At 51.5% G+C, this 57,671-nt stretch carries 46 protein-coding genes and 2 tRNA genes (1 of these 48 running past the window's edge); 13 read left to right on the forward strand and 35 right to left on the reverse strand.

Annotated elements, in window-relative coordinates; genetic code table 11:
• Positions 1-23: 23 nt before the first annotated feature.
• The 3 genes from BM159_RS06170 to BM159_RS06180 all read right to left on the reverse strand — a co-directional run bounded on the left by BM159_RS06170 (position 24) and on the right by BM159_RS06180 (position 2,894).
• Positions 24-818, reverse strand: coding sequence for an MBL fold metallo-hydrolase (locus BM159_RS06170; protein ID WP_093913387.1), 795 nt, complete (start codon positions 816-818; stop codon positions 24-26).
• 956 nt (positions 819-1,774) lie between these two features.
• Positions 1,775-2,410: a relaxase/mobilization nuclease domain-containing protein gene (locus BM159_RS06175; protein ID WP_093913388.1), complete on the reverse strand. Its 636-nt coding sequence runs from the start codon at positions 2,408-2,410 to the stop codon at positions 1,775-1,777.
• Positions 2,411-2,414: 4 nt separating this feature from the next.
• Positions 2,415-2,894: a plasmid mobilization protein gene (locus BM159_RS06180; RefSeq protein WP_093913389.1), complete on the reverse strand. Its 480-nt coding sequence runs from the start codon at positions 2,892-2,894 to the stop codon at positions 2,415-2,417.
• A 196-nt stretch (positions 2,895-3,090) separates the two neighbouring features.
• Between BM159_RS06180 and BM159_RS06185 the strand changes: the two genes are divergently transcribed.
• From BM159_RS06185 to BM159_RS06195, 3 genes are all read left to right on the forward strand, one after another.
• Positions 3,091-3,450: a hypothetical protein gene (locus BM159_RS06185; RefSeq protein WP_093913390.1), complete on the forward strand. Its 360-nt coding sequence runs from the start codon at positions 3,091-3,093 to the stop codon at positions 3,448-3,450.
• A 34-nt stretch (positions 3,451-3,484) separates the two neighbouring features.
• Positions 3,485-3,706 (forward strand): helix-turn-helix domain-containing protein, encoded by a 222-nt coding sequence (locus tag BM159_RS06190; RefSeq protein ID WP_093913391.1) that lies wholly within the window; start codon positions 3,485-3,487, stop codon positions 3,704-3,706.
• 63 nt (positions 3,707-3,769) lie between these two features.
• Positions 3,770-5,038, forward strand: coding sequence for a tyrosine-type recombinase/integrase (locus BM159_RS06195; RefSeq protein ID WP_093913392.1), 1,269 nt, complete (start codon positions 3,770-3,772; stop codon positions 5,036-5,038).
• 41 nt (positions 5,039-5,079) lie between these two features.
• On the opposite strand, the gene BM159_RS06200 is transcribed toward BM159_RS06195, so the two are convergent.
• The 5 genes from BM159_RS06200 to BM159_RS06215 form a co-directional block, all read right to left on the reverse strand.
• Positions 5,080-5,156 (reverse strand) — tRNA-Arg (locus tag BM159_RS06200).
• 119 nt (positions 5,157-5,275) lie between these two features.
• Positions 5,276-5,375, reverse strand: a tRNA-Arg gene (locus BM159_RS11960).
• A gap of 90 nt (positions 5,376-5,465) precedes the next feature.
• Positions 5,466-5,774 (reverse strand): hypothetical protein, encoded by a 309-nt coding sequence (locus BM159_RS06205; protein WP_093913393.1) that lies wholly within the window; start codon positions 5,772-5,774, stop codon positions 5,466-5,468.
• 63 nt (positions 5,775-5,837) lie between these two features.
• Entirely contained in the window at positions 5,838-8,135 is a 2,298-nt protein-coding gene (locus BM159_RS06210; protein ID WP_093913394.1) for an RNA degradosome polyphosphate kinase, read from the reverse strand.
• Positions 8,132-9,685: a Ppx/GppA phosphatase family protein gene (locus BM159_RS06215; protein ID WP_093913395.1), complete on the reverse strand. Its 1,554-nt coding sequence runs from the start codon at positions 9,683-9,685 to the stop codon at positions 8,132-8,134. Before BM159_RS06215 ends, BM159_RS06210 begins: the two co-directional genes overlap by 4 nt.
• Before the next feature lie 278 nt (positions 9,686-9,963).
• Here BM159_RS06215 and ppx point away from each other — a divergent pair, with 278 nt between their 5' ends.
• Complete coding sequence (gene ppx / locus BM159_RS06220) at positions 9,964-11,499, forward strand: exopolyphosphatase (protein ID WP_093913396.1); 1,536 nt, start codon at positions 9,964-9,966, stop codon at positions 11,497-11,499.
• 165 nt (positions 11,500-11,664) lie between these two features.
• Here the strand turns inward: ppx and BM159_RS06225 are convergent, their stop codons facing one another.
• The 10 genes from BM159_RS06225 to BM159_RS06270 form a co-directional block, all read right to left on the reverse strand.
• Entirely contained in the window at positions 11,665-13,320 is a 1,656-nt protein-coding gene (locus tag BM159_RS06225; protein ID WP_093913397.1) for a DUF4127 family protein, read from the reverse strand.
• Between the two features lie 9 nt (positions 13,321-13,329).
• Complete coding sequence (locus BM159_RS06230; protein ID WP_093913398.1) at positions 13,330-14,841, reverse strand: IMP dehydrogenase; 1,512 nt, start codon at positions 14,839-14,841, stop codon at positions 13,330-13,332.
• Positions 14,842-14,985: 144 nt separating this feature from the next.
• Positions 14,986-16,263 carry a phosphoribosylamine--glycine ligase gene (gene purD, locus BM159_RS06235; protein WP_093913399.1) on the reverse strand — a complete coding sequence of 426 codons (1,278 nt, stop codon included), beginning with the start codon at positions 16,261-16,263 and terminating at the stop codon, positions 14,986-14,988.
• 72 nt (positions 16,264-16,335) lie between these two features.
• The gene (locus BM159_RS06240) at positions 16,336-16,929 is read right to left on the reverse strand and encodes an IMP cyclohydrolase (RefSeq protein WP_093730246.1); all 594 of its coding nucleotides are present in this window, start codon (positions 16,927-16,929) and stop codon (positions 16,336-16,338) included.
• 117 nt (positions 16,930-17,046) lie between these two features.
• Positions 17,047-17,655 (reverse strand): phosphoribosylglycinamide formyltransferase, encoded by a 609-nt coding sequence (gene purN / locus BM159_RS06245; protein WP_093913400.1) that lies wholly within the window; start codon positions 17,653-17,655, stop codon positions 17,047-17,049.
• Positions 17,648-18,709, reverse strand: a complete 1,062-nt coding sequence (purM, locus tag BM159_RS06250) for a phosphoribosylformylglycinamidine cyclo-ligase (RefSeq protein WP_093913401.1) — start codon at positions 18,707-18,709, stop codon at positions 17,648-17,650. Before purM ends, purN begins: the two co-directional genes overlap by 8 nt.
• 55 nt (positions 18,710-18,764) lie before the next feature.
• Positions 18,765-19,256: a 5-(carboxyamino)imidazole ribonucleotide mutase gene (gene purE / locus BM159_RS06255; protein ID WP_093913474.1), complete on the reverse strand. Its 492-nt coding sequence runs from the start codon at positions 19,254-19,256 to the stop codon at positions 18,765-18,767.
• Positions 19,257-19,536: 280 nt separating this feature from the next.
• Complete coding sequence (locus BM159_RS06260) at positions 19,537-20,268, reverse strand: peptidoglycan recognition protein family protein (protein ID WP_245763662.1); 732 nt, start codon at positions 20,266-20,268, stop codon at positions 19,537-19,539.
• Positions 20,269-20,279: 11 nt separating this feature from the next.
• Positions 20,280-20,705, reverse strand: a complete 426-nt coding sequence (locus BM159_RS06265) for a PPC domain-containing DNA-binding protein (protein ID WP_093913402.1) — start codon at positions 20,703-20,705, stop codon at positions 20,280-20,282.
• A 16-nt stretch (positions 20,706-20,721) separates the two neighbouring features.
• Positions 20,722-21,132 (reverse strand): hypothetical protein, encoded by a 411-nt coding sequence (locus BM159_RS06270; RefSeq protein ID WP_093913403.1) that lies wholly within the window; start codon positions 21,130-21,132, stop codon positions 20,722-20,724.
• A gap of 162 nt (positions 21,133-21,294) precedes the next feature.
• Between BM159_RS06270 and BM159_RS06275 the strand changes: the two genes are divergently transcribed.
• Positions 21,295-21,948 (forward strand): uracil-DNA glycosylase, encoded by a 654-nt coding sequence (locus tag BM159_RS06275; RefSeq protein ID WP_093913404.1) that lies wholly within the window; start codon positions 21,295-21,297, stop codon positions 21,946-21,948.
• Between the two features lie 174 nt (positions 21,949-22,122).
• Here BM159_RS06275 and BM159_RS06280 read toward each other — a convergent pair whose 3' ends face one another.
• A complete protein-coding gene (locus tag BM159_RS06280) occupies positions 22,123-22,551 on the reverse strand; it encodes a hypothetical protein (RefSeq protein ID WP_093913405.1) in 429 nt (142 codons plus the stop codon).
• A gap of 191 nt (positions 22,552-22,742) precedes the next feature.
• Here BM159_RS06280 and BM159_RS06285 point away from each other — a divergent pair, with 191 nt between their 5' ends.
• A complete protein-coding gene (locus BM159_RS06285) occupies positions 22,743-23,153 on the forward strand; it encodes an ArsR/SmtB family transcription factor (RefSeq protein ID WP_093913406.1) in 411 nt (136 codons plus the stop codon).
• Positions 23,154-23,241: 88 nt separating this feature from the next.
• Positions 23,242-23,847: a DUF1847 domain-containing protein gene (locus BM159_RS06290; RefSeq protein WP_093913407.1), complete on the forward strand. Its 606-nt coding sequence runs from the start codon at positions 23,242-23,244 to the stop codon at positions 23,845-23,847.
• Positions 23,848-24,058: 211 nt separating this feature from the next.
• On the opposite strand, the gene BM159_RS06295 is transcribed toward BM159_RS06290, so the two are convergent.
• Both BM159_RS06295 and BM159_RS06300 read right to left on the reverse strand, forming a co-directional pair.
• Positions 24,059-31,546 carry an autotransporter outer membrane beta-barrel domain-containing protein gene (locus tag BM159_RS06295; protein ID WP_093913408.1) on the reverse strand — a complete coding sequence of 2,496 codons (7,488 nt, stop codon included), beginning with the start codon at positions 31,544-31,546 and terminating at the stop codon, positions 24,059-24,061.
• A 34-nt stretch (positions 31,547-31,580) separates the two neighbouring features.
• The gene (locus tag BM159_RS06300) at positions 31,581-32,648 is read right to left on the reverse strand and encodes a U32 family peptidase (RefSeq protein WP_093913409.1); all 1,068 of its coding nucleotides are present in this window, start codon (positions 32,646-32,648) and stop codon (positions 31,581-31,583) included.
• Positions 32,649-32,935: 287 nt separating this feature from the next.
• Here BM159_RS06300 and BM159_RS06305 point away from each other — a divergent pair, with 287 nt between their 5' ends.
• The 4 genes from BM159_RS06305 to BM159_RS06320 all read left to right on the forward strand — a co-directional run bounded on the left by BM159_RS06305 (position 32,936) and on the right by BM159_RS06320 (position 38,517).
• A complete protein-coding gene (locus BM159_RS06305) occupies positions 32,936-34,465 on the forward strand; it encodes a hypothetical protein (protein WP_093913410.1) in 1,530 nt (509 codons plus the stop codon).
• 75 nt (positions 34,466-34,540) lie between these two features.
• Positions 34,541-35,146 (forward strand): dephospho-CoA kinase, encoded by a 606-nt coding sequence (coaE, locus tag BM159_RS06310; RefSeq protein ID WP_093913411.1) that lies wholly within the window; start codon positions 34,541-34,543, stop codon positions 35,144-35,146.
• 235 nt (positions 35,147-35,381) lie between these two features.
• Complete coding sequence (gene nrdG / locus BM159_RS06315) at positions 35,382-35,903, forward strand: anaerobic ribonucleoside-triphosphate reductase activating protein (RefSeq protein ID WP_093913412.1); 522 nt, start codon at positions 35,382-35,384, stop codon at positions 35,901-35,903.
• An 82-nt stretch (positions 35,904-35,985) separates the two neighbouring features.
• Positions 35,986-38,517, forward strand: coding sequence for a ribonucleoside triphosphate reductase (locus BM159_RS06320; protein ID WP_093913413.1), 2,532 nt, complete (start codon positions 35,986-35,988; stop codon positions 38,515-38,517).
• A 93-nt stretch (positions 38,518-38,610) separates the two neighbouring features.
• Here the strand turns inward: BM159_RS06320 and BM159_RS06325 are convergent, their stop codons facing one another.
• Together BM159_RS06325 and BM159_RS06330 are read right to left on the reverse strand one after the other, a co-directional pair.
• The gene (locus tag BM159_RS06325; RefSeq protein ID WP_093913414.1) at positions 38,611-40,209 is read right to left on the reverse strand and encodes a helicase HerA-like domain-containing protein; all 1,599 of its coding nucleotides are present in this window, start codon (positions 40,207-40,209) and stop codon (positions 38,611-38,613) included.
• A gap of 259 nt (positions 40,210-40,468) precedes the next feature.
• The gene (locus BM159_RS06330; RefSeq protein ID WP_093913415.1) at positions 40,469-42,091 is read right to left on the reverse strand and encodes a Na+/H+ antiporter NhaC family protein; all 1,623 of its coding nucleotides are present in this window, start codon (positions 42,089-42,091) and stop codon (positions 40,469-40,471) included.
• Positions 42,092-42,411: 320 nt separating this feature from the next.
• On the opposite strand from BM159_RS06330, the gene BM159_RS06335 reads away from it, so the two are divergent.
• A complete protein-coding gene (locus BM159_RS06335; protein WP_177205943.1) occupies positions 42,412-44,400 on the forward strand; it encodes a TonB-dependent receptor plug domain-containing protein in 1,989 nt (662 codons plus the stop codon).
• Positions 44,401-44,692: 292 nt separating this feature from the next.
• Here the strand turns inward: BM159_RS06335 and BM159_RS06340 are convergent, their stop codons facing one another.
• The 11 genes from BM159_RS06340 to BM159_RS06390 all read right to left on the reverse strand — a co-directional run bounded on the left by BM159_RS06340 (position 44,693) and on the right by BM159_RS06390 (position 55,008).
• Positions 44,693-46,108: an amidophosphoribosyltransferase gene (locus tag BM159_RS06340; RefSeq protein WP_093913417.1), complete on the reverse strand. Its 1,416-nt coding sequence runs from the start codon at positions 46,106-46,108 to the stop codon at positions 44,693-44,695.
• A gap of 338 nt (positions 46,109-46,446) precedes the next feature.
• Positions 46,447-47,433, reverse strand: a complete 987-nt coding sequence (locus tag BM159_RS06345) for a M14 family metallopeptidase (protein WP_093913418.1) — start codon at positions 47,431-47,433, stop codon at positions 46,447-46,449.
• A complete protein-coding gene (locus BM159_RS06350; RefSeq protein WP_093913419.1) occupies positions 47,430-48,362 on the reverse strand; it encodes a M14 family metallopeptidase in 933 nt (310 codons plus the stop codon). The genes BM159_RS06345 and BM159_RS06350 overlap by 4 nt, the downstream gene beginning before the upstream one ends.
• A 42-nt stretch (positions 48,363-48,404) precedes the next feature.
• Positions 48,405-49,250, reverse strand: coding sequence for a transglutaminase family protein (locus BM159_RS06355; protein ID WP_093913420.1), 846 nt, complete (start codon positions 49,248-49,250; stop codon positions 48,405-48,407).
• An 88-nt stretch (positions 49,251-49,338) separates the two neighbouring features.
• On the reverse strand, positions 49,339-50,007 hold the full coding sequence (locus BM159_RS06360; protein ID WP_093913421.1) for an alpha-E domain-containing protein: 669 nt from the start codon (positions 50,005-50,007) through the stop codon (positions 49,339-49,341).
• Positions 49,989-51,299 (reverse strand): circularly permuted type 2 ATP-grasp protein, encoded by a 1,311-nt coding sequence (locus tag BM159_RS06365; protein WP_093913422.1) that lies wholly within the window; start codon positions 51,297-51,299, stop codon positions 49,989-49,991. The genes BM159_RS06360 and BM159_RS06365 overlap by 19 nt, the downstream gene beginning before the upstream one ends.
• A 204-nt stretch (positions 51,300-51,503) precedes the next feature.
• Complete coding sequence (locus BM159_RS06370; RefSeq protein WP_093913423.1) at positions 51,504-51,932, reverse strand: EamA family transporter; 429 nt, start codon at positions 51,930-51,932, stop codon at positions 51,504-51,506.
• 33 nt (positions 51,933-51,965) lie between these two features.
• Positions 51,966-52,916 carry a zinc ribbon domain-containing protein gene (locus BM159_RS06375; RefSeq protein ID WP_093913424.1) on the reverse strand — a complete coding sequence of 317 codons (951 nt, stop codon included), beginning with the start codon at positions 52,914-52,916 and terminating at the stop codon, positions 51,966-51,968.
• A 92-nt stretch (positions 52,917-53,008) separates the two neighbouring features.
• Positions 53,009-53,815: an MBL fold metallo-hydrolase gene (locus BM159_RS06380; protein ID WP_093913425.1), complete on the reverse strand. Its 807-nt coding sequence runs from the start codon at positions 53,813-53,815 to the stop codon at positions 53,009-53,011.
• The gene (locus BM159_RS06385) at positions 53,812-54,129 is read right to left on the reverse strand and encodes a TIGR04076 family protein (protein WP_093913426.1); all 318 of its coding nucleotides are present in this window, start codon (positions 54,127-54,129) and stop codon (positions 53,812-53,814) included. The genes BM159_RS06380 and BM159_RS06385 overlap by 4 nt, the downstream gene beginning before the upstream one ends.
• Positions 54,130-54,213: 84 nt before the next feature.
• Positions 54,214-55,008: an NYN domain-containing protein gene (locus tag BM159_RS06390; protein ID WP_093913427.1), complete on the reverse strand. Its 795-nt coding sequence runs from the start codon at positions 55,006-55,008 to the stop codon at positions 54,214-54,216.
• Between the two features lie 461 nt (positions 55,009-55,469).
• On the opposite strand from BM159_RS06390, the gene BM159_RS06395 reads away from it, so the two are divergent.
• Positions 55,470-56,672: a UxaA family hydrolase gene (locus tag BM159_RS06395; RefSeq protein WP_093913476.1), complete on the forward strand. Its 1,203-nt coding sequence runs from the start codon at positions 55,470-55,472 to the stop codon at positions 56,670-56,672.
• A gap of 72 nt (positions 56,673-56,744) precedes the next feature.
• On the opposite strand, the gene guaA is transcribed toward BM159_RS06395, so the two are convergent.
• Positions 56,745-57,671 carry the 3' portion of a glutamine-hydrolyzing GMP synthase gene (gene guaA / locus BM159_RS06400; RefSeq protein WP_093913428.1) on the reverse strand. The gene runs 615 nt beyond the window's last position, so only the last 927 of its 1,542 coding nucleotides appear in the window; the start codon falls outside the window, past its right edge; the stop codon is at positions 56,745-56,747.

Below are 57,671 nucleotides of genomic sequence, written 5' to 3' on the forward strand. Positions count from 1 at the left end.
CAATTTATAAAACCGGGTTCTGTTCAGTTAAACGCCAGCGTCTCCCCGTCTTCAGGCATCAAATATTCCACGCCGCGCTTTGCCAGCAAGCCGCGCATTGTATAACGGGTTATGGATGCATGCGCCACTGTATCCATATGGCTGATGACAATCTGCGCATCCGGTACGGTCCTGGCAACCGCTTCCACATCTTCGTCATTCATGATTAACCGTCCAAAACCGACCAGTTCCGCAGCGCAGGCGTTCAATACCACCACATCCGGCGTAAAAGTCTGCAGCGTCTTTTTTATTTCTGTAGTCCAGATCGTATCCCCTGCAACATACAGTGTCTTTTCCTGTTTTGCCTGAAATAAAACACCGCATGCTTCTCCGCAGGGTTCTATCACGCCATGCAACGCCGGTGTCCGGGTGATTGAAACATCACCGCAGGCATACGCGGTTTCCCCTAACACAAGGACCTGTTCAAAGCCGGATGCACGGAACACCTTGCCGTCTGTTTCATTCTGCACCAAAACAGGCACCGTTTTGTCCAACAATCCTCCTACCGTGCCATCCGGCGCCATGTCAACATGGTCAGGATGAATATGCGTTACAATATAATAGTCTACGCCTTTCAGTATTTCCTCTACCGGTTCAGGCAGCGCGCACATTGGCATCGGTATCCCTTCTTTCGCTGTATCCGGAACATGAAACGGATGATTCGGGATATCCAAAAAACATCCCATCCGTCCTTTTTCCAAAAGCCAGGGATCTATCAGAAACGTCTTGCCTGCATATAAAACGCGAATCGTTGCATTGCGAATCTGTTTGATTTCCATAAAGCACCTCCACCGTTTTTTTTAATTATAGCAAAACAGCCGCAGAAAAATCTACGGCTGTTAAAAAAAACTTCAATTTGTCTGCTTACGTCCATCCACTGTCTTTATTAATGCCAAAGAATTATAGTATAAAAAAGAAGGCCCCTGACTGATCCATGCCAGGTTTCTTCACATATTCCGAAATGAAAATCGTCAAATTCGTCAACTTCGTCAGGTTCGTCAGGCGATTTTACGTATATATTTCCCAAGAAAATAAGCAAAACAATTTATTTTCCACTTGACGAACCTAGAACTTACGTCTGGAAAAGCCCTGACGCTTAACTTGTCATCACTGTTCAAATCTTTCATGCTGTATCAGATGCAATATCCAAAACCAGTAACCCCACTCTTTTTCTTATATCATTTAGCATAACCAGTGACATTATTCCACATTCATTCCAAAAGTTCAGTACAGAACACTGCAGTTCATGAACGAATACTTTCCCATCCATATCCTCAATCACGTCCGATTCAGGCAAACTTTACGCCTGGATCTGGAAAACAGCTGCCCTTACAGATTATCTATACAGGAAGAACACCCCTTCACATATTTCGTCAGGCAATAGTTCCGTCAAGCGATTTTTAGCAAGTTTTAACTGTTTATAGCCATTTTTAACACGTTTTTTCACATGACGAACCTGACAAAGTTGACAAACCTGACATAATCAGCATTTCAGCACCATACAGAAGACAACCCTGGACTTCACCTTAATTAACTAAGTCTGTAGCCTTATGGGTTCCTCTGACCATCCTCACCTGAAAGTTTGGGAAAGTTCTCCTTCAAAATTGGATCAAATGCTTTTGATTACAGCATATGTATGTTGATAATCTACAACAAAAGCTTATAGGGAGCAGAGCAATAACTCCACTCCCCATTTTATCGTCTTTTATTCTGTATTACCTGAACTACCTTTGCCTCATGACTGGGGAATTAAATATTCAATTCCGGTTGGATAGATGTTCCACCACTTTCTTTCTGTATCGTCATTATTAATAATCTGGTCATCATCATCTCTGCAGAACCCTTGGCCACCTCTGATTTCTCGAAGTCTGTAGCTCCTTAGAATTTCATTTAAGGTTCCAATCATACCATAAAACATCTGGTAATCGATGTTAAGCTTCTGGTAGGTATCCATACGAATCGGATTGATGATTATATGCATATGAATATTTTTTGTGTTGGTATGCACTGCATAAACCAATTGGCAATTTGTAATATCCTGTATAGCCCAGGCTACGTCCCAGAACACATCCCAACGATTAAGCCCTTCAGGGGTCATGCAATTAAGATACCTTACCAGTTCGTTGTCTTCCAATGACAATACGAAATGTTTATACTGTGATCCACCTTCTTTTGAACAGATATTTTTGAACAACAACATGTCCATAGCTGCATGATCAGGATCTACAAACAAACCATCGTAGTCACTTACATTACCATAATGCTTTGATGTTTGCCTAACATCGTTTCCTTTATTTAGACGTCCTCTGATGTATCTGATAACACCATCCAGTGTATATCTTGAATCCGAAATATAGTGGAAAATTGCCATGGTGTTATTCCTCCTGCCCTTTGTTCTTCTTATCTTTTTCCTCTAATCTTTTTTCTTGTCGTTCGAACTTTTCCCTTTCGAAGTCTGAAAGGTAACTCTTATATAGATCCTTTTTAAACTGTTCAAAGTTTTCTTCTAAATCTTTAACATTACTCAAAATGCTTTCGATACGATCAGACTGTGACTGCCATTCGTCAGGGTTATCCCCCATTGCATAATGGTCGCGGTTGATCTGGTTGATGGACTCACTCATTACCGCTATTTCTTTTCCAATATCGAATTTGAGCCTGGGCTGTTCAAAAGCCTTACTGATCATATACTGGGTTACTGTCAGACCATTGTTCTTGGCAAGTTTAGAGATTTCTTCATGCTGATGTTTGGTAATCCGAAGCGAAATTCTTTTATTCTTTTTGCAATTCTCATCTTTATACTTTTTTGTTTTACGAATCTGCTGAAGTTTTACATTTTCATAGAGTTGTTCCATTTGTTTTGACCTCCAATAATAATAATGTGTATACATTCTCTTACTTGCTGATATTTCACGAGCGTCTAAAACCGCGAGTGGAAATATCAGAATATATATACTAAAAAACGGATGTACAAAATTGTTGTACCCTTTAAGTTTTCCGGAATATAGGAAACTCCATTATGAATAGTTTTTGATAACCGGAAGAGTGTTCGTGCTGTGGAACAAAGAGTATTGTGGCGTCTACACAGATATCGGTATAGCGGTCAACGACTTCATTCATGTGGGCGATATGGTTTTGATCGAGGTTGGCAACGAACTGGAAGCTGTGAAGCTCATCAACAACAAATATAAGAAGCTGATTTTCCCGCTGCTTCCGGAATTGGTAAAACCTTTACCGTTCCTGAACGGACCTATAAAGACCAACATCCTTTTCAGGATGCCTTATGCGGACATCCTTAAAAACCTGTTACTGCCGAATGAGATCCGTGCACTGAACCCGTATGTAGGAACAGATGGGCCAGATCGCATGCCTAACAACGGTTTAATCAATGCAATCAGTGTAGATGAATAAAAAGCGTTATTCTGATTAATACAAGGAGACAACAATGAACGAAGAAAAGAACACAAAAGATTCAACTATTAATTCCGAAGATTTGATTTACGTTGAAGACGTAATTAAAATGTTTGGCGGGAAAATCACCAAAAACATAATCTATGCGTGGATCCGCGAAAAAAAGCTGCCAGCTATGAAAGTCGGAAGACGTTTCGTGTTCTCACGTAAGCGTGTACAGGCATTTATGGCCAAAAGACTAGGACTGGCAAGTTAAAACAAAAGGGGCGGCAGCAGATGTTCTGCTGTCGCCTCATTACTTAAGGAGGTAAGATAACCCATGCCAGGACATAAAAAACCATTAGACCCTGACCTGCTTGCAAATACAGGCAAATGCAAATGGCGATTGTACGTCAGCAACAAGTTCAGGGCTGACGGAAAGCCCAACAGAATAAGCCAGACTATCGGCCCCTGCTCGGAAGCGCAGGCAGACAAGAAATTGCAGGAACTGTACCTGGAATTCACAAAAAAGCCCCCGCAGAACGCAAACAGGATACGCTTTGATCAGTTCGCTGAAATCTGGTTGGAACGTCGCAGAAATGCAATCAGCCCCAACACCTTCAGCGGTTACAGGAATGCCCTTGATTCCCGTCTGATACCCTACTTCGGACATATACGCCTGAATAAGATATCGGCTGACATCATAACAGATTACCTTAACGATTTAAAAGCCGATGGTGAAAGGCTAGACAATCATAGCGGAGATATCGCTCCTGCAACCATCTTCTGGTATTTCCGCATACTCCGCACCATGTTCAACAAGGCAAAAGAATGGAACTATATCACCCATAACCCTATTGACGATATCCCCAAGGATAAACGTCCCAGACCTAACTACAAGGTAAAGCCCATACTGGAAGACCATCAGTTGGGTATATTGCTGCAGAAGCTGTTCGAACTGAAGGAGAACGGGACGAACGTTAAGAACCAGCTCTTCTTCTATCTTGCCCTTATCACAGGGGCACGGTCAGGCGAACTCATAGCCCTGACCTGGAATGACATTAATTTTGATACTATGCAGATTACAATATCAAAAGATATATATACTGAACACAATCAGACACGGATCCAGAACCGTACCAAGGGTATGGAGACGCGAACCGTTTACTGTGACGACTTCTGCATAAGTCTGTTACGCAAGCATAAGACCTATCAGACGGAATGGCTTCACAGCCGCAAGATAGAAAACCCCAACCAGTATATATTCCTTAAACGCACAGTAAAAAAGAGTCGTCAACCGGAAGCGGAACTGCCCAGCAGAAGCAGTTTTCACCACTTTATGCGCAGCTTCCTGAAGAAGAACGGTCTTCCGTCAATCGATGTACATGGGTTTCGTCGTATGGCTGCCAGTTACTCCGTCAACAACCAGGTCCCCTTGACGACCGTCCAGACGATGCTTGGACATAAAAGCCTGTCCACCACAATGATCTACCTTAGAACGCTTAACGCAAGCCGCAAGGAAGGTGTGGAAGCATTGTCCAACACCTATCAGCAGTTGATGGACAGGAAAAAGGACGATAAACCGGAGGACGATTCGCCCAAACCATAAAAAACAACCCCTGACTCTTAATGAAGTCAGGGGTTTATTATTGGTGATCCCGGGCAGATTCGAACTGCCGACCTTCGCCTTAGGAGGGCGCTGCTCTATCCAGCTGAGCTACGGAACCTTTAAAAACGTTATTAAGTAAAGTTGCAGACAATATCAGCCATTATCCTGCAGGAATTATCAAACTTGAAAAAGTTTCGCGAAATTTTCGCGCTTCTTATCGGACACTTTATGAGGAAGGGGGTCCAAACACGCATGAATACTAAATTTTCAAATTGGAATTTTTTCTTTGGCCTACCGCTTAGGAGGCGGTCGCTCTATCCAGCTGAGCTACGGAACCATATAAAACAATTATAAACTTTTTACACACGCTTTTCGCGCAACACGCATAAAGAGAGAAAATGCCGGTTTGACGCCGGCATTTTGATTGTTACAGATTTTCAGCCATTCCGGGCGGCATGCTCCATTCCACCCGTACATCAATGGCGACCCACATGCGGGTCAGGCAAAGCTGAAAGTTTTCCAGGCTTTCCAGCGGCTGCAGCGTCACTTCTTTAAAATCCCGGATGGTAGGTCCCACGCACACCTTAAATGTATGGGGTTCCCCCAGATACTTTTCCACAGCGGCCTTAGGGGCTTCCACTCCCAGATGCACAGCTGCGGATTTGGTCTCCGGATCATATTCAATATATCCGTAATTTCCGTGATAGTTAATCGTCACGGTAAATTTTTCCATCATAGTGTCCCTCCTCAAAATTCCATATTATTATATCAAAGAATGGGCAATTTAACAATACTTTTCTTATTCTTCGTCTTCCTGCCTTGGCGCCGGACGCAGACGCTGCTCCATGGGTATCTTTTCCATGTTTTCCGCTGCTGCCAGCTGGGCCTGTTCGTAGAGAATGCTCTGGGAGCTGATTTCTTTTCCCTTTCCGGCCACGACTCTCCGGTAGTTGCCATTGCTCTGCATCATGTGGGCGCCTACGTTGTCCTCCAGATACAACTGCAGGATGCTCTTGATGCGTAGAATATGCTCTTCATTCTCCACCGGGAAGAACAGCTCCACGCGGTCGTTCAGATTACGGGGCATCCAGTCGGCGCTGCTCATAAAGAGCTGCTCGTCGCCGTTGTTGGCGAACCAGAAGATACGGCTGTGTTCCAGTTGCCGTCCCACAATGCTGCGCACGGTGATGTTGTCGCTGATGCCTTCCAGACCGGGGCGCAGGGTGCAGATGCCCCGGACAATCAGTTCAATCTCCACGCCTGCCATGGAAGCTTCATATAATTTCTGGATGACCGGCTGGTCCAGCAGGGAATTCATCTTGGCGATAATGTGCCCTTCCCCGCCTTCTTTTACGATGCGGATTTCATTATCCACCAGCTCATAGATTTTTTCCCGCAGCCCGATGGGCGCCATCACCAGCTTGTTCCAGACAGGCGCCTTGGAATAACCGGACAACAGATTAAAGAAAGCGGAGGCATCGCTGCCGAACTGGTCGTTGGCCGTCATCAGCCCCATGTCGGTGTACAGCTTGGCCGTGCTGTCGTTGTAGTTTCCGGTACCCAGATGCACGTAGCGTTTGATACCGTCAGGCTCCTGTCGCACCACCAGAATGATTTTGGCATGGGTCTTCAGCCCTACCAGACCGTAGATTACATGGGCGCCTGCTTTTTCCAGACGTCGGGCCCAGAGGATGTTGTTCTCTTCATCAAAGCGGGCTTTCAGTTCTACCAGTACCGTGACCTGCTTGCCGTTTTCCGCAGCCCGGGCCAGTGCCGCCACAATGGGCGAATTTCCGCTGACGCGGTACAGGGTTTGTTTGATAGCCAGCACATTGGGGTCACTGGCGGCATCGCTGACGAACTTCACCACCGGATCAAAGCTTTCGTAGGGATGGAACAGTAAAATATCCTTTTCCTTAATGCGGTCAAACAGATTGTCGTACTCCGGCAGATCTTTCGGGCGTTGGGGCACAAAAGGCTCATGAAGCCAGGGCCACATCTTGTCCAACGACACAAACTTAAAAAAGCAGGTTGCATCCAACGGTCCGGAAATCTCATAGATTTCTTCGTCCGTCAGGTCCAGATTATCTTCCAAAAACTTTTTGATGCTGTTATTGCCGGTCTTCGCGATTTCTAATCGGCGGGCCGCGCCCCGTTTCCGCTGCCGCAGGGATTTTTCAATTTCCCGCAGCAGGTCTTCAATATCGTCCTCATCCACATCCAGGTCGCTGTCCCGGGTCAGACGGAAAGGTACCACGTCCAGGATCTGGCAGCCCCGGAACAGGTATTTGCAATGAATGGTGATCAGTTCTTCCAGATAGATAAATGTGCGCTTTTCTTCTACCGGGATTTCGATCAGGCGGGGCAGCAGGGATGGTACCTGCACCACGCTCATGCTTTCTTCCCCGTCCACCGTGATCAGCTGCACGGCCAGGTTCAGGGTCTTGTTGCCCAGAAACGGGAACGGACGGGAGGCGTCCACCGCCATGGGCGTCAATACGGGATACACCACTTCCTGATAATAATTCTCCAGCCACTCTTTCCCTTCGTCGCTGCACGCATCGATAGTCTTGATTTCAGGTCCGCCGGCCTTTTTCAAATCGTCCAGCACGTCCGTCAGAATCTTGCTTTCCAGCTTCATCTGCTCATGGGCCGCCTGAGAGATCATCCTGAGCTGTTCCCGTACCGTCAATCCGGAAGGATCCTTACTGGTCACACCGTTTTCATACTGATCCCACAGTCCGGCTACCCGGACCATGAAGAACTCGTCCAGGTTTGATGACGTAATAGCTATAAATTTCAGGCGCTCCAGAATCGGCGTAGTTTTCACTTCCGCTTCCCGCAGCACCCGCAGGTTAAATTTCAGCCAGCTCAGTTCCCGGTTGAAGAAATACTCCGGCCGTTTCAGGTCCGCTTTGCTGACTTTATTTGCTTTTACCGCGGTTGGTTTATCCTGCACAGGCGCGTTGGCCGCCGCGCTTTTGATTCTCTTTTTTACGACAGCCGCAGCTTTTTTTACTGCGCTTGCCGTTTTCTTTTCGGCCGCCACTACATTGCGTTTTGTCCCAGCGCCGGTCTTACTCTTACTTTCGCTCATAATGATTCCACCCGTTCCAGACGTACTTTAAATCCGTATACTTCTTCCATCATCAACACTTTGGAAGCAAAGGTCCACTCTTCCAGATCCAGATCAGCCTTGCTGACCACTTCGATGGTCAGTTCCCGGTTGTGCAGGGTTACCTTGCATTGCTGTATCTTCTGCATGTAACTCCTGTCCAGCGCGTCGGCCAGCCGGATGATGGCGGACAGTTTCGCCACCACGGGAACCAGTTCGCTTTTCAGTTCCGGCACCCGTTTTTCGTCACGCTCCAGCACGTTGTGGGCATGGTAGTAGGATGCCATAGCGATGACCTGTTTGTCCTCTTCCGTAAAGCCCAGCAAGTCGGTTCCCATAATCAGCTGATAGGAGTACAGGGAATGGCTGCGCATGGAAACATACTTGCCGATATCGTGCAGGATGGCCGCCGCCCGCAGGAGCAGACGGCAATGATCGTCCAGCCCGTACTTTTTCCCGATGCGGTCAAAGATGACCAGCGCCAGCCGTTCCACCTGGGTCACATGTCTGTAATCATACTCATAATCTTCCCCAACATGATGGACGAGGCTCATCTTTTCCTCTTCCAGCATACGGGTGTAATTCTCATCTTTTTCCCGGATGATTCGCAGCAGAATCAACCCGTCCAGGAAAGTATCGCTGGTAATGATAATCTCCTTAGCCGCGGGCGCAAGGTCCAGCAGTTTTTCGTAAAGCAGCACCATAGGCAGCGCCAGTTCCGCTTCCGTTTCTGTCAACTGATACGTCTTCCGCAGCTGGGGCAGGTTCAGCTTCCGGACCTTTTCAAAGAAATTCCGGAAATCTTCAGTAGTGACCCGTTGCACTTTATTTTTGTTGCGAATACCCATTACTTTCAGCAGCAGTTCTGTTTCCGTACCGGAGAGCACCAGGTATTTTACTGCCTGTCCTTCCAGCGCTTTGCGCACCGGTCCCATGGTGCTGGACAAAAACTGCATCAGCGCTTTGTTGAAATGCAGGCTGCTGCGCTGGTAATTATTAAAGCTTTCCTTAATCCGAATGATGCCGATATGGAAATTCTCCTGGAACCGAATCTGTTCATCCTGCACCAGGGATACCCCCAGGCCGCCGGAGGAAATGTCCAGCAGCATCAGGCCTTTGTCACTGGAAATATGCTGGTCCCTCACAGTCTTACGGATAGCCACATACTTTGTATAAATTTCCATGGGCATTTCCGCCACGGTCACATCCAGTCCGGTCCGCAGTTTGATCTGGTCCAGCATAAACACTTTATTGCTGGCTTCCCGCACCGCCGTAGTTGCCTGGGCCGTATACACGTCCGTGCCGTATTCCTGCATCAGTTCCTTGAATCCCTGCAGCACCTGGCAGATTTCTTCTACCATGGAGAAGGGAATGCTTTTGTTCTTAAAAGCCTCTTCCCCCAGGCGGATCGGATACTCGCACTGCTCTATGACCTTGATCCGGCTCAGACTGCGGTACTCCACGATCCGCAGGCGCAGCATCTCAGAGCCCAGATGGATCGCCGCCAGCGTTGTATAAGTTTTGCGTTTCATAATCTTCTCCGTAATTTTTATAAGTGTTTACTGTTTATCTGCATATAGTTATCATTTAAGTTTTTCGACATAATTCTGAAAAATCCTTGTAAAAAGCCATATCTTTAAAATATATTTTATGAAATTTTGTCAATTTCACAGAATGCGGTATAATAGACAGGTAAGAAGAAAGCTGTAAACATCCTGCAAAGAAAACGGATTATCAGTTGCAGGTAAAAATTCCGGCCGGGAACCGTGCTATTGAAGAACCGGTTCCTTACCCATACGGGAGAAGCGTTATGCAGAGAATCGCAATCATCGACATCGGCTCCAACTCAGCCCGCCTTGTCATCAGCCACATTTACAAAAGCGGCTCCTACAACATGGTCTTCAATCAGAAAGAGATGCTGCGGCTTGCGCAAAAGACGGAGGGCGACGGACTGCTTTCCAAAGAAGCATTCGACAGCACGCTGCAGGTCATGCAGTCTTTTGCCTACATGTGCCGGCAGTATAAGACGGACAAAATCATCGCCGTGGCCACCGCCGCGATCCGTAATGCCCGGAACGGCAGCCAGCTGGCCAAAGAAGTGTTTGAAAAGACTGGGATCCGGTTACACATTATCTCCGGCAGCATGGAAGCACAGCTCAGTTATCTGGGCGTAATCAATACCCTGCCCATGAAAGACGGCATCGTTTTTGACCTTGGCGGCGGCTCCACAGAGCTGATCCTCTTCCGGAACCGCAAACTGGTTGAATCTGTTTCCATCCCCCTGGGAGCTGTAAACACAACGGATATTTTCCATATCCGCGACACCATGCCAACTGCAGTGTACAGCGATATCAATTTCTTTATCTCCACCCGGATGGAACAGTATCCCTGGCTGAAGGATGCCAATCTGCCTCTGATCGGCGTCGGCGGTACGGCCCGTACCGTTGCCAAGATGATCCAGAGAAGCCGGAATTATCCTTCCAGCCGGGTCCACAATTACATCTTCAGCGCCCAGAGTTTCCGTGCGCTGTTCAAAAAACTGCAGGGCACTACACTGGAAGAACGCAGGAACATCCCCGGCCTTTCGGAAGAACGCGCCGACATCATTCTCGCCGGCGCTTCCATTATCAACTGCCTGCTCACACAGACGAACAGCAAACGCATCGTTACATCGGGCTGCGGTCTGCGGGAAGGCCTGTTTTATGATTACTATTCCAAAACGAATAATGTACCCCTGATTGCGGATGATATTCTGGAAGAAAGCACCCAGAACGTACTGCGCCTTTTCTCAGTAAATATCGAGCATAACCGCCACGTGGCCGACCTGGCCTTGTCCATGTTTGACGGCTGGCACGGGCTGCACGGTCTGGGCCGGCAGTACAGGAAGATCCTGAAAACAGCCGCGCTGCTCCACGATATCGGCATCACCATCAACTATTACAGTCATGCCCGCCACTCCGCTTACATGATCCTGAACGCAAAGATTTTCGGCCTGACCCATGCGGAGCAGATGCTTTGCGCCGTGACCGCCGGCTGGCATAACGGCATTGCCAAACGCTATTTTAAAAACCACGCCTACCGTCCCCTGCTGAAGGAAAAGGACTGGAACATCGCAGGCATACTGGCGTTACTCCTCGCTTTGGCGGAAAGCCTGGATTACTCGGAAAGCAATACCGTAACCGCCATTATCCCCGGTGCCGACAGCACGTCGGCCACGCTGGAGATTCATACAGCTGAAAATGCCGCTATCGAAATGCAACAATTACAGGCGCTGGAAGACTGGTTTGCGGAAACATTCGGTTTACCGCTCCGGACAATTATAAAAAGCGAAACGCTGGCAGATTAGAACAGTAATCGTTTAAAACAGTTATAAAAAACAAAATCCCGGAGTTTTTCTTCTGTGTGATTACGGAAGAAAAATTTCCGGGTATTTTTATTGCGGTTATTTAGATTTTTAAGCAGGAAAAGAAAGGAAGCACCGGTCAGAGCAATTTCATCAGGAAGCCGCTTCTTACATGGATTTATCTATTTTTATGGGCTGCACTTCAAACATGCGGCTCCAGGGAAGTTTGAAATCGTAATCCTTAGCCACATCCCCCATCACCGGTTCCGAAACTTTGGTGATGCTTTCTTTGATGGCGGCTTCCGCAATGCGCTTCTGTTCCGGAGTATAGCCGGAGTTAGGCATATAATTCGGCCAGATCACATTCTTATACACATCCATGCGGGCGTTGGCCTGATAAGCCCAGTCGTCCAGATAACGCACCGTCAGCAGGTCTTTCGCCGCATTCCCTTCATAGTACGGGGATTCGATTCCCTGGGACAGAGCAAAACCAAGCGTATTGCCGGAGGTGTTCCAGCCGCCGTAGGCCGCCAGATCATACGCAATGCCCCGCCGGAACAGTTCTTTCACCAGCGCATTGTCCGCTCCGTTGCCATACGCTGAGTCAGATACAATCACCTTTTTTCCCTGTTCCAGCCAGGTCTGCACTCTATCCGCAAAGGCTTTTGTGTTTTTATCTGCAACGCCGCTGTTCTTTACGTCGGAAGCTTCCAGGGTCTTTCCGTTATACGGTGTATTGACCAGCAAAATGTAATCTGCCGTGTCCGGATTTTTGGACGGGAATCCTCCTGCCGCAAAAATGTGCTGTTTCGCCGATTCCGCCACCGTATCGTCTTCGTAGGTGGGAACTGTAGCTCCGCCCTTGCCTGCCCCGAACTCCGTATACACCAGCGGCGTATTGTACGTCAGCCGGTTGGCCGCCTGTGTCAGCAGCACCAGACCTAACTGGTCGGCGCCAGAGAAGAAACGGATCTTCGTATTGGAAAAGTTGTTCACCAGGGAAGACATGTAACGGGCTTCCTTGTGAGCCTGGGACAGGGGGCTGGTATCGTCACGGCCCACCAGCAGGTAGTTGAAGCTGTCACTTTCAATGCCATGCAGCAGCAGTTCCGTCGTCCGGACGTTATCCCGGCGGCGGCCGTAGAAATCTGCAATTACATTACGGGGGATCTCATGATTCAGCGCCTGCAGTTCTTTGCTTTCCTTACGGGAAAGCCCCTGCAATTCGTTTTTATCCAGCAGCGCGCCCTGCCGGAACAGCTTGCCACCCCATTCCTCATAATAAACCGGTTCTGCCGGCGCAGCGCTGGCTTTAGGCGTGCGCATGATGGTCACAAACACATAAATATCAGGGGAATGTTTTTTCTGCTTCAGGGAAAGCAGCCGCTCCGCCCTGGATTGCAGCACGGAAGGTTCGATATGGTGCGTCCGGGAATCCACCAGGCCGCCATAGATCAGCGCATCGGCGCTGGCCACAATCGCCACTGCTTCCTGCGCATTCTGCTCCAGCCACTCCAGCAGCTTGTCCGGCTGTCCCTCCCGTTGCAAAGAAGACAGCAGTTCATCCGGCGGAACCACTATGTTCCAGCCTGCGGCCTGCATGGTCGCAACCGTGTAATCTTTGCAGACAGGACGGGTATCCATGGGAACGTAAACCATGGTCCCCCTGCTTTTGGATAAAACAGCCTGTGACGGCGCTGTTGTCGTCACTGGTTCCGTTTTCTTTTCATTCTTTACGGTTTCAGCGGCATCGTTCGCTGCCAGGACCGAACTCCCGGCAAGCAACAGACCTCCCGCTAACAAACCAGTTACAAACTTTTTCATAGCCTCACATCATTTTGCATAGGTAGCTGCCGTGTTATCCTTCAGCAATACGTCATGAGCACCGCCTTCCACGATGGAAGTTGCGGAAACCAGTGTCAGTTTCGCTTTCTCGCGCAGTTCGCCCAGGTTAAGGGCGCCGCAGTTGCACATGGTGCTGCGGATCTTGGCCAGGGTCAGGTTCACGTTGTCCTTCAGGCTGCCTGCGTAAGGAACATAGGAATCCACGCCTTCTTCAAAGGACAGCTTCTGGGAACCGCCCATGTCGTAGCGCTGCCAGTTCCGCGCACGGTTGGAACCTTCGCCCCAGTATTCTTTCATGTAGCTGCCGTTCACGTTGACCTTGTTGGTGGGGCTTTCATCGAAGCGGGCGAAATAACGGCCCAGCATCAGGAAGTCCGCTCCCATAGCCAAAGCCAGGGTCATGTGGTAATCGTAAACGATGCCGCCGTCACTGCAGACGGGAACATACACACCGGTCTCTTTGAAATACTCATCACGGGCTTTGCAAACATCAATCAGGGCAGTTGCCTGTCCGCGGCCGATACCTTTGGTCTCCCGGGTAATGCAGATGGAACCGCCGCCAATACCAACCTTGACAAAGTCGGCACCGCAATCCGCCAGGAAACGGAAGCCTTCCGCGTCAACCACATTGCCGGCGCCTACTTTTACTTTATCGCCGTAATGATCGCGGATCCATTTCAGGGTGATCTTCTGCCATTCGGAGAAGCCTTCGGAGGAGTCGATGCACAATACGTCTGCCCCTGCTTCCACCAGGGCCGGAACCCGTTCCGCGTAATCCCGGGTGTTGATGCCGGCGCCTACTACATGGCGTTTCTTATCGTCCAGCAATTCCAGCGGGTACTCTTTATGGGAAACATAGTCCTTGCGGAATACCATGTATAACAAACGCCCGTCGTCGTCAATAATGGGCAGCGTGTTCAGCTTGTTGTCCCAGATGATGTCGTTGGCCTGCTGCAGGGTAGTATCCTTTTTACCTACGATCAGTTTGCTGATGGGAGTCATAAAGTCCCGTACCTTCGTGCTCAGGTCCATACGGCTGACACGGTAGTCACGGCTGGTAATGATGCCTTCCATCTTGCCGTTTACCGTTCCGTCACTGGTAACGGCAACGGTGGAATGACCGGTTTTTTCCTTTAACGCCAGTACATCTGCCAGCGTGCTGTCCGGCGTAATGTTGGAATCGCTGACGACAAAGCCGGCGCGGTGACTCTTCACATTCCGCACCATCTGCGCTTCGTCCTCCACTGTCTGGGAACCGTAAATGAAAGAGCAGCCGCCTTCCCGGGACAGGGCCACAGCCAGTTTGTCATTGGAAACAGACTGCATAATAGCGGAAACCATGGGAATATTCAAGCTGATAGCCGGTTCTTCACCCTTTTTGAACTTCACCAGCGGGGTGACCAGGTTCACATTATCGGGAATACATTCAGAAGAAGAATACCCCGGAACTAACAGATACTCACTAAAGGTATGCGCGGGTTCATCGTAATAAAAAGCCAATGGTAACACCTTCCCTTTCCTGAAAATATTTTAAAACGTATCATAGCACAGAAAAGCAAAAAAAGCAAAAGATTTTTTATGAAAAATATCCCCGGATCAGAGTTTCCGTAATCCGGTTTTTTCCTTTGTATTAAGTCCTGTCTTTTAGCGGTTCAGGGCGCGCCAGGCAATGTCCTTCCGGTAATGCGCCTTGTCGAAGTGAATCTTTTCCACCGCAGCATAGGCAAAGTTCTTGGCACTCTTGATATCTTTCGCAGTCGCGGTTACACCTAATACGCGGCCGCCGGCCGTCACAACATCGTTGCCCACAGCTTTAGTGCCTGCATGGAACACCACAACGTTTTCCATGCCACCCGCTTCTTTCAGGCCGGTAATGACTTTTCCGTTCTCATAGGATGCAGGATATCCGCCGGAAGCCATAACCACACAGACGGTAGCCTGATTCTTCCATTTCACCATGGAAGCATCCAGCGTCCCCGTGGCACAGGCCAGCATGATTTCCACCAGATCGCTGTCCAGAAGAGGCAACACTACCTGTGTCTCCGGATCGCCAAAACGGCAATTGAACTCTACGACTCTCACGCTGTCACCCTTAATCATAAGGCCGGCATACAGACAGCCACAATAGGTTCTTCCTTCTTTGTTTAACGCTGCAATCACAGGTTTCAAAATGGTTTCTTCCGCTTTGATGCGCAGGGCTTCCGTCATAACCGGAGCCGGGGCATAAGCCCCCATACCGCCGGTATTGGGGCCTTTGTCCCCGTCATAAACACGCTTATGGTCCTGGGAAGCAACCATGGGCACCACAATCTTGCCGTCGGTAAACGCCAGCAGGGATGCTTCCTCCCCCTCCATGAACTCTTCCAATACTACCCGGGCGCCGGCTTCGCCGAACTTGTGGTCCGCCATCATCTCATCAATGGCCGCCATGGCCTCTTCCTTGGTCGTGGCCACCACTACTCCCTTGCCGGCCGCCAAGCCGTCCGCCTTTACCACGATAGGAGCGCCCTGCTCTTCCACAAAGGCTTTGGCAGAATCAATATCCGTGCACACTTTAAACGCCGCGGTGGGAATATGGTACTTCTGCATCAGGTTTTTGGAAAAGGCTTTGGATCCTTCCAGTTCTGCCGCATTCTTGTTGGGCCCGAAAATCGGCAGCCCCCGGGAACGGAATACATCGGCGATTCCTGCCACCAATGTAGCTTCCGGCCCCACCACCGTCAAATCGATGCTGTGCTCTTCCGCATAATCCGCAACCTTGTTCAGATCATTCAGGTCCAGTGCAACACATTTACATTTGGGGAGTTCCGCAATCCCGGGGTTACCCGGTACCACGCGGATACTCTCTACCTGGCTGCTCTGGGCCATTTTCCATGCCAGGGCATGTTCCCGACCGCCGCCGCCAATCAATAAAATATTCATACATCAAGCCTCACAGTTTTTATTTTTCAAAAGCACGGGCACGATGCTAACCAGTGCTTTTCGCAGTTCTGTTTACTTTTCCAGCTGTTTCTGCAGATAGCCGGTAATCATGGCATCATATTCGGAAGTATGTTTGAACGCTTCCATAGCCAGGGATTTTCTTGTCTTCAGATCGATGTCGCCGTCTTTCTTCAGCATATCCATCAGCTTGCCGTAGCGTTCCGGATTGGTGATGATCACCACATCGCGGAAATTTTTGGCCGAGGCCCGCACCATGGCCGGTCCGCCGATATCAATATTCTCAATGGCCTCCGCTTCTGTTACCCCCGGTTTTTCAATGGTCTGCTTGAAAGGATACAGGTTAACTACCACCAGATCGATGGGGGTAATGCCGTGCTCTTTCATCTGGGCCATGTGTTCCGGATTGCTGCGCACACCTAAAATCGCGCCGTGAATCTTCGGGTTCAGGGTCTTTACCCGACCGTCCATGATTTCCGGAAACCCGGTCACGTCGCTGACATAGGTTACGGGAATGCCCGCGTCCTTAATGGCTTTCATGGTGCCGCCGGTAGAGATGATCTCCACCCCGTTCTCATGGAGGAACGCGGCCAGTTTGGTAATGTCCTTTTTGTCGGAAACGCTCAGTAACGCTCTCTTGATTTTCATACGTACTCCTCTCTGCCTTACTTCTCCGTTTTACGTTCTCAAATTCTCATATAGCTGAATTCAAAACGAATCTGTAAATTTGCGTCGCAACAGTAACGCGAACTATCAAAACATATTTTATCTTGCCACATAAACCTTCCGGCCCTGAATGGTCAGTTTGCCGTCTGCCCAAAGCTGGATTGCTTCCGGCAGGGCCTTATGTTCTTCCTTTAAAATCCGGGCCGCCAGGGTCTCCTCCGTGTCGTCGTCCAGTACCGGCACAACCTTTTGTAAAATGATGGGGCCCGTGTCCGTGCCTTCGTCTACAAAATGCACCGTGCATCCTGCTACCTTAACACCGTAATCCACTGCCTGGCCCTGGGCGTCCAGCCCCTTGAAGCTCGGCAGCAGCGCCGGATGGATGTTGATAATCTTATGTTCCCAGCGGCTGATGAAATGCCCGGTGAGGATACGCATGAACCCGGCCAGCACAACCGCTTCCGCGCCGGCTTCCCGCAGCGCCGCGTCAATTTTGTCTTCAAACTCCGCTTTGTCCTTGCAGCCTTTCCGTTCCACTACGGCCGTGGGGATGCCGGCTTTGGCCGCCCGTTCCAGTGCAAAGGCTTCTTTATGGTCGCTGACCACCACGGCAATCTCTACATTTAGTTTGCCTTCCGCAATGTGGTCGATGATGGACTGGAGGTTGCTGCCCCGTCCGCTGACCACTACGCCGATTTTCTTACTCACCGAAAACGCCGCCTTTCATCACCGTGGTCTTATGACCCGGAATTACCTTACCCAGTTCGTAGAAAGTCTCCCCGTTATCTTTCAGGTGTTTCCGTACTGCGTCCGCTTCCGCCGGGTCAACCACCAGCACCATGCCTACGCCCATGTTGAACGTGCGGTACATTTCCTTATCCGACACGTTGCCCCACTCCTGCAGTTTCTTGAACACAACGGGAACGTCCCAGGCGTCCGCGCGGACTTCCGCGTCGCAGTCCTCCGGCAGGATCCGGGGAATATTATCATAGAAACCGCCGCCGGTAATGTGCACCATGCCGTGGATGTCAAACTTTTGAATCAGCGGCAGGCAGGTCTTCGGATACAGGCGGGTAGGCGTCAGCAGTTTTTCACCCAAGGTGCAGCCGAATTCCGGAATCGGGGTATCTACCGTAAACTTCATCACATCAAAACAAATCTTCCGCACCAGGGAAAACCCGTTGGAGTGCACACCGGAAGAAGGCAGACCCAGTAAAATGTCTCCGGCCTTTACCTTTTCCCCGGTGATCATCTTGCTGCGTTCCGCCACTCCTACACAGAAGCCGGCAATGTCGTATTCATCTTTTGCGTAAAAGCCGTGCATCTCCGCGGTCTCACCGCCGATCAGGGCGCAGCCGCTTTCCCGGCATGCGTCTGCCACGCCTTTGACGATGTCCGCCACCTTCTGGGAATCCACCTTGTCCACCGCGATGTAATCCAAAAAGAACAGCGGCTCCGCGCCCTGCACCAGGATATCGTTGACGCACATGGCTACCGCGTCCTGGCCAATGGTGCTGTGATTATTGGTGAGAAACGCAAATTTTAATTTCGTGCCCACGCCGTCCGTACCGGACACCAGGATGGGTTCTTTGTACTTTTTCGTGTCCAGCGCAAACAGACCGCCAAAACCGCCCAGGTCGCCGATGACCTCCGGCCGGTAACTGGCCCGCACGCTGTCCTTCATCAGTTCTACCGCGCGGTTGCCGGCATCGATGTCAACGCCTGCGTCCGCATAGGTCAGCTGCTTTTTTTCTTCGCTCATGAAAGCCTCCTGTTCTTTGGGAACTGCCCGTCAATCTGTTAACATTCTTTTTTACTTATTCTCCGCGGACGGCTGCCAGCTTCGCCGCTTTCGCCGCAACTTCTTCCTGCATCTTCACTCTGTAGGCCGCCAGTTTTTCCACCAGTTCCGGATGGGCACCGGCCAGAATTTCCACGGCAAAGATAGCCGCGTTCTTCGCTCCGTCGATAGCCATGGTAGCCACCGGCACGCCGGAAGGCATCTGCACGAAGCTGAGCAGCGCATCCATGCCCTTTAAAGGTCCGCCGCTGATGGGAATCCCGATAACCGGCAACGTAGTATAGGCCGCGATGACGCCACCCAGATGGGCTGCCAGCCCTGCCGCTGCGATGATCGCTTCCACGCCCCTGTCCCGGGCACCGGCCGCAAACTCGTGCACCTGGTCCGGCGTGCGGTGGGCGGAAGCCACAACCACTTCAACTTCAACTCCAAACTCTTTCAACGTTTTCTCAGCTGGTTCCAGGATGGGCCAGTCTGAATTACTTCCCATGATAATGGCTACTTTCATTTTGTTTTCCCCTTTTCCCGTATACCAATTCTGAACAATGCGGTTCTGCAAACCGCACAGCACACCGCAACACTTTTTCATTTTGGGTATACGAAACAGACCTTACGTCAGCGTAAAGTTATTCATAGTAATTTTACCAATATGCCGGAACAGTGTCAATCAAATTGTAGCTTTTGCTACATTATATTTGCACGATATTTACATGAAAAAGAAATACCAGCATAATACCCCCGCGTTTTGCAACACGGGGATCGCTATGCCGGTGTCCCCCTTTTATAATTTACGGTTTAAAAAACAGCAGCCCCGTATCTTTCAGATTTTTCTGCAACGCTTTCATAAACTTCGGTCCCGGGTCAACCTTTGCATGATAATAGCCGCTTACGCTTTCCTTGTACAGCCCGCTCTTCTCCGCTGATTTCTGCTGATAGTGCCCCCACACATAACGCACCGTCGGGTATTTTTCCCGCAGGTAACGGATCAGCAGCACATTGGCCTGCAATTGTGCCGGAGTCAGGTCTTCTTTCCTGTCAGTGCCGCCCACGTTCTCGATGCCGATAGCGCACCAGTTGTATCCGATAGCATGGCGGTCCAGCATGGTCTCCGGCGTGAGGCGGAAAATCGTGCCGTCCCTGTCTACCAGAAACTGGGAGCAGACATTCAACGTGCCGTCTTTTCTGACTTCCTTATAAAAATAATCATACACCCCGTCAGTCTCCGGCGATTCCGTCCAGTGCACGATGACCGCCTGAGGAACAATCTCCGTAAATTCCTCCCCGTAATGCAGAAATGCATACTCCCGTGTCAGCTGTTTGCGGTATTCTGTCAGTCGCACTGGCCTGTCGATGATAACGGGAGCTGTGACAGTACGAAGGGATGTTGATGCCTCGTTTGCTTCGCTTTTTACAGTTGACAAATCTGCTGTTTTTCCTTTGTCCGTCGTATTCTTACCACCGGACGCAAAAACCGGTAAGCAAAACAGCAAAGCAAACATAACTATAAGCAGTCGTTTCATCGTCGTGCCTCTCACACAAACTTAAACAGATTCAGACCTGTCACCTTTTCGTCCAGCAGCCGCTCTACCTTTCCCGGCAGCGTGCGCACGACTATTTCACCGGTAGCACCGATGCGACACTCGTTCAGATGACCGCCCACAATCTGCATCTCTTTATTGCAGAGATTAATGTGCAGATGCAGGTACACCGCCCCGTCCTTTTGGGTAATATTGCCCAGGAGGGATGTGATCTCCATGGGCCCGTTTAATTCCGTTTTGTGATACTCCCGCTGCCCCACGTCATACAATCCGATCACCGCGTGATCCGCGGCGCCGATTCCCTCTACGCTGCCCAGCGCGATCTTTTCCTTTTCACACAGCGCCTGCAGGGACGCGATAATCTCTTCGCCCTTGTCAAGACGAACTACATACGTATCCGCAAATTTCTGAAATTCCATAATGGTACCTCCGTGTTTAAGACTGCCTTGTTTTTACCGCTTCGCCCACAGAATCGTTCCAGGCAATATACTCGTTTTTATCCAGTTCCAGGGCAAACTTCCATCCATTATCCAGTTCACAGAGTATGACATGCTTTTCATTCTCCGCCGGATTGCCGCCCAACACAGCGCCAATCACACCCCAGACCGGGCCGCCGGCAAGATATCCGGCTAATGCGCCTGTCACCTTTCTGTCAGGAGAAACAAGGGTTTCGGCCGTAACCTCTTCATACCGGACGACGGATTTGGCTATGCTGTGCTTCTGCACCGTCAGTGCATCAAGTTTATAATCGTAGTACTGAACATCAAAATCATTGTCAAAGAAATGTTGGGCAATCCCAACCACTTCAATATTCGGATCCTTGATCCCGCCTAAATACTTTGCCATGATACTTCCTTTCCGCTGTCCCTAAAAACCTCTTTACGGGCAGCATAATCATTTTGACATAATCAAGCTGATTCCTGTAAAATTAGTTGTAAGAATAATTACACAGATTACTGTAAGTGTTATGAGTTCTTCTATATTTTATATTATACCACGAGGTTGACCATGAGCATAAAAGAAAATCAGCTGGCCGAACTGGCCGCACAATTGGATAAATGCAGTTCCTGTCATCTGCGGGGCGACTGTCAGGCCCCCGTAGGCTGGTACGGTTATCCGGACAGCCCCATCGTGTTTATTGGCGAAGGTCCCGGCGGCGTGGAGGATGATTACGGCTGCCCGCTGATCGGTCCTTCCGGCCAGCTTCTGGACAAGGCCCTGTGGTCGGTCCAGATGACAAGGGACAGGGTACTGACCACCAACATCGTAAAATGCCGCCCCAAAGGCAACCGGACACCGGACCTCGCGGAAGCGGATTTCTGCGCCAAAATCTGGCTGGAGCGGGAGCTCGCTATTCTGCAGCCAAAAGTGATTGTGGCGTTAGGCAGCGTTGCCATGCACTACTTAGGCGACCCCGCCATGCGCATAACCCGGCAGCGGGGCAAATGGTTCAAAACGCCTCAGGGTTACGACTGCATCGCCACCTTCCACCCCTCGTACATTTTGCGTCAGTACGGACACGCCCAGGTACAGGCCAAGTGGGACGTGTACCACGATCTGCAGCTGGCCCGGGCCAAAGCGACAGAAGCCTGCCCGGACTATAACCTTTGTTCAGAGAAACCGGTGGACTTGTTTGCGGAATTCCAAAAAAGAAACCTGTAACAGGACTGCAGCCGGCAAAAGATTATCACATATTATCAAATTTCGTATTATCAAAGTACAGACAGCGGATAGTTTATAACTGAATTTTTTATAATAATTGCTGATAAAAAAGACGAAACAGTACAGCATAGCATAACCATGCTTTCCGTTTCGTCTTTTGCTTTTATCGGCTTGTTACACTTCCTGCCCCGGCATCCGTTTCAGGTTGTTATCGCGCTGGTTCTGTTTCGACGGATTCTGCTTCTCCTTCGGCGTAATTTTAATCTTCGTGTCCCCGTCATGGAAAAAGTCATTCAGCAGTGAATTGATTGCTTCTATAAACATATACACCAAAAACATCACCGCGATTTTTTCCAGAAGATCCTCAAAAAATGAAGAATCTTTCCGGGACCTTGCGCTGCCGGAACGGTCAGACGTATCCGGTTTCTTCTTTTCCACTTCCGGAATAGATGTGTTGTTGGGTGCGGCTTCCGCCAGCTGCCTTACCACTGCGGTCCGGGGGGCGGCAGAAGCATAAGCAGAGGCGGACATTGCTGCCGTCGAGCTAAAAAATACAGAAAGAGATAACAGAACAGGTAAAACCATCTGTTTCTTCAGTTTCATGTCAGTTCCCTCCGTAAAAATCCCTTTTCAGATAAAAACTATCACCCGTTTTTTTAATCTTAAGCCCGTTATATGTTTTTTTCAAGGCAATTCTTTAACAATTTTACAAAACATATGTTATAATCATACATATGTTATAATTCTTGTTGTGTTGAGCATTTGTCACTATTACAGAACAGGCAGGTTTTATTATGACAACTAAAAAAGCCGCAACGAAACCGTTGCGCAAGAAAACAGAAAGCGCCTCTGCCCCTCCTTTAAACTACGATCCCGTAATCGTAAAAAAAGTTCAGGCACAGATGCTGGAAGAAAATCAGCTCAGCGCCGTTTCAGAGTTTTTCAAAGTGCTGGGTGATGAAACGCGCATGCGGATCATCAACGCCCTTTCCCACGGCGAACTCTGCGTCAGCGATATAGCCGCCGCACTGGAAATGACCCAGTCCGCCGTCAGCCATCAGCTGAAACTGTTGCGCATGGCGCACCAGGTAAAGGCCCGCCGGGAAGGAAAAAGCATTTACTATTCCCTGGACGACCAGCACGTAATTGACATTCTGGACGAAGCGCTGATCCATGTCCGTCACAAGATGAATGAAGCGGAATGAAAGATGACACAATAAAAACCGTTTTACAATTTGAAAACAAAGCGTTCGCAGATTTAAATTAAGAGAATCTTAAAACTGGAGGAAAATCATGAAAGCAGATTGTGCAAACTGCCCCACCCACGCCTGTTATACCAAAGGCGTCAATTGCACGGGCGTATCTGAGGAAGAAGTGAAGCGGGCCTACACGGAAGACGAGTTGAAAATGATGCAGGCCGCTGCTTATGTGGAGGGAACTTTTTACAGCAACATTACCCGCCTTCAGGAGATTGCCGAGTTTGCCAAATGCATGGGCTATAAGAAATTAGGCATGGCCTTCTGCATCGGTCTGAACGCCGAAGCCCGGTACATCGCGCGCTATTACACCCAGCAGGGTTTTGAATTTTACAGCGTCTGCTGTAAAAACTGCAGCTTTGCGAAAAAAGAATACGGGCTCAAGCAGGTGAAACCGGAACTGGATCACGAAGCCATGTGCAATCCCAAATTCCAGGCCCGCTTCTTAAAGGAAAAAGGCGTGGAACTGTTCATCATCTGCGGTCTCTGCGTAGGGCACGATGCCATCTTCACTGCCAACTGCGACGGACCGGTGACGGCATTGGTTGCCAAAGACCGCCTGCTGGCACACAATCCCCTGGGCGCCATCTATTCCCGGTACTGGAAACGCAAGCTGGGGATTCTGGGCCCGGATGAAGTATAAAAAGAGCAGGCTCGGCGCGCAAACCCCCATGACCCTGCTTTCATACAGTTTGACAGTTGTATCTTACGGCTACGCCTTACTGATGCATACAAACTGTCTTTACTTATATATTAATGAGTACGTAGGGGCAAACTCCAGTATCCACGCGGTCTCACGAAAAAAATCCGGGTGTTTTTACACCCGGATTTTTTGTATTTATCTATAGTTCGCTTTAGAACGTATACATTACGCTTACGTTTCCGCCGAAGCCGCGATGCTTACCGCCATATCCATACAGGCTGATGTCCGCGCTCCACGGGTTCGTCTTCGTTGCGTCCATCCGCATGCCAAATTCGCCCCGGACGCTGCTTCCCTTAATGCTGGCCGCGCGGATCTCCTTGCCCTTCACGGTGCCTGTCGCTTCGCCATCGAATTCGTATTCATACGCCAGACCTCCATACCAGTTCCACTTCTTATCCGTGGTCCCGTACCGGGCGCCTAACCGCAGGATACTGCTGGCTACGCTGTCCAGGTTGTACTGCTGCGGCGCATCATATTCCACACCTTCACGCTTCAGGTAGAAGAACTTGCCGTATACGTCAAGGTTCCTGCCACCCTTGTAATTGATGATCTTACCTACGCCGATGTGGCCGCCGTAGTAATTGGCGTGCACGTTATACCCGTATTTGTTCCCCAAGCTGTCCTGCATGATGTCGCTGGAACTGTCGCTCAGACGGCCCGCCCGGACGCTGGCCTCGGTATAGACGTCGTGCTTGTTGGTCCACTTCGCCAGCAAACCGCCGCCCGCGTAATGGGCATCGCCGTCGCCGTCGCCCACAGCGCTGTGGACCGTGTAGCTGCCCTTGCCGTATTCGCCGAACACGCCCCATTCCATGGAGCCGTTCTTCGTCTCGCTGATCTTGCCTACGCCTACGACCGCGTTCCAAGTATGGGTGTTCACGTGGCTGCCCGTATTGTAACGGGAAGCGCCGCCGCCTATCGCAGCAAAAGTCGAGATGCCGTCCCTGCCCGCGTTCTTCACATCTGCCAGGCCGTCCATGGCCCTGCCCACGAACTCATTGCCCGTCTTCAGCATCGCCAGGCCCGCGTCCATGGCCATCACCGTCTTGTGGGTCTGCTCGGACAAGCCCGCTTCCGTAAGGGTGGTGAAGATCAGGTTGCTGCCGGACAGGGAGGCTATGCCTTCGCCGATAAAGGCCGTGCCTACCATGTACGTGCCGCCCGTTATGGTTCCCACGCTGTCACCGAAACCGGACACCAGCGTCATCTCCTGGTTGGCGTCAAGATACAAGACGTTGGTAAAGTTGATCTTCGACGTATCCACGTCCGCGCCCGCGAAGGTGATGTTGTCCGGACGGGTCAGCAGCGGCTTGTCCGCGTTCCACAGCACGTCGCCGAAGCTCAGCTTGCCGGCTTTGTTCTCCGACGGCGTGTATGTTACGATCCCGTCTTTTACCTCCAGACTTGCGGTGATCCCCGCGTCTACCGTCACGCCGGATACCGGTTCAAAACTGTAGCTGTTGGTCTTCTCCTGCGCCGCCATATCCGCCAGTGTTTCATTGGCTTTCAGTAGCGTCATGGATTCGCCCGCAACTACTTCTTCCGGTTTGTTAAACGTTACATCAAAGCTGTCCGTACCGATTTCAGATACCTTCGAGTAATCGTAGCCCTCACTGCTGCCGTCCAACAGCGTAGCGCCTGGCTGCCAGTCTGTCGCGCCGGCATTCACCGCAGATACCTCTTTCTTGCTTACCGCGTACACCAGGCCCGTTCCGTCTTCGGTAGCCTTTACGCCTTTGCCCTGGGCTCCCGTAATGCTTACGCCCTTCGACGTGTCATCCGGGTTGCTGGCATCCGTGAAATCACTTTCCGCATAGGCGTTGGCTCCCGTAATACTATCGTCCGAGAAGGCGTTTTCAGGGGCTCCCGAGATAATCGCCTTCTCTTCACCCGGCGCAACGTCTGTGGGTGCCGTCATGCTGTCGGTATCTACCGCTACACCGGCAGTGTTTACGGTCCAGCCTTCCGGCACGGCATCGCTGCCCGCCTCGTTCACTGTAACTTTATCCAGTGTAACAGAGGTCACCTTATAATCCAGATTGCCGGCTGCAATGGCAGCTTCTCCTGCCGCTGTGGCTTCCAGTACCGTGTTTTTCAGTTTCACCGTGAATTCCGGAGTACCGTCCTTCACCGTGCCGTCCGCATTGCCGATCAGCGTCATGGACTGACCCAGCGGGTCTGCATCCGCCGTGAATTTCATGCCGGACACATCGATCTCCGAATCCGCCGTAAATTTGTACTTCGTATTCGTGTAATGTGTGCCGCCATCCTCCCAGGCCAGCTCGCCGCTCATAACAGCCTGGCTCACTTCCTTATCGCCTACCGTGTACGCCAGCTTTGTTTTCGCCGCATCCTGTTCCAGTATATCGGTCCGGGAGCCCTTTAACTGCAGGTTCTCTGTTGCCGCGTCATCAAAATCGGTTTTGTATTCTTTCGTCGCAAACGCCGCCAACGCTTCGCCGGCTTCGTTCTTCAATGCCCCGGATGCGTCTACGATGGTCATGCTCTGGCCGCTTTCCATGGCATCCGCATTCGCAAAGGTCAGACCGTCAGCATTGATGGCAGCGCCCGTCAGGTCATACGTGTTGTTAAACGAACGGGCCGTCCCGCCGTCTGCAAACGTCGCTTCCCCTAAGGTCAGCGTCTCCGCTGATTTCTTCATCGCATAGTACGTCAGTTTCGCGCCGCTGTCTTCTGCTTTCACGCCTCCGACCTTATGCCCGGCCGCCGTTACGCCGCCTTCACTCTCGTTGAACGCATCGCCGTTCCCGTATTTGTTGGTGCCGGTGATCTTGTCATCCGTAAAGAATCCGCCTGTCGCCGTCAGAATATCTCTTCCACTTCCCGCAGCCAGGTCTGAAGGCGCAGCAAAGCTACCCGTGGCAACCGCAACGCCGCTTCCCGTCCAGCCTTCCGTAACCGCCGAGGTATCCGTGCCGTTCCACTTGGCCAGGTTCACGCTGTTCACTTCCACGGCGTCTACCACATAATTCACAGTGTCCGCGGCAGCAGCCACATGACCTTGGGCCGTTGCGGCAAAGTTGATGCCCGCTGCATCCGTGTAATTCACGGCTACCGTCTTATCCGCGCCGTCCGTAACCGGACTGGCCGTAGTCAGGCCCGGCGCGTTCAGGATGGCTGCGGTATCGTTCTTCTTCAGCGCTGTCGCGGCTTCCCCTGTATATGCAAACTTGGCAGCATCAATCTGCGTCGATGCCGACGCCTTCCATGTCTCCGGCATCTCGTCCGCCGCAGCGCCCCATACGCGGCTTGCCAAGGTAATCTTATCTGCCGTCACGCTGTCGACGGTGTACGTCACCACACCCGTGCCCGCTGTAACATTGCCGCTGGCCGTGGCTTCATACTTGATACCGGATGTGGTATCAGTATAATCGATGCCCACCGTCTTGCCCGTGCCTCCCGTCACCGTATTGGCTGATGTCAGGCCCGTGGCGTTCGAAACAAGCGTCATGGAATCGTTCGCCTTCAGCGCGGTCGTTACATCCCCGATGGCCAGGTTCGTCGCGTCAATAGTAATGGTATTGTCAAAGACATATTCCCCTTCCAGATCGCGGCCTGTGTTCCAAGTCATCGCGTCCAGGGAAATCCCCTTGACTCTGTTCTCCGCCGGGGACACATAAACGTTTTTATAACTGTCTTCTGTATCAAGGAAAATCCTCTGCTCTTCCTGGGATACTACCGCGACCCCCTTATCCGTACTGCTGGATTCCGCGCCGAGGAAACTCTTATACGGGTTTGTCTCCGACAGGTCAGCCTTACCTTCCGAGGTTATCAGGGTGAGGGTGGCAAAATCGTCTGCCGTCTCAGAGGCCAGCAGCGTCATCGTGCCGCTTGTCCCGGCGCCCAGGTTGCCTTGCGCGTCTGTAATATCAAGGGCAGCACGGGTACCGTCCGCATTATCCGTAAACTGGCCCGCCTTCAATACCGGAGCTTCCGTGTTCCATTCCACGGAATCGGCCAGCTTGATGGTCTCAAAATTCGTAACTTCCCCGTCCACCGTATTCACGCCGCTTATCACCAGGGTATTACCGGTTACCACGTCGCTGGCGCTGCTTTCACCGCTGCTGCCGCCACTTTCGCCGGTACCGGTTGCGTCGCCGGCGCTGGCAGTTTCGCCGGTTTTATTGGCGCCGCCGTAAACACCGCCGGTTATTGTGGCATCCGTCAGTTTAACCGTATTGTCTGTCGCATTCCCGGTCCCCGCATAACCGCCGACTACCGCTTTGGTGATACGGATAGCGGGCGTACCGGAAGACGAACTGCCGGACGTACCGGTTTCCGATCCGGTATCCGGACTGTCCGACCCATCCTCTTCAGGGATACGTACCGTGATTCCTTTAATCTCAACGGTATTCAGTGTTGCATCGCCTTTATCCGTGTAACCGCCGGCAACGGCTGCAGTTCCGGTGGCCGCGATTCCGTAATAATAACCGTAAGAGGAAGAAACATTTACATTTCCTGTTACGGAACCGGCCGTGAGCGTTACCGTGTTTTCACTTGCGTCGCCCAGACTGATCCTGCCGCCATAGACCAACCCGATCTCTGCGCCTTCCGCGCTGACCGTCACGCTGTTTCCCACGGCCTTGGCGCCGGCGACAGCGGAATACGCATAATACGTCGAATGCCCGCCGCCGATGACCGCGCCGGCATAGACCTTTGTGGTTTCCCCTTCGATGGTTACCTTGTTCCCGGAGGCTTCCCCGTCCGCGGCGCCGCCGGCAATCGAATTGTTTCTGGCGTTTTCCGCAGTACCGACCGTTCCGCCGCTGACGGTCACCGCGTTATTCTTCGCGGCGCCGTTTCCGTACGCTATGCCGCCTGTAATATTCACTACATTCGTCGCATCGGCGCCGACCGCGGCATTCCCGCTGATAGTTACCGTATTTTCAATAGCGCTGGAGATTCCCTCGACAGTATTATCAGCGCCTTCTTCCACGTAAGCGTAGCCGTAAGCGACGCCGCCATTAATAGTCACATAGGAATAAGGAGATGTGGTGTCAGTTTTAATCACAGCGTTATCGCTGATGGTTACCGTATTGTGGCTGGCGCCGGCAGTCGCCTTGGCCGTATTGGTTGCTCCATCATAAGCATAAGCACCGGCGTAAGCTTCGCCGCCGTAAACCGCCGTATAATAATAACCGGAACCGCCGTCAACAACAGCTTTCCCGCTGATTATCACTTCATTGTAGCTGGCCTCTGCCGTTGCCCCGGCCGTATTGATTGCGCCATAATAAGCATTAGCGCTGGCGTAAGCTTCGCCGCCGTACAAACTGCCAGCCTCTGCGCTGCCGCTGATGGTTACCGTATTATGGCTGGCGCCGGCAGCTGCGTCCGCGGCAGTATCAGTAGTGCTCCCGGAGCCGGGAGCGGCAGCATAAGCGTACGAGTAATCCTGACCGCCGTAAACGCCGCCGCTGACCACGGCATTCCCGCTGACAGTTACCGTGTTGTTGCTGGCCTCTGCCGTTGTCCCCGCCGTATGGTCTGCGCTCGCAGCATCGTAAGCATAAGAGTATGCGTAAGCATAACCGCCATAAACAGTACCGCCAACAGCAGCTTTGCCGCTGATGGTCACTTCATTCCCGCTGGCAGTTCCCTCGGCCGAACTTGTTGTGCCATAATAAGCGTAAACAGAAGCAGAACCGCCGATAACACCGTTTGTGACAGAAACCTCTTCGCCGCCGTCTTCGCTGATAGTTACTACATTTTCACTGGCAGTTCCTTCGGCAGCAATTGTTGTAATCCCAGAGACACCATAATACCCTGCCAGCGTAACGGGACTGTAACCGCCGTAAACTGTTCCCTCCACAGAAGATACGCCCTTGACGGTTACCGTATTATTGTCGGCGGTGGCCGTTGCCCTGATATCTCCTGTGGCCCCGTTATAGTAAGGGTAAACGTAATACGCCTCATTGTAATTGTAACCGCCGTAAACGGCCCCAACAGCAGCTCCGTCGATAGCAACCTTATTATTATCGGCAGCGGCTGTTAACTCCACGTTCACTTCGCTTCCGGCGTAGTAAGAATAAACAGATTCAACTTTCGTGTAATTATAACCGCCGTAAACTTCCCCGCCAACATCAGCATCACTGGTAATGGTTACTTCGTTTTCGCTGGCGCTGCCCGTTACCCCCACATTGATTGCGCCATAATAAGCATAAATGTAATAAGCGTAATTGTAATTATAGCCGCCGTAAACAGCCCCGTCAACATCCACAGCGCCGCTGACGGTTACCGTATTGCTGTCGGCATTGGCGGTTACTTCCGCGTTTATGTCGCCTCCTTCGTAGTAAGAATACGCGTAGTAAACGGAATTGTAATTGTAGCCGCCGTAAACAGCCCCGCCAACATCAGCATCACTGGTAATGGTTACTTCGTTTTCGCTGGCGCCGGCAGTTAGTTCGACAGTCACCGGGTTGTAATAAGCACAAGTGGAATAAGCGTAATTGTAATTGTAGCCGCCGTAAACAGCCCCGCCAACATCAGCGCCGCCTATGGTTACCGTATTACTGTCGGCCTTGGCGTTTTCCCTGGCAGTTGCCTGGCCATAATACTCCGAAGCATAAACATAGGCGGTATTGCTGCCGCCAGTAACACTCCCGTCAATATCCGCAACGCCGCTATCGGCAGAACCGCTGATGATTACTGTATTACGGCTGGCCTCGGAAGTTCCTTCGGCATTGGCTGTGTTCCCTTCGTAGTAAGCGTAAGCGTAAACATACATGGAATTGCTGCCGCCCACCACACTTCCGCCAACATCCGCGGCGCCGCTGATGGTTACCGTATTATCGCCGGCAGTCGTTTTGCCGGTTGAGTTATGGGTTACTACTGTGCCTGAATCCTCAGCGTAAGCGTAAAGATAAGCGTAAGCATAGCCGCCGATAACTCCTGACCCAACAACAGCAGCGCTGTCAGTAGTACCGCTGATGGTTACCGTATTTCCACTGGCGTCGGCAGTACTTGTTTGGGAAGCATAATAATTCTCTGCGTAAGCGTAAGCGTAACCGCCGTAAACAACATTCCCTACCGTAGCGCCGCTGATGGTTACTTCATTGTTGGCAGCGGTTCCCTTGACCGCAGTAACTGTTGAGCCATAATCATAAGCGTAAGCTGAACCGCCATATACGTTGCTGCTGACAGCAGCCTTTTTACTGACGGTTACCGTATTCCCGCTGGCCGTTGCAGCCATCTCAGAATTTGCGCCGTGCGCAACGCCGGCGTAGCTGCCATAAAGATTATTCACCTGCGCTTTAGCCCCGGTCATATTCACGGTATAATCGGAAGCAGAAGCAGCAGCCCCGGTAGTATAATGACCGTAAACCGAAACATAATTGCCGCCTTCCCAGGTATCCGCTTCTCCCGGCTCCAGGATCAGCTTGTTAACGCTTCCGCCTGTTTCGTCAGGATAGGCTTTATAATACCCATACTCAGACCCGGGAACCACGATCATGCTGCCGTCCGGCGTAAAAGCGCCGCTCGCATAGCCCGTCACCGTGACCGAACCGGCCGCTTCCGCCACAGACGGAGTCATCAAGCCGTGGGCCGCCCCTGTAAACAACAGAGTTGCCAGAACCAGCCTGGCGAGTTTTTTCTGATGTTTCTTCGTTCTTCTTAACATTTTACAAATTCCTCCTTGAAAGGCGCTCCCTTTTTTACACGACCTTTACCTTAAAGTTAAAGCTCTCCCAGTACTTTTCAGGAATATATTGTTTGGCGAGGTTTTCGCACAGTTTGCATTGGTTGCATTCTTTGCACTCGCATGTCAGCAGCTTGTCCGGCACTTTATCCAAAGTAATCTTCCGGAGAATTTCTTCCGGCACGATGCGTTTAGTGAACATGATCGTTCCAGAGAGCATCACTTCCGTCAGGGGTTTATCGTTGTTTTCCTCCAGGTAGGCGTCTATAGTGCGGAAGGCGTAGTCCCCCGGCTCGTTACGTCCGGAAATTTTATATATGTCTACATATTCATCGTAGTACTTCTGCCAGCGGGGCAGGATCCAGTTGCCCCGGAATATATCGCCCACGCCGCTCTGGCAGCAACTGAGCATGCCGGCGTAACAACGCAGGGATACGCTCATGTTGTGGTAAAAGGAGTTGGGGCAGCCCATCAGGCAGCCTTCGTTGATGAGGCATTTCAGCTTAAAGCCGGCGTCGTGCATCTCCTTCAGTTTCGGGGGCGTCCGCATAATCTCACGGGGCGGGTTGAAGGTCTTGATCCCGCACTTCTCCTGCCAGATGGACATCTGCCGCAGGTTCCACTGGTAGGCGTTGCAGGAGGTATGCAGCTCCAGCTCCGGCATCAGGGCGTGCAGCAGCACCGCGATCCGGTAATCGGAAAGGATCATCCCCTCCAGTTCGTGATGCCGCGCCACCCGGGCCAGGGCGATGGCGAAGTTCTTTAAGTCGTCGTCGTTGTCGAACTTGTAGTACATGGCGTTGACCGGGCAGATGCGCCGGACCTTGCCTTTGGATAAGCGCAGGAAATCATAGCAGTTGCGGATATACTGGGCCCGCCTCTGGTTGGCGTCGGGCGTGTTGGTATTGGCTCCGTCCTTGCCGTCGAAGGTGAAGCGGACGTGGGAGAGCATCTCCTTTTCGTTGAAGGGAAGCTCGCAATATACGTGGTCTATGTTCTTGATACGCTTTTCCACTTCCATCATAAACCACTCCGGCATCGTGCCGTTGTAGGGAATCGAATACTTGCGGTTTTTAGGATCCATAATTTTCACCTCTGTGGCTCTTATTGTTGTTATCAAATTATTGAAATTACAGTTTTACTATTTTATTGTAATATGATTTTCAAATATAATGAAGGTGTTCGAACGCATTTGTCAGTGACAATTTACAACTCAAAACTGTCATTTTTGTCTTTTTTCGTTGTTTTCGCATTAAATCATATGATACACTATAATTGAAGAGTTTTACCTTTCTTTTAAGAACGACGTCAGACCGGGTATGAATCAATATCATTTCTGCAAATACTTTAGCTGAAAGCGAGGCAGCCGCAATGAAACGGATTATTGGCGATAAACTGAATTTCCTGATGCAGGTGACGGGAACAAGAAACAATATACTGGGCAAGGCCATCGCCTTCGACCCTTCTTATATCAGCCGCATCCGTACCGGATCCCGTGGCGTTCCGAAGCACCGCGATTTCATTTATCCCGCTGCGGCCTTTTTTGCCCAGGCGGTCCAGACAAAGGAACAGAAAGAAAAACTGGCGGAAGCCATATGCCCCGGAAGCGGCTGGCCGAAAGACGTCAACATCGCCATCAGCCTCATCGCCAACTGGCTGAAACAGGACATCTCAATAGGCTCATCCTTCGGCAGCCGTACTGTCGGCACGCCACAATTCAAGACCGTCGAAAGCGTGGCATCCGGTTCTCCGGATACGCAGACAGGGTTTTATTACGGCAACCCGGGAAAACGTAAATGCGTAATCCAGTTCCTTACCGAACTGTCTGCTCTGAACGAGCCGGTAAAACTGTTGCTCCATTCGGAAGAGGATATGCTGTGGATGTATGAAGACCCGGACTTTTTCCGGAACTGGTCCGTATTAATGAAAGCGATACTGCAAAATGGCGGCCGCATTGTCATCGTCCACACCGTGCGCCGCACGCTGCGCGAACTGCTGGAAGCTGTTGCCAAGTGGTCGCCGCTGTATGCCACCGGACTCATCGAGTCTTACTACTGTCCCAGACTGCGGGACAACATTTTCAAGCGCACGCTGTTCATCGGCAGCGGAAAAGCCGCCATTGTCGGCCAGACAACAGGGGGAACCGGAAAGAACCGGCTGAACATGTTCGTGCACGATCCGCGCGCAGTAAATGCCCTGGAGAAAGAATTTTTCGATTTTCTTTCCCTGTGCCGGCCACTTATGAAAATTTATAATGCTTCCAACTTCGCGCAGATTGCGCCTGTTCTTTCCCGTTATCCCATTTCCGAAAACAGGACGGTACAGCTTCACGCCACGCCTTCCTGGCTTTCCATGCCGGAGAACGTAGTCAGAAGCCTTTCACGCCACGCCGGCTGTGAATTGTTTTACGATTATATGGACAGATACCGGAGCCTCCTGTTCATGCAGGAAGGAAAACAGTCCGGACCGGTTACCGATATATTCTCCCTTCCCGATATTGCCGCAGTAAAAGACGGCAAAGTCCAGGTTCCCCTGGCGGATATTTTCGGACTGCCTTCGCTCTTCTACACCGGGGAAGAATTCCGGCAGCATCTCGCCGCGGCGCTGCACCGATTCAAAACATCCGACGACTATGATATCGTTTTACTACCGCCGGAAAGTGCGGATCCCTCTTCCGGGAACACGTCTTCCCAGTCCTTCTCCGTCGTTGTTAATGAAGCAGCCGGCGTAATCCTGTATCGTTCTTTCGCGCCCTCCACGCTGTTCTACACACGGGAGCAGGATATGACGCTCTCTTTCTGGGAATATCTGGAGCGGTTCGAAAAGAACGCCGGGCCCCGCAAGGTTACCATGGAAAAGCTGGAACACTATCTGGATAAACTGGAGAAGGCGCTCAGGTAACTTTCATTTTCAGAATGATGCCCGGGCAAAACGTCATTTTCTGTATTTTTTATATTAATCAGGAAGCGTGAGCCTATGAAGATTATCGGCCTTGCAGGAAGCATCGGCAGCGGCAAGAGCACCGCGGCTGCGTATCTTCGTTCGCTGCATTTCATTGTATTTGACTCGGAAAATGCCGCAAAGAGCGCTGCCTTGGAAAAAGGCAGCCCCTGCCTGCAGAAAGCCGCGGAACTGTTCGGACCGGAAAGCATCCTGCCCGACGGGACACTGAACCGCCCCTGGGTCGCGGACAAAATTTTTTACGATCATTCACTGCTGCTGCGGTTTGAAGCCATCATGCAGCAACAGGTCCGGGATGACCTGCTGCATTTTCTGGAAACACAGAAAGCTGATGGCACATCTGCGGTCTTTCTGGACCTCCCCCTCATGATCGAACTGGGCTGGCATAAGCTCTGCGACAGCGTCTGGCTCATTGCCGTACCCGACGAGATACGGATCCGGCGCGCCATCGCGCGAGACAGGCAACTGGGAAAAGAAATTGTCATGAGGCGCAACAACACCCAGTTGCCGGTATCGGAACAGCGAAAATACGCGGATGCAGTTATTGACAACAGCGGTCCGTTCGCAAATACAAAAGCGCAGATTGACGAACAGCTTCGGAAACTGCAACTGATAAAGTAATTTTTTCATTAATACCAGTAAGCCGGACCATACTTTTGGTGTATATGGTCCGGTTTTTTATACAAAAGCACAATATCTTGTGTTTTGGTATTGACAGACATACTAATTGTGTTATAATGGGTATTACCAAACGGGATAAAACCCCGATGATATTCCGGGAAGCAGGAACGGCGCGGGAATACATGCGCCATTCTTCCGGCAGTATCATAAAACACAGCAAAAGAAGGTCGTTTCCATGAGCACAGTCCGTATTTCAGGTGTTAAAAAGCATTCTTCCGTGAACGGTCCCGGCGTGCGGTATGTCCTGTTCTTCCAGGGCTGCCCCCACAACTGCCCGGGCTGCCAGAACCCGGAAACCCATGATCCCATGGGCGGCACGGAGCGGAACACGGCAGACGTAATCCGGGAGATCCTGCAGACAAAATACCTGGACGGTCTCACCTTCTCCGGCGGCGACCCGCTGCTGCAGCCGCAGGCAGTAATTGAAATTGCGGACGCGGCTAAAAAGGCCGGACTGAACATCTGGCTCTACACCGGCTGGACCTTCGAACAGATCCTAAAGGGTGCGGCAGGGGAAACCGCAAAAGAAGCGCTGACCCGGTTAGACGTTCTGGTAGACGGTCCCTTCGTGGAAAAACTGAAGACCGGCCGCGCCATCTGGCGGGGCAGCGACAACCAGCGGCTCATCGACGTGCAGCAGTCGCTGAAAGAAAACAAGGTAACAGAATTACCGGAATCAAAAGTAAATCAGGAGTAACACAGAAAAATGAAAAAGCGCCGGAAATTATCCGGCACTTTCCGACAAATGACAAATTTAATGTAAGGAGAGAAGCAGCATCATGACGTATTTTAAGAATGTAGTAAAACGTAACGGCATCACCGTACCCTTTGACGAGAAGAAAATTGAAAACGCTATCGCCAAAGCATTCATCGCCACCGGTGAAGTAGAAGCAAGAAACGTTTCCACCATAGCCGGCGCCATCACCCTGATGGTCATCACCAACCTGCGGGAAAACTCCCAGGAAATTCCTACCGTAGAGGACATCCAGGACCGCGTGGAATCCATGCTGATGAAATGCGATTACGTGAAGACCGCGAAAGCCTACATCTTATACCGTAAACAGCATCAGCAGGCACGTCACACCAAGAACACCCTGCTTGACTATAAAAAACTGGTAGACGGTTATATTGGAAAAGACAAAGACTGGCGCGTGAAGGAAAACTCCACCGTCACCCTGAGCGTGGGCGCGCTGATTCTCTCCAACTCCGGCGCCATCACCGCCAACTACTGGCTCAGCGAGATTTATGACGAAGACATTGCCGAAGCGCACCGCAAGTGCTTCATCCATCTCCATGACCTGAGCATGCTCACCGGTTACTGCGCGGGCTGGAGCTTAAAGCAGCTGATCCAGGAAGGGCTGGGCGGCGTACCGGACCGCATCTCCTCCGCACCGGCCAAACATTTAAGCACCCTCTGCAACCAGATGGTCAACTTCCTGGGCATCATGCAGAACGAATGGGCCGGCGCCCAGGCGTTCTCTTCCTTTGATACCTACCTGGCTCCTTTCGTAAAGGTTGATAACCTGGATTACAAGGAAGTTAAACAGTGCATCCAGTCCTTCATCTACGGCGTAAACACTCCGTCCCGCTGGGGCACCCAGGCACCCTTCACCAACATCACCCTGGACTGGACCGTACCCGATGACATGAAAGACATGCCGGCAATCGTGGGCGGCAAGAACATGGACTTCACCTACAGCGACTGCAAGAAAGAAATGGAAATGGTGAACAAGGCGTTCATCGAGACCATGATTGAAGGCGACGCCAACGGCCGGGGCTTCCAGTATCCGATTCCCACCTATTCTATTACCAGAGAATTTGACTGGAGCGCCACGGAAAACAACCGCCTCCTGTTCGAGATGACTGCCAAATACGGCACGCCTTACTTCTCCAACTACATCAATTCCGACATGAAACCCTCCGACGTGCGCAGCATGTGCTGCCGCCTGCGTCTGGACCTGCGGGAGCTGCGCAAGAAATCCGGCGGCTTCTTCGGTTCCGGCGAAAGCACCGGCTCCATCGGCGTGGTAACCCTGAACCTGCCCCGCATCGCGTACCTGAGCAAGACGAAGGAAGAATTCTACGCCACGCTTGATAAATACATGGACATCGCCGCCCGTTCCCTGTCCGTAAAGCGTAAAGTAGTCAGCCGCCTTATGGACGAAGGCCTGTATCCTTACACCCGCCGTTACCTGGGCACCTTCAAGAACCACTTCTCCACCATCGGCATGGTAGGCATGAACGAAGCCATCCTGAACTCTGCCTGGCTGAAGGGTGAAGACATGACCACGGAAAAAGGCCGCGCCTTTGCCATCGAAGTGCTGAACCACATGCGCACCCGCCTGTCCGATTACCAGGAACAATACGGCGACCTGTACAACCTGGAAGCCACCCCGGCGGAATCCACTTCCTACCGTTTCGCGAAACACGATACGGAAGAATTCCCCGGTATCCTGACCGCGGCCAAAGACGGCAACGCGCCTTACTACACCAACAGCAGCCACCTGCCGGTTGGTTACACCGATGACATTTTTGACGCGCTGGAACTGGAAGACGAGCTGCAGACCCTCTACACCAGTGGCACCGTGTTCCACGGTTTCCTGGGCGAACGCCTGCCGGACTGGCAGTCCGCAGCCACACTGGTGCACAAAATTGCCCAGAACTTCAAGCTGCCCTATTACACCCTGTCCCCCACCTACTCCGTCTGTGCGGAACACGGTTATATCCGTGGCGAACACTTCACCTGCCCGAAATGCGGACGCAACGCGGAAGTGTACTCCCGCATCACCGGGTACTACCGTCCGGTTCGGAACTGGAATGACGGTAAGGTCAGCGAATTCCAGAACCGCAAGACCTACAATACCGAACAGGTACGTATTGACCGGGAAAACAAGCTGGAAGCTGACGCGGAGGTTTCCGCAAAGGTAGCTGTTGCAACAGATGCCGCGAAGAAAGTTTCCGCGTTCCCGAAGACCGCGGAGCTTCCCGACAAACAGATGATGGACGCAGCAAAAAACCTGTCTGCCAGCATCATGAACAGCAGTGCGTCTTCCCCGGCAGCCCTTGCTTCCAATGGGAAACGCTACCTGATCTCCACCCACACCTGCCCCAACTGCAACATGGTGAAAAAGATGCTGCAGGAAGCCCATGTGGAATACACCCCATTGTTCGCCGAAGAAGCCGAAGGGGCGGAAATGGCAAAGAAATTCAACATCTGCGCCGTGCCCACATTGATCGACGAAACCGGAAACGAGACGAAACTGCTCTACAATGTAAACGAAATCAAAACGTATATTGAGAGACTGCAGTAATACGGAAGTAGTTAGTTTCTAAAAAAATAAGCTGTACAATACGCGTCACTGCGTGTTGTACAGCTTTTTTGTTACAATTTAAACTGTAGAGAATTATCCTTTAAAGAATGTTCCGAAGATTCCGCGGATCAGGCTGGCACCCAGGCTTCCGCCCACCGTCTTGCCCACGTTGCCCGCAACGGAACCGCCCAGGGTCCTGCCAACCTGACGCCCTACCGTACCCAGTACGCTGCCGCCTACGGATTTGATCATGCGGTTCTTCTCCGCCTCGGCCCGTTCCGCTTCCCGGGCTGCTTCTTTTTCAGCCTTTTCCTTAGCAAGCGCCGCTTCTTTGGCTTCTTTTTCCGCAATCCTGGCCTGCTCCGCCGCGGCTTTTGCTTCTTCCGCCTCTTTGGCCATTACCTGCTGCTGCCGCTGCAGGAACTCATAGGCGGAGTCGCGGTCAAAGAAACCGGAATATTTACTGTACAGAAGGCTGGCCTTAATGGCCTGGTCGCGCTGCGCATCGGACACGGAACCCATGCTGCACTGGGGCGGCAGAATGGAAACCTTCTGAACCATGCCGGGGATACCGCTTTCTTCCAGGAAAGAAACCACCGCTTTGCCGGTGCCCAATTCCATAATAGTGGAAGCTGTATCGAAGGCAGGATTGGGACGGTAAGATGCAGCTGCCGCTTTTACTGCCCGCTGGTCAGCCGGGGTATAAGCGCGCAGTGCATGCTGCACTTTGTTGCCCAGTTGTGCAAGTACGCCGTCAGGAATATCCTTGGGGCTCTGGGTGCAGAAGTAGATGCCCACGCCCTTGGAACGAATCAGTTTCACCACCTGCTCGATTTTTTCCAGCAGCGCTTTGGACGCCCCGTTAAACAGCAGGTGCGCTTCATCGAAGAAGAAGACCATCTTGGGTTTCGGCAGATCGCCGACTTCCGGCAGGGTTTCAAACAGTTCAGACATCATCCACAGCAGGAAAGTGGAATACAATTTTCCGTTGTTGATCAGGATTTCGCTGTCCAGGATGTTGATCATGCCCCTGCCGCAGTCCTGAGTCAGCCAGTCGGAAATGGAAAGGGCCGGTTCGCCGAAGAACACGTCGGCCCCCTGGGTCTCCAATGCCACAATGGCGCGGATGATAGCCGTAATGGACGCCGGGCTCATCTTGCCGTATTCCGCTTCAAATTTAATGCGGTTCTCATTGACAAAATTAAGCATGGCCTTCAGGTCTTTGGTATCAATCAGCAACAGCTGGTTATCGTCCGCGATTTTGTACACAATATTTAAAATGGCGCTCTGCAGGTCGTTCAGCTCCAGGATACGGGCCATCAGCAGCGGACCGATCTCGGAAACCGTGGTGCGCAGGGGAATTCCCTTCTTCCCGAAAATATCCCAGATTGTTACCGGATAGCCTTTGTATTCAAAACCGGCTTCCGCCAGGCCGAACTTCTGGATCCGTTTCTGCATGTCTTCCGTGTTGACGCCGGGACACATCATGCCCGCGATATCGCCTTTTACATCTGCCATGAATACCGGCACGCCCATATCGCTGAAGCTTTCGGCCATAACTTTTAAGGTGATGGTCTTACCAGTACCGGTCGCGCCTGCCACCAGGCCGTGGCGGTTAGCCATCTTCGGCAGAATGAAAATGTTCTCGCCTTTATCGTTATTCGCCATCCAGATTTTGCCGTCTTTTAACATTCCAGTTCCTCCTTAATCATTGAAAAAGAGTTGCCTGCAACCGGCCTTCCCGCCGATTCAGGTCCCGTTTCCGGTTCCCTGCTGTCATGGTTCAGCTTATTATAAATATTTTATCATGAATCAGAACATCTTTCCATATAAAACTGTGAATTGTAATAAAAAACTGTGCCGTCGGAGATTGGCGTCGCCAATACTTCAGGCACAGTTTATTTATTGATTCACCTGTTGTTTTTCAATTCAGGTAAAGCTGTTAATCTTTTCATTCTCCAATCTTGCCGAGGTCTCTCCTCCGCATGGCCATGAGGCCCATGCACAGAATTACAACGCCGAAGCAAAGCGACGCCGGAGCGCTCTTAGTGAACCCGGCTACCAGATAGGTGAAGAAAGAAACCACCGCCACGGTCATGGCATAGGGGATCTGGGTGGTAACGTGGTTCAGGTGGATACACTGGGCGCCGGCCGACGACATGATTGTCGTATCGGAAATCGGGGAACAGTGGTCGCCGCATACCGCGCCGGCCATGCAGGCGGAGATTGAGATGATCATCAGCTGATGGTCAACGCCCTGGAAGCAGGATACCACGATGGGAATCAGGATACCGAAGGTACCCCAGGAGGTACCGGAAGCAAATGCCAGGAACACGGCAATCAGGAAGATGATGGCCGGCAGGAAGTTCATCAGATTGCCGGCTGAGCTTTCCACCACGCTGGCAACATATTTAGCAGCCCCCAGGCTGTCGGTCATAGCCTTTAAGGCCCAGGCAAATGACAGGATCAGCATGGCCGGAACCATCTGCTTGAAACCTTCCGGCAGGCAGTCCATGCAGTCCGCGAAAGGCAGGGACTGACGGACCAGATAGAAAGCGACGGTGATAATCAGGGCGACTGCAGAACCCAATACCAGACCGACGGACGCATCGCTGTTGGCGAAAGCATCTACGAAACCTTTATCTTCAAAGAAGCCGCCGGTGTAAATCATACCGACGACGCAGCAGACGATCAGCATCATGATGGGAAGCACCAGGTCGATGACGCTGCCGATTTTCTTTTCTCCCTTTCTCAGGGTTTCCGCAGCTTCTTCCGTAATACCGGTGGTAAACAAATCGCCGTTCAGGGCATTTTCTTCATGGGTTTTCATGGGACCGTAGTCGATGCCCAGGAAAATGATGATCACCATCATGGCCAGGGTCAGCAGCGCATAGAAATTAAAAGGAATGGACTGCACGAAAATGCTGATGCCGTTCTCTCCTTTTACGAAGCCGGACACCGCCGCGGCCCAGGAAGAAATCGGCGCAATGATGCAGACAGGTGCTGCCGTAGAGTCAATCAGATAGGCCAGCTTGGCACGGCTGATGTTGTACTTATCAGTTACCGGACGCATAACGGACCCGACGGTCAGGCAGTTGAAATAGTCGTCAATGAAGATCAGGCAGCCCAGCAGCATGGTCGCGAGCTGCGCGCCGGCCCGGCTTTTGATATGGGTGGACGCCCACTGGCCGAACGCGGCGGAACCGCCGGTACGGTTCATTAGCTGCACCATCATACCCAGAATAATCAGGAAAATCAGAATGCCCACGTTCCATTTATCGGACAGAACCGTCAGCAGCCCTTGCTGGAACACCTGGTTCAGAGTTCCCACCAGATCGAAGCCTGCATTCAGGAACGCGCCGGTCAGGATTCCCAGGAACAGGGAACTGTACACCTCTTTGGTGATCAGTGCCAGCGCGATGGCAATCACAGGCGGCGTCAATGCCCAGGCGGTCTCTTTTACCGGCATATGGTTATGGACCACCGCATACGCCAGCCCTGCCAGCACCAGCACTACGGCTACCAGTGACAGGTATGTTAAAGTCTTAGGTTCTCCCTTTTTCACAATACTCATCCCCCACATATAAATTTTACACTAACACTATAGGTATGTTAATACTTTATCCTAAAACAGGAAATATGTCCAGTAAAAAAGTATAAAAGCATTTCCTGTGTACAATTTCCTTCTCATAGTGTTAACTTTGAAAACCTTTTAGAATACTTTTGCCGTGTCTTGCAAAAATCTACATTTCCCTCTGCCTTTTTCCGGAAGAAAATTTACCGGCCCCCAAATCTTTTTTAAAACAGAAATTTTGTGTATAATAGATTTGATAATCTTTCGGTTTTTTATCCTTGCTCACTATTTTGATGAATATAAAAAAGGAGTGGAACCTTATGCTTTCCAGAACATTATCGGCCGCTGTTTTACTGGCCTGTTCCGCCGCCATCCTGCCCGCTTACGCGGAAAAAGCAAACGACGAGTCCGCCCGGACCGCCGGCGCGCAAACTGTCATAACTGCAGCAGAACACACCAACGCTCACAGCGCCGTATCCCAGTCGCCCCTGATGCCGGCGCCGGCGTTCACCACCGTTATCACCGCTGAAGAAATGCAGGACAATCATTACGAAACCGTTGCGGAAGCCCTGGCTTACGCGCCCGGTTTAACCGTTACCCCCGGTTCCGTCAATACCAACCATCAGGTCGTCCGCATCGACGGTGACGACCGTGTCGCCGTGTTCATTGACGGGCGGAAACAGAATCTGGCAAGCGGTCACTCCGACGGCCGAGCCACTTACGACCTGGATATGGCACCGCCGGTCATGGCCATTGAACGTATTGAGATACTGCACGGTCCGGCAGGCGACAGTTTTATTAACTACGACACTCCCGGCGGCGTGATCAATATCATTACAAAAAAGGGCAAAGAGCACGAATTCAAATTTGAAGGAGCCCGGGGACCGTATGATGCCTGGCGCTGGGAGACCCAGCTGACCGGCAGCGGCAAGGGCTGGAGCTGGGTTGGCACCGGCGGGCGCAGCAACCTGGAAAAACTCCGTTACAAGAGCGTGGACGGTGACAAGGAAACCATGCCCAACTCCGCTGTAAGTCGGCGTGAAATGTATTTCCGCATCGACCGGCAATTTAACAAAAACAGTTCCCTTAATTTTACCTACGGACACTTCAGCAACGACCGGGGTCTGTGGTATTCCCGCCTGAATCCCACGGACTACAATTACTCAAAAATGGCCAACCACCTTGCGCTGACCTATAATTACAAGGAAAACTCCGCAACGCCCGGTTACGTGTCTGTGTATCATTATTATAACCAAGGTGACACTTTCCGCCCGACCGGCGTCAAAAATCAGGAAGACCTGCTTTCCTACGGACGTTGGAAAACCACCACCAACGGCATCGACTGGCGGGACAGCTGGCTGTTGGGCAAAAAGCGCAACCGAAGCCTTGCCGCCGGATTCTCCTGGCGCCACACCAGCGCAGACAGCGATACGAATTATGATGTATCCGGCGATCCGCCGGGAGGCGAAGCAAACCGCAGTTTCGGCAAGAATTATAAAAAGAGCGCGACAAACATCACTGCTTTTATCAGAGGGTCCCGCCAGATAAAAAAACTGACCCTTTCTACTACACGGGGGATCACCCACAACAGTAGGTTCGGCACCCATTACATCTCCACCAGCACCGGGGAATACCGCCCGGATAAAAAGACAACGCTTTACGGCTCCCTGCAGCACTTTTACGCAGTGCCGACCCTGGACGAACTGTATTACAACAACCAGCGGATCCAGGGAAATCCAAATCTGGATGCGGAAAAAGGCTGGAAGGGCAGCGGCGGCATCCGCCACCAGTTCAGCGATAAAATCTTCGCGGACCTGGGTGGCTTCTGGTCCTATACCAAAAAACCGATTTTATGGTACAAGAACGGGGACGTGTGGCGTCCCGATAACGGTAAAAGCCAGCACCAGATAGGTATAAACCTTTCCGTTACCGACATATTCAGCCCGAAATACAATGCCACTTTTTCCTATACTTATACCAACTCCAACACAGACTGGGGAGACATGCCCTCGTCCTATACGAGCCTGGTTGCCCGCCATCAGCTGAAAGCCGCCCTGCGTTACAAAGACAAACGCTGGTCCAACAATCTGCTGCTGACCGCCGGACTTGGACGAAACGAAGGCTGGTACTCCGGAAACTATTTTGTGGTAGACATCAATTTAGGTTACAAGTTCAACAAACACTGGAGCAGCTATCTGAAAGTGCATAACCTGTTCAATGAATCCTATGAAGCGCTTGGATCACGTACCATCGGGGATTGCCCGGCGTATGGAAGGACTGCGCTGTTCGGAATGATTTACTCGTATTAAAAATAATTATAGAAACAGCGAATTAATTTAAAACAGTTGAAAAAAATAAGCATGCAGGGAATGAGCAAAACGTCGGGAACGTTTGTGTAATTCCATGAGATGAAATGCGACGCAGCGGCGAGACTGTCTGAGGGGCGGAGCCCCGAGTTTCGAAGCCGCAGGCGCATGAGTCCATGGAATAACAAACGTGAACAGTTTTGCGAATCCCTGCATGCTGTTATTTTCAGCTGTTTTAACGATTTATTTGTATTCAGGCGACGTTTCTATACCTATATTCTTTCATCAATGCGCCTTAATCTTTTCCGTTCCAGCAGTACGTGCAAAGCGTATCCGGGTCAATGCCCACCGCCTTGATCATATCGTCCAGGCGGTTGAATGCCAGGCTGGTGAATCCCATCTTCTGGCAGATACCCTGGATCATGGTATGGTACCGGTCCGAATCAGGATTGCAGTAATCTTCCAGCACTTCCCTGGCCACATCTGTACCTTCTTCTTTGGCAATAATCTGCCGGGCAATAAGTTCCATTTCCGAATTAGAGCGGGAGAAGTTCAGGAATTTACAGCCAAAGGTGATCGGCGGGCAGGCCGGACGGGCGTGTACCTCTTTTGCCCCCGACTTGAACAGGAAATCGGTGGTATCCCGCAGCTGCGTACCGCGCACGATGGAGTCATCCACCAGGATGATACGTTTATCTTCAATCAGTTCATGCACCGGTATCAGTTTCATCTTGGCGATGAGGTTCCGTTTGCTCTGGATCGTAGGCATAAATGACCGGGGCCAGGTGGGCGTGTATTTAATCAAGGGGCGGGAGAACGGAATACGGCTTTCATTGGCATAGCCTACCGCATGGGCAATACCCGAATCCGGCACGCCCGCTACATTGTCCACAGCATCTGCGCTGATGGGGTCCCGCTGTGCCATGTATCTGCCACAGTTGTACCGCATCTGTTCCACGGAAACGCCTTCGTAGAAAGAAGACGGATAGCCGTAATAGACCCAGAGGAACGTGCAGACACGCATCTTGGAGCCGGGTTTCGCAAGCACTTGCACGCCTTCCGGCGTCATGATATCGATTTCGCCGGGGCCCAATTCTTTAAAATCCTCATACCCCAGGTTCAAATATGCGGTAGATTCAAAAGTCGCGCAGAATCCTTCCGGCTTTTTTCCCAAAATCATGGGTGTGCGTCCTACCTTATCGCGGGCCACATAAATACCCTGGGGCGTCATGATCATCAGGGACAGGGAACCGTCTACGCTTTCCTGGGCGTAACGGATGCCCTCGATCAGGTTATCTTTCTGATTAATCAGGGTGGCCACCAATTCCGTGGCATTGATGTTGCCACCGCTCATTTCCAGGAAATGGGTACCGGTCTTTTTCATAACGCCGGCCACCAGCTCATCCATGTTATTGATTTTGCTGACGGTGGTAATGGCATAGGTTCCGTGGTGGGAACGGACGATCAGAGGCTGGGCTTCAAAATCGGAAATGCAGCCAATACCCAGATTGCCCTTCATGTGATGGACGTCATCGTCAAACTTGGTACGGAAGGGCGAATTCTCAATATTGTGGATGGACCGGTTGAAGCCATCCTCCCCGTACACCGCCAGGCCGGCCCGGCGGGTTCCCAGATGGGAATGGTAATCTGTGCCGAAAAACAGATCAAACACGCAATCTTCTTTGGATACAACGCCAAAATAACCGCTCATACAGAAAACCCCTCACTGTTTCTTTTGTGAAAAACGGGAAGTATTTTGCCGCTCCGCCGCAGAAAAGCCTGGACCGCCTCCGGACAAAAAACAGCAAATGCTATCCTTATTTTCAAAATTTACCTTAAATATTAGACAACAAACTGCTTTATTATTTTATCGCACAATGATAAAGACTGCAAGAAAAAAATAAAGAATCAAAGACAGGCAGCAATGCGTTGCCTGTCTCTGCTTCTTAGAAGACTCAAATATCACTGTCAACTCTTCTGTCCCCTGCCGGCACCCAGTGCAAACTGTTTTTTCAGTGCCTTCCGGTGCAACACCGCATTCACAATTTTTTATTTCCCCGGAATCAGGCGGAACACGATGGAACGCCCTGCTATCAACTGCGCATGATGAGCAAAGAAAAGCGTTCCGTCTGCCGGCGAGCAGATCCGTTCCCGCACATCCGTGGTGTAAGGGTCTATAATCTCCGCCAGCAGATTGCCCTCTCTGACAAAATCTGAAGGGTGATGGTAACGGATCAGGATGCCGCCTGCTTTATTGTGGATGTTCACAAGCTTTTCTTCTTTTACTGTTTTGGTTTTTGAACCTTCCGGAAATTCCCCGCCCAGCATGCCTTTCTCGGACAGGAACTGTTGCACGCTCTCAGGCCTTTTATGAGGCAGCATTCCCTTTTTCGCCAGAAAACGCAGCACGCTGTCCGCCGCCATTTCCGCGCTTTCCTCATCAATACGGTCCGTCGTGCGGGAATATACGGAGAATGTCCGGGTTTCCCATACCTGCCAGTTATAATTCAGCGTGGTCGTGTCATAGGGGTGCGGCTTGCGTATCACCAGGTAGGGCAGACCGAAGTCCAGGCCTTCTTCATTATCCTGGTACCCTGTATCTACGATCCGCACATGAGGAACAAAGTCTCCGGGCAGATAAAAGCTGGCCAGATGGACGCCCCATTTATATCCCTGCAGCGCTGTAAATATCCTGTCCGCGAGGCGCTGGGTCGTCTCCCCTGCTCCATAGCCGGGAAACATGCGGTTGATGTCCGTATTGTCCAGCGGCCAGAAGCGTTTGCTCACGTTCATGGAGAACTGCCCCGCACAGGGAACTACCATCACGCCGCAGTCCGGCGCAAAAGTTCCCGCTGCTTCCAGTTCCGAAAATTTACGCACAAGGCGCGCCGCCGTGTACATCTGCTGCACTTCGTCGCCCCGGATGGCGCCCATCACAGCCAGCGTTTTTTTCCGCGAGCCGAAACGGTACCCGTACACCGGGATGGGCTGACGATACGGAAGCGCATCTATCGTAAATAATTTTACCCTTCTCATGGTTCGATGCCTCCCAGTATCCGGGCAATCAGCGAGCCTTCGTTGACCACCGGGTATTCACGCAGGGTAAAGACCATACCGTCTACCGGGCTGAACAGTTCCTCTTTCGTGACCCCGTTCAGGGCATCGGCAATGAAACCCACAAGCTGTCCTTTTTTCACATACTCCCCGTGCATGACCTGAGGCATGAAAAAGCCGGATGCATCTGCATTGATAAAAGCCACGCTGCCGTCAGTGCTGACCACCGGCTGCTTGACTTCCGGCGCCGGTTCCGTAAGCATACCCAGATGGGACATGGCGGACAAAATACCTGTAATCAGCTGATCCCCGTAACTTTGGGTGATGCGCATGCCCACACCCATCTCCACCACCAGGGTTTTCGTCTTCAGCATGTTCAGGCTGTAGGCCAGCGTGCTCTCCAGCACCGTAGCCGCGCTGTGGATCCAGATAAAATCCATGTTCAGCAGTTTTGCCAGCGGCGTCAGCGCCTTCGCTGTTTTTTCATTGATGCGCACCTGTGGAATCTCACGCAGGAAAATATTGCTGGCGTGGATATCGATGCACAAGTCCGCCCCTTTGATGTCACGGATGATGCCGTTGGCAATATATTCATACATGGTTTCACTGCGGCTGCCCGGGAAAATCCGGTTCATGTCCAGATCGAAGCCCGGAAGACCCCGGTAAATCGTGCTGATGCCCAGAGGGTTCAGGGCAGGATAAATATCCACCGTGCCACGCAGCACATCTTTCTTACTTTCCAGCACCCGGGCCAGCTGCCAGGCGACGTACTGTCCTTCCAGTTCGTCGCCGTGAGTGCCGGTGACGACGGAAAGGCGGTGGCTTTTCGGGTCAGCGCCCGCGATGCGGTTTTTCTGAATGACAAGCGCCTCCCCCACCGGAAGAGGCGCTTTAATCACAGTCTCTGTCATGGGTTCTCCTTACAGCTTGAAAACAGTAAAGCAAGAATTAATTCAGTCTGTCACTTTTGTAAAAACTTTCTGTGTCTGCTTTGCCCAGCCGGAGAACACACCCCGTTCCAGCGGGCAGTCACTGTAATCCCGACCGATACAAAGCTTCAGATATTTTTCATCGGCCGGGCAGTTATGAGTGGGATCGATGCCGTACCACAGACCGTCCATCCAGATTTCCGTCCAGGCGTGGCTGGCTCCTTCCCCTACAAAGAGCCCGCTGACATACCGGGCAGGCATTCCTGCCATACGGCACAAAGTAATCAGCACATGGGCATAATCCTGGCACACGCCTTTCCCCGTGACAAATGCTTCACCTGCCGTTGTCATCACGTTGGTTTCACCGGGTGTGTATGTAAAATGCTCATTCACCTTCGCACAGAGAATTTGGGCTTTCTCTAACGCATTCATTGTGCTGAAGCCTCCCGACGCGCCCTGTACCTGCCCGCCGTTCTGTGACCGGGCCTGTACCGCACCACCGTCCGCGTCTTTCACAACGCTTCCATAAAACGCTTCCAGTTCCGGCGTAACCTGGGTCAGGGGTGATGCGTAACGGTAAAACGGCGCCGCTTCTTCAGGCACACGCAGGGAATCATCACGGTACGCCATCCCCTGCAGGGTGTAGCGGAACGAATCGTGGGCCTCCACTACCCTGCCCGCGCGCACCACGTTACCGAAAGAGTCACGGCCTAATGAAGCCGCCCCGTCCGGATAAACCGTCAGCGTATAAGAAAGGATGCTCTGCTCCGGGGCATCGGCAGGGATGCAGCGCAACAGAAAGTTATGTTCCGTCACGGAACCCGAAAAATTCAAAACCGTATCAAAATAAAAGGATAATTCTCGACGCATGGGACACCTTCCTCTTCAGTCAGGCCTGCAATTCTCTGCGGCACAGCCGCATCTTTTTATTCTGCAACAGGGCCTGCCTTTTTCTCCCTCACACTACAAACAGATTCTCCGCCGCATCCAGCAGCTTCTTGCGCTCTTCCGGTGTTTCCGGATTTTGCGCGGATAACAGTACCTGCAGCGAAGCATGGGACGGCTGCAGCGACGTACGGTTCATCCGTTTCATCAGCTTGCCAATCTCCGATTTCACCGAATCCAGATGCCAGCCCAGGCGCAGGTACAAACTCAGCCTCTCCACACCGGCGGCGCACTTGATAATGTTCCGCACGTTTTCATCGTCGATCATGTCGTCGTAACTGCCACGGAAGGCCATGATAAAATCGATGACCCGCTGCAGCGGCAGCGTGGGACTGTCGCTTTCCTCCGCGCTCTTCATCCCCATCACCGCCAGTTCCAGATAGGCCAGGGTACGGCTGCCGATGATTTCACGCAGCACCATGCCGTTGCCCAGCATGGCGTCCGCCACCGTACGCAGGGAATCCGGGTTGTTTTTATCAAACACATAATTGTGCATAAAATCTTTATCGTCTTTGTAACAGCAGTCGATACTCAGCTTCCGGCAGAAATCGGGATAATTAATCTCGCCGTCAATCATCACGTCGTACCAGTCCCACAGGTAACTGAGGGTGGTAGACAACCGTTCATAATAACGTCCCAGCCAGTAGAGACGGTTCAACTTGCTTACTGACAAACTATCCATGTGTCCTTGAAGCCTCCTCCCTGCGAAGAATTCACCACGAAGCTGTCCGGGTTCCGGGAAAACCGGGTCAGCCCGCTGGGCCACACCTGCACATTCTCACCGCTGAGAACGAATGCGCGCAGGTCCGCCTTGCGTTCCACTGTTTCCCCGTTATCCAGAATGGGCAGATCCTTAAAATCAATCACTTCCTGGGCGATAAAACGCCGCGGCGCGTTGAGAATCGTGTTCTTCAGGTCTTCCCGCTGTTCCTGTGTCAGATTTTCGCCGAACACCACGCCGTAACCGCCCGCTTCCGCCACGTCCTTGATGACCAGGCGGTGGATGTTGTCCAGGGTGTACTTGCGGTCTTCCTCATAATAGGGCAGGTAGGTGGGCGCGTTCTTCAGGATCGCGTCCTCACCCAGATAATACTTAACCATCTTCGGCACGAAATAGTAGATGCCCTTGTCATCCGCCACACCGTTGCCGGGCGCATTCATCACCGCCACGTTGCCTGCCCGGTACGCGTCCATCAGATTGGGAATGCCAATCAGGGAAGACGGTTCGAAGCAGAGGGGATCCATGTATTCGTCGCTGACCCGGCGGTACACCGCGCCTACCTTCACCGGATCCCGGCTGGTGCGGTAATACAGGGTCTGGTTTTCCACAAACAGGTCGTTGCTTTCCGCCAGCACCGCCCCTGCCTGTTCCGCCAGGTAAGAGTGTTCAAAGTATGCCGCGTTATAACGGCCCGGCGTAAAAATCACGTTGATGCCGCCCGTGTTCACGTAATCCATGGTCCGTTTCAGCAGGGCGCCGTAATTCCGGTTGTCCCGGACACGGTACCGCTTAAAGGTTTCCGGACTGCAGCGGCGGCACAGGGTGCGGGCGATCAGCGGATAGGACGCGCCGGAGGGAATCCGCAGGTTGTCCTCCAGAATATACCACTCGTTGTCCTTGCCTTCCACCAAGTCAATGCCGGAAATATGGCTGTACACATCTTTGGAAGGCGTGATGCCCTCGCACTGGGCCAGATACCCGGGGGAACGGTACACAAACTCTTCCGGCACCACCCCGTCGCGCACGATCTTTTTGTCGTGGTAGATGTCGTAGATGAATTTGTTCAGCGCTGTCACGCGCTGGATCAGGCCTTTTTCCAGCACCTCGTAATCTTTTTCCGGAATCTGACGGGGAACCGGGTCAAAGGGGAACAACCGCTCATTAAAGGTTCCGTCCTTGTAGATTCCGAATTTTACTCCGTACCGGGCCAGCTGTTCATTGATTTCTTTTGTGTGTGCCAACAGTGTTTTCATAAACAACCCCCCAAATAAAAAGCATGACAAATAAAATCTCTCTGACTTCATTGTCATGCCTTGGATAACGACCGGATAAACTGCCGAAATGTTGAATTTTTACTGAATGCAATGACGTCATCGATGCAAATCATACTCCTACTATAAATTATCGCAAGAGAATGTCAAAAAAGCAAGAGGAAAGCAACAGATTCGGAAATTTTTTTACTTATAATTAATCACGTACAGCCCAATCAGACAGATCACCACTCCCGCAACTTTATTCCAGGCCAGGGGTTCCCGGTACAGCGCATACCCGACTGCCAGCAGAAACCCCGCCAGGATAGCACTCTGCACGATGAAAGCCGTGCTCACCGGCCAGCCTGCTTTGTAGGCATAGATCCAGCCCGCTTCCAGTCCCAGGATTACCAGGCCCAGCACAAAAGGCGCCCAGTTCAGCCTGCCGTACTCCTGCAAAAGATTCGCGCCGTTTCCCGTTACCAAAAACAAAAGACCGGAGGCCACTGCCCCCACCAGATAGGTCACGGTCAGAGACGCAAAGGCGTTCATGCCCGCCGGAACCTCCTTGGCACAGATCTGGTACAGCGTGTTGGAAAAGACCACCAGCGCGATAGGCCAAACATATGAGATCATTATTATTTCCTCCAAGTTAGTGGGAGCAGGATTCTACGCTTTCGGTCGGACCCGCCCGCAATTGATGCAAAAAGGACCGGTATTATACTGCCCGCATTCACATTGCCAGGACCCGTCCGCGGCATTGCCTGATGATGTACCGGCCGCATTGTTTACAGCGCTCATCCATCCGGCGGCAGCTGCCCGCTCAGCCTGTTCTTTTTCTTTAAAAGAATCCGTAAAAATGTTTTTTCCGAAAGCGCCGGACAGATTACGGAAAAAATCAATAAACCATTCTTCATTAAAGTATTCGTTGTTTTGTGGAGGCAGGCCGGTTGCCGTGATGTGCTCCCCACCCCTGTACTGCACCAGTAAATCCATGTGGTTCGCAGCTTCCGGCGAATGCACGGAGTATCCGTCCAGCTGCGCCACGTCACGTTCCTTCAGCAGTCTGTCCAAACGGGTCAGGGCAAAGGTATCCGCATCAAACTCCTCTTCCCGGTTATCGCTGTAGCTGTGAAATTCGATACGGCAGCGGGCGCCTTTGGATGTGCGGATCAGATGGAAACAGTAGTCTCCGGCAGGATACCATTTCATCTTTTCTTCATTATCGTAAGGCGGAGCATAATAAGAACAACGTAAATTGAACACATCGATTTCCGTAGAACTGATTTCCACCGGCTTGTCATGTTGTATTGAGAGATCCTTTATCATCGGCCGGAATACCGGAGGCTGATAATCCGGGTTTTGTATTTCACGCGGGTCCGGCATACCTCCCCGTGCCGGCAGCCCGTCCGACATCAGCGGCATATAACCGGCAGGAAGTTTTAAACACGGCAACAGTTCCGCAGCCCGGAGCCTCATCTTCTTTTCCACGTTAATGGGTTCGATATCAACTTCCTGCATCTGCGTTGAACCGCAGTCCCGGCAAAATTTATCGCCCGGATTCAATTGATGCCCGCATTCTTTACAAAAAACAGCAGTGTTTGCGAAATCTTCTTCCATGATGATTTGCTCCTGTCAACGTTCTTTACCTTCCGCAACGTAAACTTTCCGCTGCGGCAACAGGTTTCCTCCGTAATATCCGGATAACAGCTTTATTCCACTTCCAGCTGCAGTCCCACGCCCACTTCTGCAATGGGAAGCATTTTCATCATCTCACATTTTGCGGCAAGGGAAACGCAGTGGCATGGATACAGCGTCCCCTTTGTATTTTCAGCAAGAAAACGAACTGTTTCCTCTAACTGAAGATTCTTTTCCAGTAAATGGAACCCCCCGATAATCCCGGTAATATATTCAGCTTTGCTGCAACGCAATGCCTGCAGAACAATATTGCAAATACCGCTGTGGGAACAGCCGGTGATGATGAAAAGGCTGTCCTTCCCCATATAAGCAAGAGCAGAGTCGTCCATTACAAAGTCTGCCGGGCCATCCGCGCCCAGTGTGCCAACAGGCTCTTTTGATTCAAATCCTGTTTCTCTCGGAATTTCTCCCAAAAATGTCAGCCGATCCGTAATTTTCACCGGTTTACTGCCGTCAATCAACTGCATTCCGTGAGCCAGACAGCCCTCCCCGGTAAAGGGCGCGCCTACGTCCAGACCCATGTACCGTTTCGGCATAAACACCCCGGGATGGGCGACCAGCCTTACATTTTTCAGATTGCATCTGTCCCACAAAAAAGGCAGACCGCGGGTGTGATCATTGTGCCCGTGAGAGAGTACGATGCAGGTCAGCGCTCCCAGATCAATCCCCATCTTCTCCGCATTTCTGATAAACGCATCAGAATAACCCGTGTCAAAAAGAATCTTATCTCCCCCATCTTCAATATAAAAACTGAGGGCCGGTTCCCCCAGATAATACCGGTCGATATAGGTATTGTTGTCCACAAGCACCGTAAGCTTCAAGGTCTTACCTCCTCATCCAGCGTTTCTATCAGAAAACTCACCGGGCGGAAGCCGTCATTGCAGGAAATCATAGCCGACTTCGGATTCTTCATCCAGCCTTCGTAAAAATCCTCTGCCCCGTGAGACAGCGCCATCACAAAGGGCGACATGGTTTCCCATGCGCTTTCACACAGACCCTCCGGCCGCTGCCAGCCGTTGGCGATGAACACCTGCCCTTCTTCCATATCGCAGGCGTGCTCCATCGGATTTTCGTATTTTTCCATTAAATCCTTGTGGCAGACTTTGCGTAGTACGGTAATCTTAATTCTTTTCATTTTATTTAACCTTATTATCCAAAAACAAAGAGTTTATTACACGCAAAAAGATTAATCCGTTTTCTATGGAATCATCTTGCTCTCTTACTTCCTCTTTCCTCTGCTCTTGCTTTTCTTGCATTTGTACCCGATCTGTTTCTTGCCGTTGAATTCGTAATTCTTTAATTCATATTTTTCCGGGAACGCTTCTATCAGTTTTGATAATTTTTCAAAGCCAAAGTTCCGCACGTCAAAGTCCGGTTTCGCACGCCGGATAAACTGTCCGGCAGAAGCGATGTTCACATAGTTATCCGTATCGTCATCATTGATCTGAAATTTATCAAAAGCGATGCGGAGCAGATTGTGAATTTCATTTATATTCTCATGCTTTTTCACTTTTGCTTTGCTGTTTTCGGTTACGCTTTCGGAAGCAGAAGGCTCTTCCGCCACAGCGGTTTCCTTCTCGACTCCGATATTTTCCAGGAAGATAAACTCGTCGCAGCTGTTGCGGAAAGACTTGGGAGTTTTGTTTTCGCCGATACCGATGACATACACGCCGGATTCATGGAGGCTGATGGCCAGCGGGGTATAGTCGCTGTCGCTGGCCACGATTACAAAGGCGTCGTAGATTCCTTTGTGGAGCAAATTGATGGCGTCGATGACCAGGGCGATGTCCGTAGCGTTCTTGCCGGACACATAATCAAACTGTTGCTCCGCTTTGATAGCGAGACGTTTCAGTTCGTTTTCCCAGTTCTTCAGGGCCTCTTTCTTCCAATTGCCGTAGGCCCGTTTCACCACAATGCGCCCGTACGTGGACACTTCCTGGATGACGTTTTCAATTTTTGACAGCTGTGTATTGTCCGCATCAATCATAAGCACGATGCTTTTCAGTGTTTCCATGCAAACCTCCAAAAAAACAGTGACCTGGAATAATAGTAATATAGATAAATTATAGCATCTCGAATTTGATTTCACAACAAAACTATGATATTGTTTTTGTAGTGGATAATGTAAAGGATATGGATAATAATTCAGATGAGGAGGAACACACCATGGAAATCAATGCTCTCATGATGGACACCACCGATAATGTGGTCACCTGCGTGACGGAAGTTCCGGCAGGCAGCCAAGCCGTTTACCGGAAGGGAGAGGAAATCTGCTCTGTTGTGGCAAAAGAGAATATCCCCTATTGCCACAAAATCGCGCTGACAGACATTCCCAAAGGCGGTCACGTCATCAAATACGGTGAAAGCCTGGGCACGGTATCGGAAGATATTCCGGCAGGTGGCTGGGTAGCGGACCACAATCTGTTCAGCGTGCCCCGGGATTACGACAGTGAGCTGGCGCCTGCAGATTTCCAGATGTGTGCCAGACAGTCTGGCGGCGCGCCCGATCTGAAAGGGTTTAAGTTCTGGGGCTACCGCCGCGCGGAAGGGCGTCCCGGCATCCGCAATCATGTACTGATCCTTCCGGGCTGTGCCTGCGGCAGCGAAAGTTCCCGCATTGTGGCATCCCAGGTGCGGGGAGCTGTCAACATCGTATTCAACACAGGCTGTTCCGACGTGGCTGCCAACACAGCAATGAGCCAGAAAGTGCTAACCGGCTTTGCCTGCAATCCCAACGTGTACGGTGTGGTAATTATCGGTCTGGGCTGCGAAACGGTCCCCCACTACAAACTCCGTGAAAAAATCCAGGCCATGACTTCCAAACCGGTGGTTTCTTTCGGCATCCAGGACGAGGGCGGCACCCTGAAGACGATTGAGAAAGCGGTCCGGGCTGCCCGGGATATGGCTGCCGAGGCCGCCATGCAGCAAAAAGAACTGTTTGACATTTCCGAATTCCTGATGGGCATTGAATGCGGCGGCTCCGACGCCACCTCCGGCATCGCCAGCAACCCGGCCGTCGGGGAACTTAGTGACATTCTGGTTGACATGGGCGCCACCACCATGATGAGCGAGTCCATTGAATGGATCGGCGGCGAGCACGTACTGGCCAAACGCGGCGCCAATAAAGAAATCCATGATCAGATCATTGAAGTCTGCCGGGCTTATGAAGAACATCTGACCGCAGCGGGCCAGGACTGCCGTGCGGGCCAGCCCACACCTGGCAACAAGGCTGGCGGTCTGTCCACACTGGACGAGAAGAGCCTGGGCTGCATCCGCAAGGGCGGCACCCGTCCCGTAGTGGAAGTGCTGGAACAGGGAGTGCCTCCGACCAAACGCGGCGCTGTCGTCATGGACACTGCGGGTTACGATATTTCTTCAGTCACAAGTATGGCTGCCGCCGGCTGCCAGGCCATCATCTTCACCACAGGCCGCGGCACCCCCACCGGCAACGCCATCGTTCCGGTATTAAAAGTTACGGCCAACGGGCGCACCTATCAGAAAATGGAAGACAACATGGACATCGATCTGAGCGCCATCGTCCGGGGCGAAAAGACCTACCAGGAAATGGGGCGGGAAATGGTGGATGCCATCCATGACATCTGCAATGGTAAAATGACGAAAGCGGAAGCGTTCGGTTTCTCTGATATTGCCGTGGACCATGTGTGCCGGTTCGTGTGATATCTGAATTCGTGTGACATCTGAATAAGCTAATCCCCGGAATCAGTTTGCTGATTCCGGGGATTCTGTTATTTATTCCCACTCGATTGTGGCCGGTGGCTTGCTGGTGATATCATACACGATACGGTTAACGCCGTCCACTTCGTTGACGATGCGCCTTGAGATAATATCCAGCACACTGTAAGGAATATGGGCCCAGTCGCTGGTCATGCCGTCGGTAGACAGTACCGCACGCAATGCCACCGTATAACTGTAGGTGCGCCCGTCCCCCATGACTCCCACGCTGTGAATGTTGGGAAGACAGGCAAAGTACTGCCAGATAGTGCGGTCCAGCCTTGCATTGGCAATCTCTTCCCGGAAAATGGCGTCCGCCTCTCTGGTAATCTTCAGCTTTTCTTCCGTCACCTCGCCTAATACACGAATGGCAAGACCCGGTCCCGGGAAGGGCTGCCGCCATACCAGGGCTTCAGGAATGCCAAGCTCGGTTCCTACGGCTCTTACTTCATCCTTAAATAATTCGCGCAGGGGTTCAATCAGCTGCAGGTCCATATCTTCCGGCAGACCGCCCACATTATGATGGCTCTTGATGGTAGCGCTGGTGCCTGTGCCGCCGCTTTCCACCACATCGGGATAAATGGTTCCCTGTACCAGAAAATCCACCTTACCCAGCTTTTGTGATTCCTCATCAAACACGTGGATAAACTCCGCTCCGATGATCTTGCGTTTCTGCTCCGGTTCGGTAACACCCTTCAGCTTGCCCAAGAAGCGTTCCGCTGCGTTCACCCGGATGAAATTCATATCAAAGGTATCTTTAAAAACTTTTTCCACCTGGTCGCCTTCGTCCTTGCGCAAAAGACCGTGATCCACAAAGATGCAGGTTAGCTGTTTGCCGATGGCTTTGTGTACCATGACTGCGGCCACGGAGGAATCCACGCCGCCGCTGAGGGCGCAAAGCACCTTTTTGTCCCCCACCTTTGCCCTGATTTCCGCTACTTTGCG

Origin of the sequence: Succiniclasticum ruminis DSM 9236 (assembly GCF_900112895.1) — a bacterium.
Classification (GTDB): Bacteria; Bacillota; Negativicutes; order Acidaminococcales; family Acidaminococcaceae; genus Succiniclasticum; species Succiniclasticum ruminis.

Bases quoted from the DNA above. Each gene is read 5' to 3' on its own strand.
- BM159_RS06390 (WP_093913427.1), bottom strand. From the start codon at position 55,008: ATGGAAACACTGAAAAGCATCGTGCTTATGATTGATGCGGACAATACA.
- BM159_RS06360 (WP_093913421.1), bottom strand. From the start codon at position 50,007: ATGGATAGTTTGTCAGTAAGCAAGTTGAACCGTCTCTACTGGCTGGGA.
- BM159_RS06260 (WP_245763662.1), bottom strand. From the start codon at position 20,268: ATGAAACGACTGCTTATAGTTATGTTTGCTTTGCTGTTTTGCTTACCG.
- BM159_RS06350 (WP_093913419.1), bottom strand. From the start codon at position 48,362: ATGACAGAGACTGTGATTAAAGCGCCTCTTCCGGTGGGGGAGGCGCTT.
- BM159_RS06335 (WP_177205943.1), top strand. From the start codon at position 42,412: ATGCTTTCCAGAACATTATCGGCCGCTGTTTTACTGGCCTGTTCCGCC.
- BM159_RS06365 (WP_093913422.1), bottom strand. From the start codon at position 51,299: ATGAAAACACTGTTGGCACACACAAAAGAAATCAATGAACAGCTGGCC.
- BM159_RS06190 (WP_093913391.1), top strand. From the start codon at position 3,485: ATGAACGAAGAAAAGAACACAAAAGATTCAACTATTAATTCCGAAGAT.
- BM159_RS06325 (WP_093913414.1), bottom strand. From the start codon at position 40,209: ATGTTAAAAGACGGCAAAATCTGGATGGCGAATAACGATAAAGGCGAG.
- BM159_RS06330 (WP_093913415.1), bottom strand. From the start codon at position 42,091: ATGAGTATTGTGAAAAAGGGAGAACCTAAGACTTTAACATACCTGTCA.
- BM159_RS06285 (WP_093913406.1), top strand. From the start codon at position 22,743: ATGACAACTAAAAAAGCCGCAACGAAACCGTTGCGCAAGAAAACAGAA.
- BM159_RS06370 (WP_093913423.1), bottom strand. From the start codon at position 51,932: ATGATCTCATATGTTTGGCCTATCGCGCTGGTGGTCTTTTCCAACACG.
- BM159_RS06205 (WP_093913393.1), bottom strand. From the start codon at position 5,774: ATGATGGAAAAATTTACCGTGACGATTAACTATCACGGAAATTACGGA.
- nrdG (WP_093913412.1), top strand. From the start codon at position 35,382: ATGAGCACAGTCCGTATTTCAGGTGTTAAAAAGCATTCTTCCGTGAAC.
- BM159_RS06290 (WP_093913407.1), top strand. From the start codon at position 23,242: ATGAAAGCAGATTGTGCAAACTGCCCCACCCACGCCTGTTATACCAAA.
- BM159_RS06340 (WP_093913417.1), bottom strand. From the start codon at position 46,108: ATGAGCGGTTATTTTGGCGTTGTATCCAAAGAAGATTGCGTGTTTGAT.
- BM159_RS06175 (WP_093913388.1), bottom strand. From the start codon at position 2,410: ATGGCAATTTTCCACTATATTTCGGATTCAAGATATACACTGGATGGT.
- BM159_RS06215 (WP_093913395.1), bottom strand. From the start codon at position 9,685: ATGAAACGCAAAACTTATACAACGCTGGCGGCGATCCATCTGGGCTCT.
- BM159_RS06280 (WP_093913405.1), bottom strand. From the start codon at position 22,551: ATGAAACTGAAGAAACAGATGGTTTTACCTGTTCTGTTATCTCTTTCT.
- BM159_RS06375 (WP_093913424.1), bottom strand. From the start codon at position 52,916: ATGGAAGAAGATTTCGCAAACACTGCTGTTTTTTGTAAAGAATGCGGG.
- BM159_RS06265 (WP_093913402.1), bottom strand. From the start codon at position 20,705: ATGGAATTTCAGAAATTTGCGGATACGTATGTAGTTCGTCTTGACAAG.
- BM159_RS06305 (WP_093913410.1), top strand. From the start codon at position 32,936: ATGAAACGGATTATTGGCGATAAACTGAATTTCCTGATGCAGGTGACG.
- BM159_RS06320 (WP_093913413.1), top strand. From the start codon at position 35,986: ATGACGTATTTTAAGAATGTAGTAAAACGTAACGGCATCACCGTACCC.
- BM159_RS06210 (WP_093913394.1), bottom strand. From the start codon at position 8,135: ATGAGCGAAAGTAAGAGTAAGACCGGCGCTGGGACAAAACGCAATGTA.
- BM159_RS06355 (WP_093913420.1), bottom strand. From the start codon at position 49,250: ATGCGTCGAGAATTATCCTTTTATTTTGATACGGTTTTGAATTTTTCG.
- BM159_RS06275 (WP_093913404.1), top strand. From the start codon at position 21,295: ATGAGCATAAAAGAAAATCAGCTGGCCGAACTGGCCGCACAATTGGAT.
- BM159_RS06170 (WP_093913387.1), bottom strand. From the start codon at position 818: ATGGAAATCAAACAGATTCGCAATGCAACGATTCGCGTTTTATATGCA.
- ppx (WP_093913396.1), top strand. From the start codon at position 9,964: ATGCAGAGAATCGCAATCATCGACATCGGCTCCAACTCAGCCCGCCTT.
- BM159_RS06180 (WP_093913389.1), bottom strand. From the start codon at position 2,894: ATGGAACAACTCTATGAAAATGTAAAACTTCAGCAGATTCGTAAAACA.
- coaE (WP_093913411.1), top strand. From the start codon at position 34,541: ATGAAGATTATCGGCCTTGCAGGAAGCATCGGCAGCGGCAAGAGCACC.
- purM (WP_093913401.1), bottom strand. From the start codon at position 18,709: ATGAGCGAAGAAAAAAAGCAGCTGACCTATGCGGACGCAGGCGTTGAC.
- BM159_RS06295 (WP_093913408.1), bottom strand. From the start codon at position 31,546: ATGTTAAGAAGAACGAAGAAACATCAGAAAAAACTCGCCAGGCTGGTT.
- BM159_RS06395 (WP_093913476.1), top strand. From the start codon at position 55,470: ATGTGTGCCAGACAGTCTGGCGGCGCGCCCGATCTGAAAGGGTTTAAG.
- BM159_RS06225 (WP_093913397.1), bottom strand. From the start codon at position 13,320: ATGAAAAAGTTTGTAACTGGTTTGTTAGCGGGAGGTCTGTTGCTTGCC.
- BM159_RS06270 (WP_093913403.1), bottom strand. From the start codon at position 21,132: ATGGCAAAGTATTTAGGCGGGATCAAGGATCCGAATATTGAAGTGGTT.
- BM159_RS06240 (WP_093730246.1), bottom strand. From the start codon at position 16,929: ATGAAAATCAAGAGAGCGTTACTGAGCGTTTCCGACAAAAAGGACATT.
- BM159_RS06300 (WP_093913409.1), bottom strand. From the start codon at position 32,648: ATGGATCCTAAAAACCGCAAGTATTCGATTCCCTACAACGGCACGATG.
- BM159_RS06345 (WP_093913418.1), bottom strand. From the start codon at position 47,433: ATGAGAAGGGTAAAATTATTTACGATAGATGCGCTTCCGTATCGTCAG.
- purE (WP_093913474.1), bottom strand. From the start codon at position 19,256: ATGAAAGTAGCCATTATCATGGGAAGTAATTCAGACTGGCCCATCCTG.
- purD (WP_093913399.1), bottom strand. From the start codon at position 16,263: ATGAATATTTTATTGATTGGCGGCGGCGGTCGGGAACATGCCCTGGCA.
- BM159_RS06385 (WP_093913426.1), bottom strand. From the start codon at position 54,129: ATGAAAAGAATTAAGATTACCGTACTACGCAAAGTCTGCCACAAGGAT.
- BM159_RS06195 (WP_093913392.1), top strand. From the start codon at position 3,770: ATGCCAGGACATAAAAAACCATTAGACCCTGACCTGCTTGCAAATACA.